Origin of the sequence: Nioella sediminis (assembly GCF_001879695.1) — a bacterium.
Classification (GTDB): Bacteria; Pseudomonadota; Alphaproteobacteria; order Rhodobacterales; family Rhodobacteraceae; genus Nioella; species Nioella sediminis.
Window position 1 is genome coordinate 1 of record NZ_MNBL01000042.1, and the last position, 54883, is coordinate 54883.

Consider the following 54883-nt stretch of genomic DNA (forward strand, 5'->3'; position numbering starts at 1 on the left):
CCTTCGCCGCGATCCTTGGCGAAGAGCCGGACCATGCCGGGGCCTATGGAGGGCTGGTACGCGCCCATCTGGCCATCGGAGAGCTGGATCAGGCCGAGGCGATGCTGTCCAATGCGCCCGAGGCGATTGCCGGCTCGCCCGAACTGGAAGCCGCCCGTGCGCAGCTGGAACTGGCTCGTCAGGCCGCCGATGCAGGCTCGCTGGCAGAGCTGTCGGCAGCGGTAGAGGCCGATCCCGCCAATCATCAGGCGCGGTTCGACTATGCGCAGGCCTTGCACGCATCCGGTGATGTGGAGGCGGCGGTGGATCAACTGCTCGACCTGTTCCGACGGGATCGGGAATGGAATGACGGGGCGGCCAAGGCGCAGCTCTTCACCATTTTCGAGGCGCTGAAGCCAAATGACCCGGTGGCATTGAAGGGGCGGCGCAAGCTTTCGTCGCTTCTGTTTGCCTGACTGGCCTTCCTGCCTACATAGTGAGGCATGATGTCCCCGGCTGATCTGCCCGAAACGATTCCACTCTTCCCACTGCCCGGTGCGCTGCTGCTGCCCCGGGCGCGGCTGCCTCTGCATATCTTCGAGCCGCGCTACCTTGCGATGCTGGAGGACAGTCTGAAGACGCCGCACCGCCTGATCGGCATGGTGCAGCCTCTGGAAGGCGGCAAGCCAGGCCAGTCGCGTCTGCACGAGATCGGGTGCGCGGGGCGGGTGACGCAGTTCTCGGAAACCGAGGATGGGCGCTACATGATCACACTTTCTGGCATGTCTCGCTTTCGGATCAAGCGGGAGGTGACAGGGTTCTCTCCCTATGTGAAAGCCGAACTGCACTGGTCCGACTTCACCCGCGATCTGGGTCGGGAAGAGGAAGATCCGAATTTCGACCGAGAACAGTTCCTGAAGCTTCTGTCGCGCTATTTCGAGGCGGCAGCGCTGCAAACCGATTGGGGCAGCCTGGAGGAAGCGGATGACGAGTTGCTGATCAATTCGCTGTCGATGCTGTGCCCGTTCAGCGTCGAGGAGAAACAGGCGCTGCTGGAGGCTCCGCACCTGACGGACCGGCGCGAAACGCTCACCGCGCTGATGGAATTCACCTGCCGGGGTGGCGCAAGCGATGAGGTGATCCAATGAGTCGGCCTTCGGTAGTCGACCGCAAGATGCTGGAGGCCCTTGTCTGTCCGGTGACGCAAGGCACCCTCTCCTACGATGCCGATGCAGGGGAGCTGGTTTCGCGCGCTGCAGGGCTGGCCTTTCCGATCCGCAACGGCATTCCGATCATGCTGGAAGACGAGGCGCGCAAGCTTGATTAAGTGCCTCTATGGGTCGAAGGCACCTGCCTTGCGCATTCCCTCCAGCACCATCTCGACATGTTCGGGGCGGACATAGGGATAGGTTTCGCGCATATAGGCCTCATCGAAACCGGGCTGTGCCTCTCGCAGCAGGTCCAGCGACCGGGCTGCAAGGTCGGTTTCATCAAAATAGCCGAAGGTCACCACGCAGCGCTGCAAACCCCTTGCATAGCCCGGCGCAATGTCGAAAAGGCGTTTTGCGGCGTCAATGGCGCGGTCCCGGTTGCCGAGAAACAATTCACAAGTCGTGATGTCGCCGAGGGCCGCGGCGCGGTTGGGGTGATTGGGGTTCAGCCGGAAGATCAGGTTCAGATGCTCCAATGCCTCTTGCGGGCGTCCCAGCCATTCCAGCCCGCATCCAAGCGCATGGCGCGCCAGCGCGGCTGAGGGGTTCAGCCTTACTGACTCGTTGGCGTGGTGTAACCCTTTGGAATATTCCTGAAGGCCAAAAATATTTGTCAGGCCGTTATAGGCATGGGCCTCCCAGTTTTCCGGGTCGATTTCCAATGCCCGGTTGGTAGCTGCCAAGGCCTTGTGAAAGCACACCAACCGGTCCTCGTACCAATCCAGCAGCCCCGCCCTGAAATAGATCCGCCCGATGCGGGCATGTGCCGGCGCAAAGCATGGGTCCAGCGCCAATGCACTTTCCATCAGATGCATCTGTTCGAGGTTGCTTTCCGGCGTCCCGTAGCCTTCGCCGCCCTTGCGGTCGATTTCCTCGGCTTGCGCCACCAGTTGCCAAGGTCCGACCGAGGCCGGGTGGGATCGTTCGATCCGAACCGCCTCGGCGCGGGCGAGTTGCGGTTCAAGCTGGGCCACAATGGCGCGGCTCACATCTTCCTGAAACTCGAAGATGTCGTCGAGTGTTCCGTCGAACTGCTCTGACCAGCGCAGGCGCCCGGTTTCGGTTTCCGTCAGGCTTACAGAAATCCGAATACGGTTGCCCAGGCAACGCAGAGTGCCAGTAATGGCGTATCGCGCATTTACCAGCGCCGCGATGCTGCGCATGTCCCCGTCTTTCGCCGTCTTCCAGCCGATCGCCTCGGGGCCTATCACCGGAAACCAACGCCAATAGCTGAGTGTAATCTTGAGATCGTCGATCAGGCTTGCGGCAATAAGGGCGTCATTCTCATCGGCAGACAGTGCCTCGAAGGCAAAAAGCAGGACGGCGGGTCTTGTGAAGATATCCGGAGGCGAGACTGCCGGCGCATCGCCGTCGTTATCGTTTGACGTCGCCACGGTCATGCGGCGTTCACGAAGCCAGTCTTCGAAGCCTTCAGACGCCAGATCGAACCCATCCATGAAGCTTCCTTGGCCGGACTGATCAAGGGTCACGCGCGCGCCATCGAGCCAGACCGATTGCCGGTTGGCATCCAACAGGCCGGGTGGAAGCAGTTTGCGCAGCGTAGAGAGTTCCTGCCTGAGAGAAGCGCGGGACTGCTCTTCGGATCGGTCGCTCCAGAGCAAATCCGCAAGACGTCCCCGCTCGGCCTGCATCCCGCGCTGCTGGCTCAGATACGCAAGCAGTGCCTGCCCCCTGCGCGACAGACCCTCAAGGTTTCGGCCCTGTGGGTCGCTGACACCGAAGGGGCCGAACAGGTGCAGCGTGATCGCGGAATCCGAGTTCATGTCCAGGCTGAGATGACCCTTTATTACGGTAGAAGATGCGATTTTTACGGAACTATTGCACGGGCCGTCAGTTTTTTCACGGGGGATTTCACGGTGGTCTGACGGGCGAGGGGCAATCTGTGGTCATCGAAACAACAGACCCAATGGGAGAACCCGATATGACCAACCTGATCAACATCCCCGCAGATAGCGCCATTGTCGAAGCCAACCCCGTTCGCCCAATGCGTGGCATCCCTGCCTTGCTGGCCTTCCTGATCGAGAAAGACCGCAGCTATCGCGAAGCCCGCAAGCTTGCACGGATGGATGCGGATCGTCTTCGGGACATGGGCATGCCTACCAACTCGGCCAATGCCGATTTCTACCGGGCCCGTGGCAACCGCCCCGCCGACAATGCCTCAATCCCGCTGTCTGGCTGGTGATCCAACGCAATCGCTGCTTTTGTCGGCCCCGCGCGTATGTTGCGCCGGGGCCGAAAGCTGTTCGTAACACTTGACGCTGCTTTCCCGTAACAGGCTAGATGAAGCTGTATTCTTTCTCTTTAGGACCTGTCGCCATGCTTTCCAAGATCCCGTTGCTCGTCATCCCCCTGATCCTGTTCAACCTAGGGCTTTTTGGCCTGATGGGGGCGGACGATCCGTTCGTCCGGTCGCTATTCACGGTCGAGATGATGTCGGGCGGGACATGGGCGATGACCATAGGGGATGTGATCGTGCTGGTGGCGCTGCTGGTTCTGTTCGTGGAGATCATGAAATCGACCGTGACCGGGATGGCGTCGATCATCGACCACCTGCTGTCCACGGTCGTGTTCGTGGTCTACCTGGTGGAATTCCTGCTGGTGGCGGGGGCGTCGACCTCGCTGTTCTTCACACTGATGGTGATTGCCTTGATCGACGTTCTGGCGGGGTTTTCGGTGTCGATCCGGTCTGCGGGGCGGGACATCAACATGAACTGATGGGGGTTTCGCCGCCTGCCGGCCTCGACCCGGGAGCGGCCCTCCTCAACCCCCGGCTGACGCCGGAGGCCTCGTCGGTCCGCGTTGCCACGGATGCGTGGCCTACGGAGGCGATTGGCGTTTTGGGTTGCGCCAGTGGCCGGGTTGGGATGCCTCCGGCGGGAGTATTTTTACAAGGAGAAGGTCAGAGCGGTTTGCCCTGCAGCAGCCGTGGGACATCGCCGGTCAGGCCCGCAGCTTCGCGGATGAAGCTGCGCCGGGCGGCGGGAAAGGCGTTGATGAGGCCCATGCCCAGATCGCGCCCGGCCCGCAGGAAGGGATTGTCATTGGAGAAGAGCTTGTTGATCAGGTCGGTCGAGGCGGCAAGCGTGGCCGTGTCGAAGCGACGCCAGCGCTGGTAGCGTTCGAGGACCAGGAGGCTGGCGATATCCTCGCCCCGACGTTTGGCATCTGTCAGCACTTCTGCCAGCGCCCCCACGTCGCGCAAGCCTAGGTTCAGGCCCTGACCGGCAATCGGGTGCACCCCGTGGGCGGCATCGCCGATGAGTGCCAGCCTCTCGTCCACGAACCGTTCCGAGATCGTCAGGTTCAGCGGGTAGGTGAAGCGGTCGCCGTCGAGGGCGATCTCTCCCAGGAAGTCCCCGAAGCGGGGGCGCAGCACGTCGAGATAGTCGTCGTCGTTCAGCGCGTTGATCTCGGCGGCACGCGCGTGGGTCTCGCTCCAGACGATAGAGCAGCGATTGCCGGGCAGGGGCAGGATGGCGAGCGGACCCGCGGGCATGAAGAACTGATGCGCGATGCCGTGATGGGGCAGATCGTGTTTCAGCGAACAGACCAGGGCCGTCTGGCCGTAATCCCAGCCCTGCCGTTTGATGCCAGCGCGCGCACCGGTGCCGCTTTGCCGTCCATCCGCGCCGACCAGAAGGCGGGCGGTCAGGGTCCGGCCATCCTCCAGCGTCACGGTTGCCGGGCCGGTCGTGTCCTGCGCCACCACGCGGGTGCCGGGCAGATGGGTGATGTTGGGGTCGGCCTGCATCCGGGTCAGCAGGGCGTGGCGCAGGAAGCGGTCCTCCAGCATGTAGCCCATCGGGCCTTCCTCGATCTCGGCATGGTCGAAATGCAGGAAGAACGGGGCGGGGCCTTCGCCTGCGCGCCCGTCGCTGGCCTTGATCTCCAGCATCGGTTGCGCGTTTTCCTTCACATCGTCCCATACGCGCAGGGCCATCAACAGCCGGGCCGAGGCCAATGCCAGCGCGTAGGATCTCCCGTCGAAGCGGTCACTGTCACTGGTTTCCACCGGCAGCGCGTCGATCACGGTGCTGGTGAGGCCCGCCTGGCTAAGGGCCAGCGCCAGACAGGGGCCGTTCAAGCCGCCGCCGACGATCAGGATATCGGAGTCCATTGCCATGCCCTGCAATATGGGCACATGCGCGGGATTGTCCATGTGGCATGACCCCGCTAGCGTGGCCCGCGACAACATGGCGGAGGGCGTGCGATGCGGGACGACTGGCAGACACTGGGGGTGGCAGATCTGGGCCGCGCGATCGGGGCGGGGGAGATCGACCCGGCGGAGCTGACCGAGGCCTATCTGGAGGCCATTGCGGGTCATGAATATGCGGGCCGCATCTACTCCGTTGTCACGCCGGAGCGGGCAAGGGCGGAAGCGGCGGCGGCGTCGGAACGCGCCCGGCTCGGGGTCCGACGCGGGTTGCTGGATGGGGTGCCGCTGTCGTGGAAGGATCTCTTTGACAGCGCGGGCGACGAGACGAAATCGGGCTCTGACCTGTTGGCGGGACGGGTGCCGGATGAGGATTGCGAGGTGCTGGCCAATGCCACACGGGCCGGCATGGTCTGCCTTGGCAAGACGCATATGAGCGAACTGGCCTTCTCTGGCCTTGGCATCAACCCGGTGACGGAAACTCCGCCCAACATCCATGACCCCGAGCTTGTGCCGGGTGGGTCTTCGTCGGGGGCCGCGGCCTCTACAGCCTGGGGACTGGCACCTGCGGGGATCGGGTCGGATACCGGCGGATCGGTGCGAATACCCTCTGCCTTCAATGACTTGGTTGGATTGAAGACGACCTCCGGGCGGCTGTCTCTGACGGGTGTCGTGCCTCTTTGCGCGCGGTTTGACACGGTCGGTCCGCTGGCAAAATCCGTTGAGGATTGCGCGTTGCTGCTCGCGGTTATGGAGGGGAGCAAGCCTACCGATCTTGAAGGGGTGAGCCTGAAAGGGCGGCGCTTTCTGGTGCTGGATACCTACACCGATGATGTGCGCGAGGAACCGGCGGCGGGTTTTGCCCATGCGATTGACCGGATGGCGCAGGCGGGGGCACAGATCAGCCACGGCACGGTGGACGGGATCGAGGCGGCGATGGACCTGTCGCCGATCCTATTCACCTCGGAGGCTTACGGAACGTGGAAACACGCGATTGAGGCCGCGCCCGAGAAGATGTTCCCGCGCATTCTGGACAGGTTCCGGTCCGGTGCGGGGTTCGCAGCGGCGGATTACGTGTCAGCCTGGCAGTTCCTCGACCACCTGCGCGGCGATTGGGCGGCGCAGGTGGCGGGCTATGACGCGGTGCTGTTGCCGACCGCGCCGAACCTGCCACCCCATGCGGGCCGGCTGATGGAGGACGATGACTACTACGTCACCGAAAACCTGCTGACCCTGCGCAATACACGGGTTGGCAACCTGATGGGCCTGTCTGCGCTGACGATCCCCACGGGCGTGCCGGGTACGGGGATCATGCTGCTTGGCCAGCCGTTCGGAGAGGAAGCTCTGCTCAGGATCGGCAAGGCGGTGGAGACGGCATTGGCCTGAAGGCCACAGCCCCGCCCCGCAATCGCCCTGAACGCGTTCGTTTTTCTGGACCAAAGCCGCGCAAGCCGTTAACCTGCCGACAAACAGGGCGAAAAACGACCCTGAACCAGAGGCAGATATGGCATTTCCTGAGCGGTTTTCGAACCTGCCAGCATACGCGTTCCCGCGTCTTCGGGCGCTTCTCGACCCCCATGCGCCGGGGGCCGATCCGATAAATATGACGATCGGGGAGCCGACACATGCCTTCCCCGATTGGGTGCCTCAGATCATCGCAGAAAACGCTGCCGGGTTCGGGAGATACCCGGCCAATGACGGCACGCCGGACTTGCAGGCAGCGATCTCTGGATGGATCGCGCGCCGCTATGGGGTGAGCGTCGACGCCGCCACGCAGATCCTGCCGCTGAACGGAACGCGCGAAGGGCTGTTCAACGCCTGCGTCGCGCTCTGCCCGGAAACCAAGGGCGGTAAGCAGCCCGTCGTTTTGACGCCCAATCCGTTCTATCAGGTCTATGCTGTAGCGGCCTTGGCCGTAGGGGCGGAGCCGGTCTATGTGCCCGCGACGGACGCTACCGGGAACCTGCCGGACTATGCCAGCCTGCCGGATGACGTGCTGAACCGCACCGCGATTGCCTATATCTGCTCGCCCGCGAACCCGCAGGGGGCTGTGGCAAGCGAGGACTATTGGCGGGAACTGATAGGGTTGGCGGAACGTCACGATTTCCAGATCTTCGCGGATGAGTGCTATTCCGAGATCTACCGCGATGCGCCGCCCCGTGGCGCATTGGAAATCGCCGCCCAAATGGGCGCGGACCCGGAACGGGTGGTGCTGTTCAACTCGCTGTCCAAACGCTCGAACCTTGCCGGTCTGCGCTCGGGCTTTGCCGCTGGCGGGCCGGAAAGTGTGAAACGCCTGAAGCAGCTGCGCGCCTATGCCGGTGCCCCCCTGCCGGGGCCGTTGCAGGCGGTGGCGGCGCGCGCGTGGTCGGATGAGGATCACGTGACAGCGAACCGGGCGCTCTATGCCGAGAAATACGCGATTGCAGACGAAATTTTCGCCGGGCTCGACGGCTACACGCCGCCAGAGGCCGGGTTCTTCCTGTGGCTGCCTGTCGAAGACGATGAGGCGGCAACGGTGAGACTTTGGCGCGAGGCCGGGGTTCGGGTGTTGCCCGGCTCCTATCTGGCCCGCGAAACAAACGGCCACACGCCCGGCGCGGATCGCATCCGCGTGGCGATGGTGGCGCAAAAAGACGACATGCGGCGCGGGCTGATCAGGCTCCGCGACTGCCTGTATGCAAGGTGAGGTGACGGGATATGGCTTATCAGACGCGACAGAGAGATCCGCTGCTGGACAGCTCGATGCAGGCGGCGCTGGAAAAGCGCGGGCGCGAGGCGCTCGGGATCGTGCTGATCCTGACCGGGATCGCGCTGACGCTGATGCTGGCCTCTTACAATCCCGATGATCCCAGCTGGTGGGCCGCCACCGACGCCGTGCCGCAAAACCTGCTTGGCCGGTTCGGGGCCTCCTGCGCGGCGCTTTTGATGCTTGTGGTTGGTTGGGGCGCTTATGGCCTCGCGCTTGGGGCCGTGGTCTGGGGCGTGCGGCTGGCCGCGCATCTGGGTGGCGAGCGCGCGCTTGGCCGCATCATCTTCCTGCCGATTGCCGTGGCGCTGGCTGCTATCTATGCCGCGACGCATCAGCCCCCTGCGACCTGGGCTCAGAGCTATGGGCTCGGCGGTGTCTTCGGCGATACCGTACTCGGCGCCCTGCTGAACGTACTGCCCTTTGCCATTGGCACCGGTCTCAAGATCCTCGCCGCCCTGTCCTTCCTGACGCTGATTGCGCTTGGTCTGTTCGTTCTGGGTGTGAACGGGCGCGAAATGCGCATTGCCCTGCGGTTCATGCTGGTCGGGCTGATCAATTCCTTCGCCTGGATCGGGGCGATGTTCGGTCAGGCGGGCCGTGGGGCCGGGCAGGCCGCCATGCAGATGCATGCGCGCCGCCGTAGCCGGGCAGCAGCCCAGACTGAAGGCTATGATGACGATGCGCTAGCCTATGATGAACCGGATTATCCGGAAGAGGAGGCAACCCCCCGCCCGCGCCTCGGCCTGCTGGACCGGATGCCGCCGATCCTGCGCCGCGAACGGGTTGCCGATCCGGAGCCTGAACTGGTGGAACGTGCGCCCGTCGCCCCCTCCGATCTGGAAGCCCCGGATGATGATCGCATCCGCAGCAAGATCGCCTCGGTGATCCAAAGCCGTGTGCGCCGTCCGGGCACCGTGGTGGAACCCGAGGCGGAAGAACCCCAATCCGCGGTACAAGCCGCCGTTGCCGCGCGCCGGGCAGAGCATATGTCGGCCCGCGTGGAACCCCCGATCACGGCGGCCCGCGTGGAACCGCCCCTGACCGCCGCGCGTGTGGAGCCTCCGCTGACCGCAGCCCGCATTCACCAGCCCGAGCCGCAAGCCCATTCAGAACCGGATTTCGTCGAGGAGATGCCCGTCGAAACCATCCCGCTGCCGCATTCGGAGCGGACCGTCGCGCATTCCGCGCCGACCCCGGTCGCAGCCACGGAACCCAAGCGCGTGGTGCAGCCATTGCAGCGACGGACTCTGCCGCAATCGCGCGCCGCGCGGGCCGAGGCGCAGCCGACCCTGCCGCTGGATGACAAGGCTCAGGCCTATGAATTCCCGCCGCTAAACCTGCTGACCAGCCCGGCCAGTATCCAGCGCCACCACCTCAGCGACGAGGCGTTGGAAGAAAACGCGCGGATGCTGGAAAACGTGCTGGATGACTATGGCGTGAAAGGTGAGATCGTCAGCGTCCGCCCCGGCCCCGTGGTCACCATGTACGAACTGGAACCGGCGCCGGGCCTGAAGGCCAGCCGCGTGATCGGTCTTGCCGACGACATCGCACGCTCCATGTCCGCCCTGTCTGCCCGCGTGTCCACCGTGCCCGGGCGCAGCGTGATCGGCATCGAACTGCCCAACCAGCACCGCGAAAAGGTGGTCTTGCGCGAGATTCTCGCCAGCCGCGATTTCGGGGATGGCACCCAGAAACTGCCGCTGGCGCTCGGCAAGGATATCGGAGGCGACCCGGTGGTCGCGAACCTCGCCAAGATGCCCCACCTGCTGATTGCGGGGACTACCGGCTCCGGTAAGTCTGTGGCGATCAACACGATGATCCTCAGCCTGCTGTACAAGCTGACGCCCGAGGATTGCCGCCTGATCATGATCGACCCGAAGATGCTGGAACTGTCCGTCTATGACGGCATTCCGCATCTGCTATCTCCCGTCGTGACCGACCCCAAGAAGGCCGTGGTGGCCCTGAAATGGGTCGTGGGCGAGATGGAGGAACGCTATCGCAAGATGTCCAAGATGGGCGTTCGCAACATCGACGGCTACAATGGCCGGGTAAAGGACGCGCAGGACCGGGGCGAGATGTTCAGCCGCACGGTGCAGACCGGGTTTGACGATGAAACCGGCGATCCGATCTTCGAAACCGAGGAATTCGCGCCCGAAAAGATGCCCTATATCGTCGTCATCGTCGACGAAATGGCCGACCTGATGATGGTCGCGGGCAAGGAGATCGAAGCTTGCATCCAGCGCCTTGCGCAGATGGCACGTGCCTCTGGCATCCATATCATCATGGCCACGCAGCGCCCGTCGGTGGACGTGATCACCGGCACGATCAAGGCGAACTTCCCGACACGGATCTCCTTCCACGTCACATCCAAGGTCGATAGCCGCACCATCCTTGGCGAACAGGGGGCCGAGCAGCTGCTTGGCATGGGTGACATGCTGTATATGGCGGGCGGTGCAAAGATCACTCGTGTCCATGGGCCCTTTGTCAGCGACGAAGAGGTCGAAGAGATTGTCAGCCATCTGAAGAGCTTCGGCCCGCCGGACTATGCGGCATCGGTGCTGGACGGCCCCGACGACGACCGCGAAAGCGATATCGACGCGGTTCTGGGCCTTGGCGGCAACACGACCGGCGAAGATGCGCTCTATGATCAGGCGGTGGCGATCGTTGCGAAGGACCGCAAATGCTCTACCTCCTACATCCAGCGCAAGCTGGCCATCGGCTACAACAAGGCCGCCCGGCTGGTCGAACAGATGGAGGATGAAGGCGTCGTCAGTTCCGCCAACCATGTCGGCAAACGCGAGGTGCTGGTGCCTGAGCAGTAATCCGCCCTATCGCGCGGACGTGAGGTGCAATGGCCAATCGTGGTGATTAAATGGAACCCATGACACGTTTTCTTTTCGCCACGGCGCTTGCCGCCTGCACCGCTTTGCCCGCGATGGCCGACCCGATCCCGCTGTCGGATCTGTCGGATTATCTGAACGATCTGCGCACGGCAGAAGCCAGCTTTACCCAGATCAGCGATGACGGGGCGATTGCCACCGGAACGCTCTATATCCAGCGGCCCGGCCGGATGCGGTTCGAGTATGACGACAGCGAGCTTCTGGTCATGGCCGGGGGCGGGCAGGTCGCCATATTCGACGACCGGGCCAATACCGCGCCCGAACAATACCCGCTGCGGCGCACCCCCCTGAACCTGATCCTGGCGCGGAACGTGGACCTCGACCGGTCGGACATGATCCTGTCGCATGAGGGCGATGAGACCACCACGCGGATCATTGCCCAAGACCCGGAAGAGCCCGATATCGGCTATATCACGCTCGTCTTCACGGATGAGCCGGTCGAGCTGCGCCAGTGGATCGTGACCGATTCAACCGGGTTCAACACCACGGTGATCCTGGGTGAACTGGAAGAGGGCGGGAATATACCGGCCCGCCATTTCAACATCCCGCAGGAACTGCGAGATCGTGGAATCACCGAATAGCCGGGCCGCCTAGCGGCGGCACCCGACCAATTGGCGTTCATACATCTCGGCCCGTTCATCCACCCGGGAGGCGACGCGTAGCAGCCACGGTTTGGCGTTGTAGCTGCCCCGTGCATAGCCCGAATGGCCCTCGTGATAGGCAAGGTACTGATTGCGCGCATCATCGGGGGCTATGCCAAGCCGTTCCACTGACCGGTTCATGTACCAGCCCATGAAATCAGTGGCGTCGCGGATATCGGTCCGGTTGGCGCGGCGGCTACCGGTGGCGTCCCGATAGTCGTCCCAGGTTCCGTCAAGCGCCTGGCTGTATCCAAAGGCCGAGCTTTGTCGCCCCATCGGGATCACCCCAAGCGCATAGCGATGCGGGGTTCGGGCGTTGTGGACGAAGCTGCTTTCCTGATGGATCGTGGCCAGCTGCACATGGACCGGAATGCCCCATTCGCGTTCCGCCTGACGGGTCGCGCGGGCGATATCCGGGCGTTCGTTCAGGATGAGGCACGCGTTGTCCAGGTTACGGGGTGGCCTTGGTCCGCCACCGCATCCGGCAACAGCCAATAGCAGCACGAGAAGAATCGCGCGTTTCATGAAATCTGCCTGCTCGAGTTTTGTTTGTTTGCGCCAGCTTACCCGAAAACGCGGCGCGGGGGAACGGGGTCAGAGCAGGAAATACAGGAGGATGGGCAGGGCAAGCACGCTGATCAGGGTGGAAATCACCACATACCCGGCCACAGCATCGGCATTGGCCCGGAACCGCTCGGCCAGCAGGTAGGAGGACACTCCGACAGGCGTCGCCATTTGCAGAATGATCACCGCGAAGGCCACCTGTTCCAGCCCAAGGGCCCATCCCGCCGCCGCGCCCGCCGTGATGCCGATGGCCAGCTTGGCCAGTGACAGCATCACCGCGCGCCCGACGCCGCGCGGGGTCAGCCGGGCCACGGCCACGCCAAGGGTGAACAGCATCAACGGAATGGCCAGTTGCCCGGCAAGCGACAGCGAGTTGGTCAGCCAGCGGGGCGTCTGCCAGCCCTGCCAAAGGAACAGCGCGCCAAGCAGAGTGGCCCAGACCATCGGTTCGCGCAGCACCCTCAGGATCGAGGCCTGATCGGACACCAGGCGGATGCCGATCGTAAAGGACAGCACCGCCATGATTGCGAAGATGACGACGCCATAGCCAAGCCCCACGTCGCCAAAGGCAAACAGCGCCAGCGGCAGACCAAGATTGCCGGTGTTGCCAAAGATCGTCGGGGCGAGAAACGTGCGCCGGTCGATTCCCGCCACAAGGATCAGACCCGCCGACAGGACGCCCATCAGCGCATAAGCCAGCAGCGAGGCCAGCGTCATCGCAGACAGCGCCGCCGGGTCGATCTCGGTCTGCATGAGCGCGGTGAAGATCAGGCAGGGCACCGCGATGGTCATCGCCAACCGCGTGACGAACTCCACCGGGTAGTCGAGACCGAATTTCCGCCAGCCAAAGCCCGTGGCGGCCAGAAGGAAAACCGGGGCCACGATCTCCAGCACTGTCAGGACGAGGTTCACAATCTGTTTCCCTTGATTCGGCTGCTCCCGGATGGACAAGCCCCCGACCCGGGGTTTAGGAGAGGGGGTAAGGGGGCGCAATCCGATGCTCAAGACACGCGCGAAATTCACGCTTGGCCAGGTGGTCAGGCACCGTAAACACCCGTTTCGCGGGGTAATTTTCGATGTGGACCCCGAGTTTGCGAATACCGAGGAATGGTACGACGCGATTCCCCCTGAGTCGCGCCCGTCCCGCGAGCAGCCCTTCTATCACCTGCTGGCCGAGAACGATCAGACCTATTACGTCGCTTATGTCTCGGAGCAAAACCTGGTGCCTGATGAGACCGGGGAACCGGTCGATCACCCCGATCTGCCGGACCTGTTCGGAGAGTTTCGGGACGGGTATTATCCGCTCGAATTTCAGCTGAACTAAGCGTCAGTCAACCGGCAGGCCGGCCTTTTTCCACGCGGTGAAGCCACCGTCGATCTCTGCCACGTTCTCGACCCCCATCTCCTGCAGGGCCTTGGCCGACAGGGCAGACCGCCACGCGCTGGCGCAAAACAGGACCAGTGTCTTGTCGGTGGCCAGCGGCGGCTTGTGGTAAGGGCTGTCCGGGTCGATCCAGAATTCCAGCATCCCACGCGGCGCATGGAAGGCACCGGGGATGCGGCCCTCACGGTCCAGCTCCCGCACATCGCGGATATCGACCAACAGGGCCTCGCCCGCCTCGGCCCGCGCCAATGCGTCTGCGGGGCTGATCGTTTCGATGACGGCCTTTGCCTCGGCCACCAGGGTTTTCACAGGGGTTATGGGCATGATCGTTCCTTCAATAGCCTAGCGCGCAGCCGTCCTTGCGAGGGTCCGATGCCCCCTGCAACACGCCAGTTTTCGCGTCGATCCTGATCGCCTGTGCGCCACCGACGGGCCGCAAGGGGCGGTCCAGCATGTGGCCCTTCGCGGCCAGCTCTGCCTGAACCTCGGGCGCATAGCCGTTCTCGATCCGCACCTCGCCCCCCACGGGGAAGCAGCGCGGCGCGTCGATGGCCTGCTGCGGATGCATCCCGAAATCGACGATATTGCTGAGATATCGGACATGGCCAATCGGCTGATAGGCCCCACCCATGACCCCGAAGGCGGTCAGGCTGCCATCGGCCTCGCGCATCATCGCGGGAATTATCGTGTGCATGGGGCGCTTGCCGCCCATGGCCTCATTCGGGTGGCCCTCTTCCAGCGTGAAGCCGCAGCCCCGGTTCTGGAACAGGATGCCGAAGCGGTCACTGGCGATGCACGACCCGAAATCCTTGAAAATCGAATAGATCAGCGACACCACCATCCGGTCGCGATCCACGACGGTGATATAGACGGTTTCCTTGTGGATGTTCTCGGCCTTGTCCTTGATCGAGGTCAGGGCCTTTCCGGGGTCGATCAGGGCGGACAGCGCCTTGGCCGTATCGGGTGACAGCATGTGGTCGAGATGCCGAACAAAGCCAGAATCGGCGATGAAGCGATCCCGCGCGTCGAAGGCCAGCTTCGCGGCCTCGATCTCCAGATGCGCGCGCTCTGCCCCATCAGGGTCCATCGCGGCGATGTCATGGCCTTCCAGCATATTCGCCATCAACAGCGCCATCGCGCCTGCCCCGTTCGGCGGCAATTCGATCAGTTCCGCCCCGCGATAGCGGGTACGGATCGGCGTGACATAGTCGCAGGCGGTCGCGGCGAAATCCTCCAGCGTGTGGGTGCCGCCAAGGGCGCGCAGGCTGTCGACCATATCTTCGGCCACCTCGCCCTCGTAGAACCCGGCGCGGCCCTCGCTTGCGATCCGGCGCAGCACCTCTGCCTGTCCGGGCACGCGAAAGCGTTCGCCCACGCGATAGGGGCGCCCGTCATTAAGGAAGATCTCGCGCGCGCGGCCTTTGAATTCATAGGCTTCCTCGCTCCAGTCCTGTGCCACACGCGGCGCGACGGGGATGCCCGCCTCGGCGTAGTGAATGGCGGGGGCCAGAACCTCGGCCATCGTCAGCTTGCCCATGTCGCCCTGCAACCGGCAGAACCCATCAACTGCGCCGGGGATCGTGACGGCAGCCGCCTCCCGTTCCGGCATTGTCTTGTACCCGGCGGCGCGCAGGTCGGCGGCGGACAACCCCGCCGGCGCGCGGCCGGAGGCGTTCAGCCCAACGATCTCATCGCTTTCGGGGCGTTTGACCAGGGCAAAGCAGTCGCCCCCGATCCCGGTCATCTGCGGTTCGCAAATCCCAAGCAGCACCGCAGCGCCAATGGCCGCATCCACGGCATTCCCACCCTGTTCCAGCAGGCTGATGGCGACCTTGGCCGCCAGAGGGTGGGACGTGGCGCACATGCCGTTATCGGCGAAGACCGCAGACCGTCCGGGAAGGTGAAAATCGCGCATTCTGACCTCTCGTATCGCTTCGGCGCTACGGTAGGACAATTGTCGGCGGTGACAAGGGGAGGCAGGGCAATGGACCTCGGCACCGCGCCACTGGGTGGGGGCTTTCAGACACGGCACCGAGGGAAGCCATTGCAGCTACCCTTCCCTTATCGAGGAGATTCCCGGCACGGGTGCGGAACAATTGGGGCATTTTCGAGAATGGTTAACCCATTGCGGAAACAGTTGCCGCGCAGGGTGAGTGTTGTTCAATCCCCAAGGGTAATCCGAAAGCTCAGCCGGTTGATCCCCTCGTCCCGGCTGTAGTCCAGCCCGGTCGTCAGGTCCCGGATAAGGGCCCATCCGAAACTGCCCTCTGGCAGATCCTGCAAGGCCAGCGCCTCGGGGGAGTGGCGGCGGGCAGGTGGCAGCGCACCGCCCGGCATCGGTGCGCCGAAATCGGTCACGCCGCAATGGATGAAACCGTCATGTACGGAAACGCTCAGCTCGATCCTGCCCTCACCCCTGTCCTGATAGGCATGTTCCACGACGTTGTTCAGTACCTCTGCCAGCACCAGTTCCAGCGTGAAAAGCTGTTCTATCGGCAGGCCAAGCTGAATGAGCGTCTGGTTCAGCCCAAGCAGTTCGACGCTGACAAGCGCCGGTTGTGCCTCGAACCGACGGGTGCAGGCCCACCCCAGAGCGGTGCCACCCGGGGGGTCCCCTTGCCGGGGTGATGGCAGATCCCGAACGCTCATGCCGCGGGGGCAACTCCGTGGGCGGCCAAGGCATCTTCCACCGACCCGTGGATGGGGAAAACCTGGTTCATCCGTGTCAGCCGCATGACCTTGTCCACCGCCGGGGTCAGACCCGACAGATCCAACTGCCGCCCTTCCCCCAGCAATTTGCGCGCCGCCACGACAGCCCCGAGCCCCGAACTGTCCAGGAAGGTGACGTTCTGCAAGTCCAGAACAACCGGCCCGTCCCAGTCGCGCACAAGGTCACGAAACCGGTCCTTGAACTGGATGGCGACAGAGGCGTCAATACGGTCGGGCACGACATGCAACAGCGCGATCGGCCCCTTAGGTTCCAATGTAATATCCATAAGCTGCGTCCTTTCGCTTGCCGCAAGCACCCTAGACAGCAATCCTTTCCAAACGGTATCCAACCCCTCGGGGAAGAAACGGAGAGTTTTATGGAAAACGTGGTGATCTGCGGCGCGTCCCGCACACCCATGGGCGGGTTTCAGGGGTGCTTTTCCGGCGTGACGGCGTCTGATCTCGGCGGGGCCGCGATCAAGGCCGCGTTGGAACAATCCGGCGCCGCAGCCAGCGATGTGCAGGAACTGCTGATGGGTTGCGTCCTGCCCGCCGGTCAGGGTCAGGCCCCGGCGCGTCAGGCCGGGTTCAAGGCCGGGCTCGGCCAGGATGTGCCCGCGACAACGCTCAACAAGATGTGCGGGTCCGGCATGAAGGCCGCGATGATCGCCCATGACCAGCTGGCGCTCGGCCACACGGATCTGATGGTCGCGGGCGGTATGGAAAGCATGACCGAGGCCCCCTACCTGTTGCCCCAGATGCGCGGCGGCGCCCGCATCGGCCATGGCCGCACCATCGACCACATGTTCCTCGATGGGCTGGAAGATGCCTATGACAAGGGTCGCCTGATGGGCACCTTCGCCGAGGACTGCGCCGAAAGCTTCCAGTTCACCCGCGAGGCGCAGGACGATTACGCGCTCGCCTCCCTGTCCCGTGCGCTGGAGGCGCAGGCATCGGGGGCGTTTGCCGATGAGGTGACGCCGGTTTCCATCGGGGGCCGTTATGGCGACCGATCCGTCACGGCAGGCGCACACGAGGGCTGGACGGTCGTGGCCGAAGACGAACAGCCCGCCAAGGCCCGCCCCGAAAAGATCCCGCAGCTCAAACCCGCCTTCCGCAGGGATGGCACGGTGACGCCCGCCAATTCCTCGTCGATTTCAGACGGCGCGGCGGCCCTCGTCATGGCCCGCGAAAGCGTGGCTACGGCAAAGGGCCTGCCGATCCGCGCCCGCATCCTTGGCCATGCCAGCCACGCGCAGGAACCGGGCTGGTTCACCACCGCGCCCGTTCCCGCGGCAGAGAAACTGCTCGCCCGCCTTGGCTGGTCCAAGGAAGACGTGGACCTGTGGGAGGTGAACGAAGCCTTCGCCGTGGTGCCCATGGCCTTCATGCACAAGATGGGCCTGCCCCATGACAAGGTGAACGTGAATGGCGGTGCCTGCGCACTCGGCCACCCGATCGGGGCCTCCGGCGCACGGATCATGGTCACCCTGCTGAACGCGCTTGAAAAGCGCGGGTTGAAACGCGGCATCGCAGCGATCTGCATCGGCGGTGGAGAAGGCACCGCCATCGCCATCGAACGCCCCTGATCCTTTCATCTTGGCCCAAATACCTCAGGGGGTGCGGGGGAGGATCCCCCGCGGGTCGACGCGCAATGCGCGGCGAAACCCCTGACAAAGGAGCAATCCGCCAATGTCCCTCGACTACGCCAGCCTCACGAAAACCATCGCCGCCCTCACCGATGGCGAAACAGATGAGGTCGCGCTCATGGCGACACTCGCCTGCGAGATCCATCACGCCGATGATCGCTTCGACTGGACGGGCTTCTACCGCGTGACCGAACCGGGGTTGCTCAAGATCGGCCCCTATCAGGGTGGTCACGGCTGTCTGCAGATCCCCTTCGACAAGGGCGTTTGCGGTGCTGCGGCCTGCACGGGCGAGGTGCAATTGGTGCCAGACGTCGATGCCTTCCCCGGCCATATCGCCTGTGCCTCCTCGACGCGGTCGGAGATTGTCCTGCCGGTCCGCAACGCGGCGGGCGAGATCATCGCGGTTCTCGATATCGACAGCGACCAGCCCGATGCCTTCACCGAGGAAGACACGAAGGGCCTCTCCGCCATCCTTTCCTCGGTATTCTCACGGTAACCTCTCCACCGGGCGGCTTTGGTGCACAAACCGGGGTTTGAGCACACGCCCCCCTGTGACCGGAGGAACTCTGTCGCGGGGGTACCAACTGCGAGGGAGCGGTTGCGCACCGCGATACGGTTCTGACGTTCGGCGACCCGCCGTTCGCAGTCTCGGGCCCCAAGACCGTGGCCAAGGAGATCAACGCAGTTCATCTTCGTCTCAGTGCAGCCCCTGCAGTGATATCCGGCCACTTCTATCCAGAATGCCCGCTCGAGATATCTACAGGCTCTCACGCCATCGTTTCGCGCGATAGCACCCGCCGTGGCTGGCTTCCAGACTTGGGCAGCTATCCGCGACAGCAAAGAGCCATTCATGCGCCCTTGGTTTTAGCATAGTGGCGAGCGGCGGCGGCCCCCGAGCGGCGATCTCTTTGTGGCTCGGGATTCGTCATTTTGACCTGAGCTTACACACGCAATGCCTTCCACGTGCGTGCGGTAGCCTTGATGCCACTTGCGGAGGCTCGTAGATCATTGAAAATATTGGTCGGAGTGAGAGGATTCGAACCTCCGACCCCTGCCTCCCGAAGACAGTGCTCTACCAGGCTGAGCTACACTCCGACCGTGCCGGGCGGGATAGCGGGGGAATCGCGCCTTTGCAAGGGGGATTTCACCGGCTTGCTTGATCCCGCGCGCAATCCCTGCAAGAAGGCAGGCAACCGACAAGACGAGCGATATCATGGAAAAAAACGCCTCCATCCTGCTGACCGGCGGCACCGGGTCCTTCGGGTCCCATTTCGTGCCGATGACGCTGGAGAAATACGACCCGGCCCGCCTGATCATCTATTCGAGGGACGAGATGAAGCAGTGGGACATGGCCAAGAAATATGGCGATGACCCACGGGTGCGTTTCTTCATCGGTGATGTGCGCGACCGGGAGCGGCTGTATCGCGCGCTCGACGGGGTGGATTACGTGGTCCATGCGGCGGCAACCAAGATCGTGCCAACCGCCGAATACAATCCTTTCGAATGCGTCAAGACCAACATCAACGGCGCGATGAACCTGATAGATGCCTGCATCGACAAGGGCGTGAAGAAATGCGTGGCGCTGTCGACCGACAAGGCCTCGTCTCCCGTAAACCTCTATGGCGCGACCAAGCTGGCCTCGGACAAGCTGTTCGTGTCGGGAAATTCCTATGCAGGCAGCGACGGGTGCCGCTTTGCCGTGGTGCGCTATGGCAACGTGATGGGGTCGCGCGGGTCGGTCATCCCCTTCTTCAAATCCCTTGACGCGGGGGCGATGCTGCCGATCACAGACACCCGCATGACCCGCTTCATGATCACCCTTCCGCAAGGCGTAGAACTGGTCTGGCATGCGTTCGAAGACATGGTCGGCGGAGAGATCTACGTGAAGAAGATCCCGTCGATGAACATCCTCGACATCGCCGAGGCTTGCGTACCGGGATGCGAGCACAAGGTTGTCGGCATCCGCCCCGGTGAAAAACTGCACGAGCAGATGATCGGCGAAGAGGACGCGGCGCATACTTTCGAGTACCCCGAGCATTTCAAGATCCTTCCGGCGATCCACAACTGGTCAACCGATGCGGGCCGGATCAAGGATGGGGTCAAGGTGCCCGAGGGCTTTTCCTATGTGTCTAACACCAACCCGGACTGGATGTCGGTCGAGGAACTGCGCGCCTGGATCGAAACCAACGCGGACACGATCGGGCATTTCTGATGGGCGACACGGGCTTCATCCCCTACGGCCGGCAGGACATCTCGGAAGACGACATCGCCGCCGTGGTCGAGGTGTTGCGGTCTGACTTCTTGACGCAGGGCCCCAAGGTGCCGGAATTCGAGGCCGCCATTGCGGGTGCGACCGGCGCGGCCCATGCGGTGGCGGTGAACTCCGCCACCTCGGCGCTGCACATTGCCTGCCTCGCGCTTGGCCTGAAACCCGGCGGGCTGGTCTGGACCGTGCCTAACACCTTCGTGGCCTCAGCCAACGTGGCGCGGCTTTGTGGGGCGGACGTGGATTTCGTCGATATCCGGGCCAGCGATTACTGCATGGACCCGCAGGCGCTGGAGGCAAAGCTTTCAAGTGCGGACCGCAAGCCCGATATCCTGATCCCGGTGCATTTCGCGGGCCAGTCGGCGGATATGAAGGCCATTGGCGCCATCGCAAAGGCCCATGGCATCCGGGTGATCGAGGACGCCAGCCACTGCATCGGCGGGCAGTACAACGGTCAGCCGATCGGGGCGTGTGAGTTTTCCGACATCTGCGTGTTCAGCTTCCACCCCGTGAAGATCATCACCACGGCAGAAGGCGGCCTGGCCACCACGCAGAACGCGGGGCTTGCCGCCGCGATGGGGCTTTACCGGTCCCACGGCGTGACCCGCGACCCGGACCTGATGGAAACCGCGGATGCGGCGCCATGGGAATACGATCAGGTCGCACTTGGCCTGAACTACCGCATGACCGAGATGCAAGCCGCTCTCGGAGTCAGCCAGACCCGGCGGCTTGCGGATTTCGTGGCGCACCGGCAGCGGATGGCAAAGCGATATGATGCCCTTCTGGCCGACCTGCCGCTGATCCTGCCGTGGCAGAACCCCGACAGCTATTCGGCGCTGCACCTTTACCCGGTCCTGATCGACACGGACAAAACCAACCGCACGCGGCGCGAGGTCTTCGACCATCTGCGCGCGGCGGGGATCGGCGTGAACGTGCATTACATCCCGGTTCACACGCAGCCCGACTATCAGAGGCTTGGCTTCCGGCGCGGCGATTTCCCGGTGTCGGAATGGTACTATGACCGCGCGATTTCCATCCCGCTCTATTACGGGCTGAATGAGACCTTGCAGGATCGTGTCATTGCCGCACTGGCCGAGGCACTGGCCTGACCCTGCCGCCTGCGTATCTTATTGATCGTCCCGGTCCTCGTCGCGGTCCCGATTGAGGAACGAGGCCACGCGTGGTGCGCTCGGTGTGCCCACGCGGGATCTCGACCGCAGAACCGGCTGGTTGGAACTGCCTTTGCGCTTGTCCTCACGCAGGACGATATAAAGCCCGGAAGCTATGATGATCCCGGTGCCGATCATGGTCATCTTGTCGAGGCTTTCGCCAAAGAACAAGGCGCCGAAAATGCTGGCCCAGATGATCTGCGAATACTGCATCGGCGCGACGATCACCGCCGGGGCCAATCGGTAGGCTGCCACGAGGCAGGCCATGGCGATCAGCGCAAGCAGCGCCACAACGGCAGAGGCACCAAGGTCGATCAGTTCGACCGGCACATAGACGAAGGGCAGCAACGCCCCCATCACCACGAAATTCACCAGCAGCGGGTAGAGTTGCAGTACCACCGTCCGCTCGGCCCGTCCGATCTTGCGCATGATGACCGAGCTGAAGGCACTGAAGACAGCGCCAAGCAGCGCGGCGGCGTGGCCGAAAGACAAGGGGGCTGCGCCCGGTTGCAGCACGACGATCACCCCTGCCAGTCCCACCAGGACGGCCATCGCCCGGTGCAGCCCGACCCGTTCCCCCAATAGCGGGATCGCCAGCACCGTGACCAGCAGCGGCATCGCAAAGAGGATCGGATAGACCTGCGTCAGCGGCAGAACCGAAAAGGCATAGAATGCACCGGCGGCCCCAAGGGCACCGCTGACAGTACGCGCCGCCGTCCACCACGGATGCACCGGCACCAGTGACCCGCCCTTCGAATCGCGGATCATGACGAAAGTCAGCAGCGGGAAGCTGAACAGGACCGTAAAGAAGATGATCTGGATCGGGCTGTAGGTGCCACCCAGAACCTTGATGACCACATCATGGGTGGCGAAAATCGCGAAAGCAGAAAGAGCGAGAAGAGAGCCTTTGGCATTTGGCGGCATGGAATGTCCTGTTGTACGCTAACAGTCACAGGCTTAGGCCGGTGCCGGGTAAAGGGCAAGCCGCGGTCTCAGGGACAGGGGGTTGCCAGCCAGTCTTCACTACCGCCACGTGCGCATTGCTGCTGGAACCCGTAGGCGGTCAGCGCCCATGCCCCGGCATCCGTGCGGATCAGCTCGAATCTCTGGCGCACGGCGGATACGGAATCGTCCGCAAGCCCGGACTCGGTCAGCACGATGACCAGTCGCCCGGTGTCGTCGACCTCGGACAGCAGCTGCAATTCAGGCCGGCCCTCGCCATCGGGAAACCCGATGATCCAGTCCTGTACCAAACTCATCGGCTGATCGTGGACCAGTTGGGCAGGCAGGCGAAAGTCGGAATGGCCGGGAAGGATCTGCACGTCTTGTGCCGCGGCGGGTGCGGCACAGAGGCAGGCAAAAACAAGAAATGAACGGATCATGAAAAGACCTTTCGGGTTGGGACCTGGCCTAGCCTATCCCAACCCGCAGGTTCACGTCGAGCGCCCGTTGCCTTACAGGCTCGCATCCAGCTTGGCGACGATTGCATCGCCCATTTCGCTGGTGCTCACGGGGCTGACACCCTCTTCGCCCAGAAGGTCGGCGGTGCGCAGACCGTCGGCCAGAACATCCTCGACGGCCTTTTCCAGACGATCCGCCTCGGTGCCCATGTCGAAGCTGTAGCGCAGCGCCATGGCAAAGCTGAGGATGCAGGCAATCGGGTTGGCCTTGCCCTGACCCGCGATATCGGGGGCAGAACCGTGGACGGGCTCATAAAGCGCCTTCGGGCGGCCGTTTTCCATCGGCGCGCCAAGCGAAGCCGAGGGCAGCATCCCGAGCGACCCGGTCAGCATTGCCGCCGCGTCGGACAGCAGGTCGCCAAACAGGTTGTCGGTCACGATCACGTCGAACTGCTTGGGCCAGCGGCAGAGCTGCATGGCGCCGGCATCAGCGTACATGTGGCTCAATTCCACGTCCGAATACTCGGCCTGATGCACCTCGGTCACCACGTCGCGCCATAGGATGCCCGATTCCATCACATTGGCCTTCTCCATCGAGCAGACCTTGTTGCCGCGCTTGCGGGCCAGTTCAAAGGCAGACCGGGCGACGCGGGCGATCTCGGATTCCGTATAGCGCTGCGTGTTGATGCCGACGCGTTCATTGCCTTCCTTGATGATCCCGCGCGGTTCACCGAAATAGATGCCGGAGGTCAGTTCACGCACGATCATGATGTCGAGCCCGGCGACCACGTCCTTTTTCAGCGACGAGAAATCGGCCAGCGCGTCGAAACACTGCGCCGGGCGCAGGTTGGCGAAAAGGTCCATCTCCTTGCGCAGGCGCAGAAGGCCGCGTTCGGGCTTTACGCTGAAATCGAGATTGTCGTATTTCGGGCCGCCCACGGCGCCAAGCAGGACGGCATCGACCTCCTGCGCCTTGGCCATGGTGTCGTCGGTCAGCGGCGTGCCATGGGCGTCGTAGGAACAGCCCCCCACCAGCCCTTCGCTGACATCGAAGGTGACATCGCGTTTGGCGCCGTACCAGTCGATGATCTTGCGCACTTCGGTCATGACTTCGGGGCCGATGCCGTCACCGGCAAGGATAAGAAGCGAAGGGTTGCTCATGGGGTCATCCGTCCTTGATCTTGGGTCGCATCCGCGTAACGGCTGCGCGCCCTAGGGTCAAGAAAGGAAGGGGGAAAGCCCTTCTGCCAAAGCATCCCATATGCGGGCTATGCGCGGCGTGTGCCGCAGACGTTCATGAGTCGTCAGCCAGACCGGCAGGGTCGGCAGCGGCACATCGGGCAGGATGCGCGTGACGCGGGGGTCGCGGTCGGCAACCGGGCATTGGCCAAAGCCCAGCCCGGCCCCGGCACAGACCAGTTCCCAATAGGCAACCTGATCGTCGGTGCGGACCGGAAAACTGTCGCGGGTCACCTCCAGCCCAGCGTCCCGAAATCCACGGATCAACCGGTCATCGCGATCATAGCCGACGATATCATGATCCATCAGTTCGGCGAAGCCGCGGGGAACGCCGCGTCGCGCCAGATAGGCCGGTGCCGCATAGATCCCTAGCTGAAGGTCTCCCAGATGCCGGGTCATCATGTCCAGCTGCTCGGGGCGGTACATGCGCAGAGCGATATCAGCCTCGTGGAACAGCAGGTTCTCGGACTGGTCCGAGGCTACCAGTTCAAGCTCGATCTCGGGGTGGCGGGTGCGGATTTCCGCAAGGATTGGGGGAAGCAAGTGAACAGAGACGAAAACGCTTGCCGTAATGCGCACGGGTCCGGCCATGCGCGCGTCACCCCCGGCGGCGGCCAGCGCCACCTGTCGCGCGCCTTCGCGCATTGCTTCGGCACCGGGGCGCAACTCCCGCCCCAGTGCGCTGAGGGTCAGGCCCTTCGGGTGCCGGTCGAACAAAGCGCCCCCGACCTGGTTCTCCAGCAGCCGAATATGGCGCCCGAGCGTCGGCTGGCTTTGCCCGGTGTCTCGGGCCGCCGCGGACAGGGATCCGGTTTTGGCCACCGCAAGGAATGACCGCAGAAGGGTCCAGTCGAGGGGCAGATATTCCATTCATAAATGTATATCACACCGCCGATTTTTCGCAATACACACGTCAAATTCGAATACCTATTCTGATGTCGATCGAATGGATATCAACGCAGGATCCAGTACCATGCCACGAACAGCCCTCATCCTTGGTGCATCCGGAAGCTTCGGTCACAACGCGGCACAGGCTTTCGAGGAAGCCGGCTGGACCGTCCGCCGGTTTGACCGCAAGACCGGCGACATGATCCGTGACGCGCAAGGCGTCGATGTGATCGTCAACGCGATGAACCCACCCAATTACCATGCGTGGGACAAGCTGATTCCACAGATCACCGGCCAGGTTCTGGCAGCGGCAAAGGCCAGCGGGGCAGCTGTCCTTCTGCCGGGCAACGTTTATGTCTTCGGTGATCAGCCCGGCCCATGGAGCGAAACAACCCCGCATCGCCCGATTGCCCGCAAGGGCCGTGTCCGGGCGGAGATGGAGGCAGCATATCGACAGGCCGCGCAGGACGGTGTGCAAGTGATCATCCTGCGCGGTGGTGACTTCGTAGATCCGGACAGCCCCAATACCGTGTTGAATCTCGTATCGCTCAAGGCGGTGTCAAAGGGTCGGATCACCTCCCTCGGCCGCCCGGATGTTCCGCGCGCCTACGCCTATCTGCCCGATATGGCGCGGGCCGCTGTTGCATTGGCTGAACGGCGTCGCAGCCTTTCGCTCTTCGAGGATGTGCCGTTTCCGGGCCATACCTTTTCCATGACCGAACTGGCCTCTGCCCTTCAGGCACAGATGGGGCGTCCGTTGCGCATGCGCGGGTTTCCCTGGTGGGCCTTGCGTCTGGCCTCGCCGGTCTGGGAACTGGCGCGCGAGCTGACCGAGATGCGGTATCTTTATGACACGCCGCATCGGTTGGACGGCACACGGTTTCGCCAGGTGCTGCCGGATTTCGAGGAGACGTCGTTTGGGAAGGTTGTGAAAAGTCACCTGCCCAAGGGACAACGGGCCGGGTCAGGGAAGAGCGATGTCCACCCAGACGAGGCGATGGCGTGACGCGCCATTGCCATCCTCACCGCCGAGCAGGGGCCAGTCCGGGCTGTTCCGTGAGGGCCAGAAAACGCCGCTTGCGGTGATACTCAGATCGGCGGAGGGCAGGATATAGCTGACGCGCAGATTGCCGGGGTCGGGCTCGGACCAATCGGCGGTGTCGGTGGGGTCGCCCACCTCTGCCCCGCCGGGGCTGGTCGGTGCCGGGTCTTGCAGACGCGGGTGCGACAAGGCTTCGATCAAGGCCCCTCGCCGCGCCTCCCCATCCACGGGATCGGCGTTCAGCACTCCCATCAACACGAAGCGAGAGTCGAGCGACGGCGTATCGGATGGGGACCATCCGTCGATACGGTTCAGCCAGAACCGGAGCTCATCCTCGTTGCGGTGACCGTTTCGATCCTCTGGCCCGTCAAAGACCGGCGGCGTGGCGTGAAGGGTCAACAGGCGCAAGGGTCCGTCAACGGTGACGATGTCAATCTCCCATGCTGCGACGCTGGCCAGCCGCTGTACCGAAAGCGCGCCCATTGGCAGAACCTCTGCCGCGCGCCCGTTCGGCAGGTCCTGCCACAAGAACCCGGAATGGTCGTATACCTCTCCGATCGGCAGGCGAGACAGCACCGCCATGCCGCCCTGCCCGGTAAACCGGCCATAGCCCTGAGCATCCCGCGGCCGGCCAAGCCGCCCGTCGCCGTCGATGTCGAACCCGGTGGGAACGCCGGTATTCGGGGGCAGTGACAGGCGAAAGGGGTAGTCGGCCCCTGCCCGCGCAAGACGCGCGACAAATGCCGCAAGGGCGTGCTGTTCGAAGTCGTGGTCGAAACCCTGGAGCACCAGAATATCCGCATCGGCATTCACGATGACCTGCACCACGGCGGCAACCTGCGGATCCTCCCCCCGCAGAATATCGCGCAGCAACAGGCCGGGGCCATCGCGGGACAGTTCTGTATGGTAGGTGGCAATGCGGATCTGGTCGGCGTTGGCGGGCATGGCTGCCATCAGCAGCCACAAAAGGATCAGACCGGCGCGAACTCGCCCTGCTCTGCCATGTCGCGGACCAGTTTCTTGCGCCGTTCCGTGATCATATGCGCGATCCGGCCCATGGCCATGCCGCGCATCAGAAGGGAAACGGGAAGAACGCTCCATAGGGTGACTGTCCAGACCAGCATGATTGGCGACGCCCCAAGGGAAATGCCGAGATTGCCGATCCCGTAGCTCGCCACGACCGGCATCAGGAATGGCAGCAATATTCCTAAGATCAGGTTAATACGAGAGTCTCGGATCAGACGTGCAACGACATCTCCCCCCGCAGTGGGGTCGAATGTGGGCAGGTTGACCCAGACATTGAAGCTGGTGTTACGATTGGGCCAGCTTTTCAGCCGCATCAGGATGGCGAAGACGCTGATCGTCACCAGCCCGATCAGGAAGCTGAGGCCCCCCATCGTGCGCAGCATCGTCAAGTCTGCCTGCGTTGCGCCCTCTGGCAGGAAAACCTGAAGCAGCCAGATCGGGCTGTAGGTAAAGTCCAGCGCATGGGCCAGCACCAACCCGGTGGCGTTCACGATCAACGTCAGCGTGCCCGAATTGTCCGGTGACGCCGCGACAAGGCTCAGGAAGAAGAGCGTGATGAAGATACCGATGACGCGCACCCGGTTGAAGGGCGGTGCATCGCGGAATTCGATCAGTCCGGGGTAGGTAGACGCGTATTCGGAAAAGGTGAACATGGCAGCGAACAGCGCCACGAGCATCACGACCTGATTGCCGTCCGGCGACATAGCCGGAAGGAGCAGGGACGGTGTGGATATGACGATCATAACAAGAATCGCCCGCACCACAGCGCTGGATAGCTGTGCGATCACTGCCTCAAACCCTCAACCTGGACGGACCTGTTTTTGGTGGCCCTTATTCCGGTCTTGACCCGACTGCCATCGGATTGCCTCATTTGCCACGATCTTGCCCATATTCGCCCCAATTCGCAAGTGCCTGACTCTTCGTGAGGAATCACTATGGCGATTTTGGGATGCGAACTGTCGCCCGATTGCATCACCGGGCAAAAAAATTGCCCCCCGGCAAGGCCGAGGGGCTACATCTTGTTGTCAGGCGAAATTCAGACCCAAGGGCGGGCTTGGGCAGCCTTGCTCTCGAATGCCTCGATCGAGGCAGATTTTTCCATGGTCAGGCCGATATCGTCCAGCCCGTTCAGCAGGCAATGCTTGCGGAAGGCATCGACCTCGAAGCTGATCGTGCCGCCATCGGGACCGCTGATCGTCTGGTTTTCAAGGTCTACGGTCAGGGTCGCATTGGCACCGCGTTCCGCGTCATCCATCAGCTTGTCGACTTCTTCCTGCGGCAGCACGATCGGCAGGATGCCGTTCTTGAAGCAGTTGTTGAAGAAGATGTCGGCAAACGACGGCGCGATCACGCAGCGGATGCCGAAGTCGAGCAGCGCCCAGGGCGCGTGTTCGCGCGACGAACCGCAGCCGAAATTGTCACCGGCGACAAGGATTTCCGCATTCCGATAGGCGGGCTTGTTCAGCACGAAATCGGGGATCTCGTTACCCTCGCCATCATAGCGCATCTCGTCGAACAGGTTCACCCCGAGGCCGGACCGTTTGATGGTCTTGAGGAACTGCTTGGGGATGATCATGTCGGTATCGACGTTGATCAGGGGCATCGGCGCGGCAATGCCGGTCAGTTTGGTGAACTTGTCCATGTTTCCGGGTCTCCTTCACATCCGCGAAGGGGCATAGCGGCAATGCCGGGGCAACACAAGACGCGCCTTAACGTGCGGGCACCTCGAAGGTCAGCGAGGCCCAAAGCGTGTGCCAGACGGCGGCGCTGTCAGCGGTCGGTTCCACCTCTAGCAGCGTGACCGCGTCGACCAGATAGGCATGCCCGGGTTCCACCGGCAGAACGGCACGGCCTTCGGCATCTGTGCGGTGCAGAGTGATGGTGACCTCACCCTCGGCGTCACGGTCGAACAGTTCCACCTGAGCGTCGGCGCGAGGGGCGCCCTCTAGGAAAAGCTGCACGGGAAACCCTTCTGACAGATCGTCCGTATAGGGATTGGCCAGCGCCACAAATTCCGTGCGCAGCCCATATTCCCGGTCAGCCCCTTCGCCATTGCCCGCCGCAACCAGACTCTTGGCGTGACGGCTATAGCTTTCCATGAAGCCAGTCATCGGTAGCCCACGGGCAAGGTGGCGTGCCTCTATGTCGGGGAAGTCCTTGTGTTCCGCGAACCGAAGAAAGCTTTCCCATTCATCATAGGTCAGCCTGCTGTCAGTGGTTTCATAGAGGATAACAGCCAATCCTTCGCCATGGTCTTCGACCATAAGAGCGGGATTCTGACCAAGCCTGCCTTCCACGTCGGTCACATCCGTCCCGAACGCCAGTTCGAACCGGGTAAAGTTGCGGCTCAGGTAGGAAAGTGACCCACCTTCGAAACTTTGTCCGACCCGCAAACGTGCCTCCAACGGGTCGTCGCTGCCGACGGCGAAATCCAGCGGTTCGATCCAGAATTCATGGGCAGCACTGGGAATGGCTGGCAGCAGGGCCAGATTTAAGGCAAACAGGGTGCGAATGAGGTGATGCATGAGACTTTCCGTTATGTTCCTTAAGATGGTGGCCCGATTGGCCGCGCTGTCAATTCTCCTTTTCGTGATGGCCGCGCCGCAGGCCCGCGCACACGAGATTGATCCGGCGATTTCCGATATTTCCGTGACACCCGAAAGGGTGACGATCGACATTCGGCTGTCGCTGGAATCGATCCTGGCCGAGATGGACCTGGCGTCGATCACTGAAACGACTTTGTCTCCTGTGGAAGAAATCTATGACGAACTGCGGGCCACCAGCCCCGAAACGCTGCGTGCCGAGCTGGATGAATTCTGGCCGCGCATGGCGCAGCGAATTTTCATCGAGGTGGACGGAGAACGGATCACGCCAGAGTTGATCGGTGCGTCGATCCCGGAGATCGGCGATTTTGAGCTGGCTCGCACGTCGACCATCACGATTGCCGCCGATCTGCCCGAGGGGGATGCCCCCGTTCGGTTCGGATGGGTGGCGCTCTATGGCGATCTGGTCGTGCGTCAGGTCGGTGGCGGCGAGGATGCCTACACGGCCTTCCTGTCCGATGGCGACCTGTCCGAACCCCTGTCGCGGATCGAGATTCGCACGGAAAGCGCGGGCGCTGTCTTCCTGCGCTACATCCCGGTCGGGTTCGAACATATCGTCCCGCTTGGGATTGACCATATCCTCTTCGTGCTCGGGCTGTTCTTCTTCTCGCTCCACCTGCGGCCGATCCTGTTTCAGGTGACGTCCTTCACGCTGGCGCACACGATCACGCTGGCCCTAGCCAGCCTCGGGATCGTCACCATACCGGGCAGCGTGGTGGAACCGTTGATTGCCGCCTCGATCGTCTATGTGGGGGTCGAGAACATTCGCGGGCATACAAACGTCAAGGCGCGTACCGCCCTGGTCTTCGTGTTCGGGCTGCTGCACGGGCTTGGCTTTGCCAGCGTGCTTGGAGACTTCGGGATTACTGCCAGCCACTTTGCGGCGGCGCTTGTCGGGTTCAATATCGGGGTCGAATTCGGACAGCTTGCGGTGATCTTCGTGGCGCTCGCGTTGATCCTGATCGCGGTGCGGCTTGCCGGGTTCGCACCGCTGCCAGAGGATGAACAACCAGTGCGCCAGACCCAGGTAATGTACCGCGCGGTTTCGGTTGTGGGGTCCGTCATCATCAGCCTGATCGGGGCCTGGTGGACCATCGAACGGGTGTTCTTCTGATCAGGCCGATCTGCGGGCAGCCGGGGCCTGTGCCGGGGCGGGTGGTTTCTTCATCACCCGCGCCCTTGGATCCGGGATGGCGTGGCGCAGGGCATCTGGCATGCGGTCGTCGCCAACATAGACTTCGCCTTCGACCACGAAACTGGGCGTGTCGAACACGCCCCGTTCCCGTGCTTCTGCCGTTGCGGCCTCGAAGGCCTGACCGATCACAGCGCCTTCAGCCCTCGCGATCACGCGGTCCGGGTCTTGCCCCAGTTCGGTCAGCGTCTTGCTGAGATTCGGTTCCTGACCTGCCGGGTGCCCGTCATGAAACCAGTGCCCATAGGTCCTGACCACGTAGTCAGCGACCCAGCCTTCCTGCGCGGCTACGACTGCAATCCGATTGGCGATCTCGTATCCGAGCATTGGGAACGGGGCGGGCAGGCTTGGGGTAAGTCCGAATTTCTTGGCCTGCCGTCCAATATCCGTCCACATATAGGCAGTGCGAACAGGCTTGTCCGTATAGGGGTGATAGCCATGTTCCTTCATGATCTGGCGGGCAGAGAAGGGACGCCAATCGACCTGAACCCCGGTCTTGGCAACGATCCGGGGCAGGCGCATGACCGACAGGTAGGTGTAGGGACTACCGATGGAAAACCAGAACTCGACCTTTTTCATGTTTTGACCGATTTGCATTGTTAATGGCACAGCGTCCGAATTGACGATTGCCATAAAACAGGAAAACCCGGCATTTTTATGCCGGGCATTCCAAACAGTTCTGCAAATGCGGATTTACATGAGGTCGCGCACATCCGTCAGCTTGCCGGTGATGGCGGCGGCGGCGGCCATGCCGGGGCTCATCAGGTGGGTGCGGCCACCGCGGCCCTGACGGCCCTCGAAGTTGCGGTTCGAGGTCGCCGCGCAGCGTTCGCCCGGCGCCAACTGGTCGGGGTTCATGGCCAGGCACATGGAACATCCCGCGAGACGCCACTCGAAACCGGCCTCCTTGAAGATGTCGGCAAGCCCTTCTTCCTCGGCCTGTGCCCGCACAAGGCCAGAGCCGGGTACGACCATGGCGCGGATACCGTCCTTGATCTTCTTGCCCTTCAGGATCGCGGCGGCGGCGCGCAGATCTTCGATCCGGCCATTGGTGCAGGACCCGATGAAGACGGTGTCGATCTCGATCTCGGACAGCGGGGTGCCGGGCTTCAGCCCCATATATTCCAGCGAGCGCGCCGCGGCGTCGACCTTGCCGCCCTTGAAGTCCTCGGGGTTCGGCACGGTTGCCGTGATGGGCAGCACATCCTCGGGGCTGGTGCCCCAGGTGACGACGGGGGCGATATCCTCGCCCTTCAACGTGATGACCTTGTCCCAGTGAGCGTCGTCATCGGAATAGAGCGTCTTCCACCACGCAAGCGCGGCTTCCCACTGGGCCCCTTTCGGAGCGTGGGGGCGACCGTTCACATATTCATAGGTCTTTTCGTCCGGTGCGATCAGGCCCGCGCGTGCGCCGCCCTCGATCGCCATGTTGCAGACGGTCATGCGGCCTTCCATGGACAGGTCGCGGATCGCCTCGCCACAATACTCGATCACGTAGCCTGTGCCGCCGGCAGTGCCGGTCGCGCCGATCACGGCAAGGGTGATGTCCTTGGCGGTCACGCCCGGCTGAAGCTTGCCGGTGATTTCAACCTTCATGTTCTTGGATTTCTTCTGGATCAGCGTCTGCGTGGCCAGAACATGTTCCACCTCCGACGTGCCGATCCCGTGCGCCAGCGCGCCGAATGCGCCGTGAGTGGCGGTGTGGCTGTCGCCGCAAACCACGGTCATGCCCGGCAGGGTCCAGCCCTGTTCGGGGCCGACGATATGCACGATGCCCTGACGGATATCGGTCACAGGGTAGTAGTGAATGCCGAACTCCTTGGCGTTGCTGTCCAGCGCGGCCACCTGGATGCGGCTGTCTTCCGGCATCTGATCGGGGTTGTCGCGGCCCGGCGTGGTCGGCACGTTATGGTCCGGAACAGCGATGGTCTTGTCGGGCGCGTGCACCTTGCGGCCCGCCATGCGCAGGCCCTCGAAGGCCTGTGGGCTGGTCACTTCATGCACGAGGTGGCGGTCAATATAGAGCAGGCAGGTGCCATCCTCGGCCTCATGGGCCAGATGGGCATCCCAGATCTTGTCGTAGAGCGTCTTGCCGGTCATTGGGGTATCTCTCTTGCGGGTATGGACTGTGTCTCAGGGGGAAGGGATCACAGCCCGGCTAGGCCGCTGACCCGCCCCGAGGCGCAAAGACCGTGAAACCGCCAGGGCAGGCGCGTCCGGTCGTCCATGTCGAAAATCCGTGTCATCGCCCATGGCAGATACACTCCGGATGACCGATTGCCAAGGGTTCCGCTTGCCCGGATGGCCGATAAGCCTCATGATTTCCACAACAGGAAAGGACAGGCATGGAGCCAGAGGAAACCGCCCCACCGGCCACGCCGGAAGCCGCAACGGAGACTCCGGTGGACGCCTCTGAAAACCTGGCCGATATCGGCCTGAGCCTGTTCGGGCAGGCACAGGCGTTTCTGGAAAGCCTGCTGCGGCCGTGGAACGCTTATCAACTCGCGATTGCGGCGGGTCTGCTGCTGGCGGCGTGGCTGCTGCGAAAGGTCTTTGGGCCGCGCATACGGGCCTGGATGGCAGCACGGCAGGGCTGGCCGATGTGGCGGATGCGGATCCTTGCCTTCATCAACAAGCGGATCATGGGGATCTTCTTTGTCCTGCTGATCTGGCTGACCGTCTGGATCATGCGAGAGGTCACTTGGCCAAGCCGGTCCTATATGCTCGGTATCATCGCCCGGCTGGCCACCGCCTGGCTGATCGTGACCTTCGTCACCCGCTTCGTCCATTCGCCCATCATGCGCACGATCCTGCGCTACGGGGCGTGGATCTATGTGACGCTGTCAATCACCAGCCTGACAGATGAGGCGGCGACGCTGCTGGACAGCGTCGGCTTCGACCTGGGCGAAGGGATGCGCCTGTCACTGTTGCTGGTGGTGCAGGGCTTCGTCCTGGTGTCGGCCCTGCTGATCGGTGCGCGGTTCCTGTCCAAGACCACCGCGACGCGCATTCAGAAGAACGAGGACATCTCGCCCTCGATGCGGGTGCTGGTGATCAAGGCGGTGCAAGTCGTGCTTTACGGCGCGGCTCTGTTTGTCGGGCTGAACGCCGTAGGGGTGGACCTGACCGGACTGGCCTTCCTGTCGGGGGCCATTGGTGTGGGCCTGGGCTTCGGCCTGCAGAAGGTCGTGTCGAACCTCGTCTCCGGCATCATCATCCTGCTCGACAAGTCGATCAAACCCGGCGACGTGATCAGCCTGGGCGACACGTTTGGCTGGATCAACACGCTCGGCGCCCGTTATGCCAGCGTGGTCACGCGGGACGGCAAGGAATACCTTATCCCGAACGAGGACCTGATCACCAACCAGGTCGTGAACTGGTCCCATTCCGATGCCTATGTGCGGCTCGATATCCATTTCGGCACCTCCTACACCGACGACCCGCACAAGGTGCGGCAGCTGGCGATTGATGCGGCCAGAAGCGTGGACCGGGTGCTGAGCCACAAGGCACCGGTTTGCCATATCGTGGGCTTCGGGGATTCCTCGGTGGATTACGTCCTGCGCTTCTGGATCGAGGACCCGACCGGCGGGCTGACCAACATTCGGGGAAATGTGTTTCTGGCTTTGTGGGACACATTTCATGAACACGGTATCTCGATCCCCTTCCCGCAGCGAGAAGTGCGGATGTTGCCCGAGGCCGAATGACGTCGCGCAAGGTACCTGTGCGTTCCTGTGGCTGGTCTTTGCCCGTGTGTGAGATAGCTTTCACGGGATGATAATCGGTCAGGTGGAGTATTGAGCATGGCATCGGGCAAGCTACTGGGGATCTGCGGATCGCTTCGGGCGGGGTCCTACAACCGCAAACTGCTGCGAGAAGCGGCGCGGATCTATGATCCGGCGGAGTTCGTGGAGGCCGATCTGCACCTGCCGCTCTATGACGGGGATCTTGAAGAGGCGCGCGGTATCCCCGCATCGGTGCAGGCACTGGCGGATCAGATTTCAGCGGCGGAGGCCGTGGTGATCTCGGGCCCGGAATACAACAAGGGCCTTTCCGGGGTTCTGAAGAACGCGCTCGACTGGGTCAGCCGCACCAAGGGCAGCCCCTGGCGGGATAAGCCGGTTGCGATCATGGCGGCAACGGGCGGCCGGGCTGGCGGGGAACGGACTCAATGGACATTGCGCCTGTGCCTTTTGCCATTTCGCCCAAAGCTGATTTCGGGGCCGGAGGTTCTGGTCGGCAATTGCTCGACCCAGTTCGATGAGGACGGGCGACTGGTAAATGAGCGCTATGAAGCAGCCCTTTCCGAGCTGATGGGAGAGCTGCGTAAGGAGATCATGCGCGGCTGACTTGTGTGGTTTCGCTGCCTTCGGCATCGACCCGGGAGCGGCCCTCCTCAACCCCCGGCTTGCGCCGGAGGCCTCGTCGGTCCGCGTTGCCACGGAAGTGTGGCGAGGGTTGTGTGAGTATATCTGGCCGATGGTCCGGTTGCGGGGGCGGGATGCCTCCGGCGGGAGTATTTGGGCAAAGAAGAAGGGCTATGTTCCGGGGATGGAGGCCTCGACCCGGAAGCTTTCGGGGATATTGTCCTCTCCGTCGAGGATGAGATCGGCCATGAGCTGCCCGACAATCGGGGCCATGCCGAAGCCGATCTTGAAGCCGCCATTGGCGATGAACTGTCCGGGGCGACCGGGCCAGGCCCCCAGCATCGGCGCACGGGACCGGGCGCGGGGGCGCAGGCCTGCCCATCTTTCCAGCACCGGGCGTTCGCGCAGCGCGGGAACGAGGCGAATGATCCGGCCCAGGATATCGTCAAGCCCGCCATCGCAGCGTGTGGGGTCGGTGAACTCGCGTTCGGTGGTCGAGCCAATGGCGGTGGTACCATCCGCATGGGGGATGACATGCAGACCGTCGACATAGATCTGCGGGCAGTCGCGGGCGTCATAGTCGAAGATCGCGGATTGGCCCTTGATGGGGGTCCCCACAGATTTGCCAAGCTCTTTTGACAGGGCAACAAGCCCGGCGGCCCCGGTGGCGTGGACGATCTTGCCTTGTTCGGGCGCATCCGTGGTGATCTCGACGCCCCGTGCGCGAAGGGCTGCGGCAAGTGCCGATGTCGCCTTTCTGGGATGCGCCCGGCCGGTCAGCGTGTCGTGGATCACGAGACCCGAGGTTGTGACAGGTGCGAAGGAGCCGAAATCGCGGACATCGCGGATCTGCCAGCTGTATTTCCCGCGCCACAGCTCCTCGGCATTGCGAGCGCGTTCGGTGGCGATCTCCAGCACACCGACCGGCTGGATGCGGCCGGTGCGCGCGTAGCCCGGGTCCTCGCCGCCCACGTCCGCCACCTCGGCCCACATCGCCTCTGCCATATCGAGGCTCTGGAACTGCAACTCCTTCTTGTCGTTCCAACGTTCCGGCGTATGAGGGGCAAGCGCGCCAACGAGCCCGCCCGACGCCCCGGCCGCCACGCCATTGGGGTCGATCACCCTTACAGACGCCCCCCGCGACACGCAGGCCCAGGCCACAGACAGGCCGAAAATTCCCGCCCCTCTGACCGTCACATCCACCATGATCGCTCCTGCTTGCCGAACCGGACGGAACCCTTCATAGGTCAGCCCATGGACAAAGCCCAGACAGACCGGACACTCTGGCGGGACAATGGCGTGCCCGTGTCGGAACGGTTCGACGATCCCTATTACTCGCTGGACAATGGGCTGGCCGAGACCCGCCACGTGTTTCTTGACGGCAATGACCTGCCCGCGCGATTCCGGCCTGGCTTCCATATCGCCGAGCTTGGGTTCGGAACCGGGTTGAACCTGATTGCAGCGCGGCTGGCCTGGATGGCCAGCGGAACGCCGGGCCGTCTGCGCTTTACCAGTTTCGAGGCCTTCCCGATGCCACCCGAAGACGCGCTGCGCGCCCTGTCGGCGTTCCCTGACGCCGCAAACTTGGCAGGGGACACGGCTGAAATGCTGGCGGACCCGCAGAAGCCCCTGATCCGCGATGATATCGAAATGCACCTGATCACAGGCGATGCCCGTAAGACCCTGCCCGCATGGAAGGATCAGGCGGATGCGTGGTTCCTCGACGGGTTTTCGCCTGCCAAGAACCCGGAACTGTGGGGGGCTGATCTGATGGCCGAGGTCGCCCGCCACACGGCCCCCGGCGGCAGCTTCGCCACCTACACGGCGGCGGGCGATGTGCGACGCGCGCTTGTCGCTGCCGGGTTCGACGTAACGCGGGTGCCCGGCTATGGCCGAAAGAGGCATATGAGTACGGGGCGCAAGAGATGAGCGAGCAGAACACGCGGGCCGGCATCTGGCTGATGGTGCTGACGACCTTCATCTTTGCCATGCAAGACGGGATCTCGCGCCACCTGGCCGGGGAATACAACGTTCTGATGGTGGTGATGATCCGCTATTGGTTCTTTGCCAGTTTCGTGATGGTCGTGGCGTCGCGCAAGGCGGGCGGGCTGCGCGCGGCGGCGGCGACAAGCCAACCGTGGTTGCAGGGGTTTCGCGCGGTTCTACTGGTCGCGGAAATCTGCGTGGCGATCCTGGGCTTCACCCTGCTTGGGCTGGTCGAAAGCCATGCCGTGTTCGCCTGCTATCCGCTGCTGGTCGCGGCACTCTCTGGCCCGGTTCTGGGCGAACAGGTGGGCTGGCGGCGCTGGACGGCGATCGGCATCGGTTTCGTCGGAGTTGTGATCATCCTGGAGCCTGGCTTCGGCGTCTTCGATCCTCTGGCCATCGTGCCCCTCGTTTCGGCGCTGATGTTCGCACTCTACGGTCTGCTGACGCGCTATGCCGCGCGCAGGGATATGGCGGCCACCAGCTTTTTCTGGACCGGAACCGTGGGGGCAGTGGCCATGACAGCGGTCGGCATCTGGTTCTGGGAGCCGATGACAGGGCGCGACTGGATCTGGATGGGGGTTCTCTGCCTGACCGGGGCGGCAGGGCATTTCACCCTGATCAAGACCTATGAACTGGCCGAGGCCAGCGCGGTTCAACCTTTCGCCTATCTGCAGCTTGTATTCGCATCCACACTCGGGCTCGTTGTTTTCAATGAAAACATGGAGCTCAACGTGGTGATCGGTGCGGCAATCGTTGTGGCCGCGGGGCTGTTCACGCTGTGGCGGGCGCGGGCCCTTGAAGCCGACGAAAGCTGATCCTTTCATCTTGGTGACAAATACCTCGGGGGAGTCGCGAAGCGACGGGGGCAGAGCCCCCTTCAACGGACTGCGCCTGAGAGAAGCATTTGGGGTGGCGGATCGGTACCGCCTGGATCGCGCCCCGAAGGCACGGCGAAACCACCGTCCCGGTGCTAGCGTTGCCGCAAGAGCCCGGTCAGCGTCTGGTCCGGCAAACGCCCGGTCAGCAGAGCGTCATAGATCCGCATGCTTTCCGTCACCCGCATCACGTAGTTCCGGGTCTCGCGGAAGGGGATCGACTCGATCCAGTCGACCACGTCTACATCCGGGTCGCGCGGGTCTCCGAACGCTTCCATCCAGCGTTCCGCCCGGCTCGGGCCCGCATTGTAGGCGGCGGCGATCAGCACCGGGTTGGGGCCAAACTCCTCGATCAGGTAGTCGAGATAGGCCGCGCCGAGCGTGGCGTTGAAGGCCGGGTCCTCGTGCATCCGGCTCTCGCTGAAGGCGACGCCAAGTCGGCGCGCCATTTCGCGTCCGGTGCGGGGCATCACCTGCATCAGCCCAAGCGCGCCCGCGTGGCTGACAACCGTCGGGTCGAACTCGCTCTCGCGCCGGGCGATGGAATGCACCAGCCGGTCCGACACCGGCAGGTCGTAGGCCAGCAGGTCCGATGACAGCGGATAATAGGCGCGCATGATTTCGTGGCCCATGGTGGCGGCGCGCTTGGCGATCATCAGGGCGATATGCGGTTCATTCAGGTCCAGCAGCATCGAGGCCAGTTGTCCGGCTTCCTGTCGGGACAGGCTTTCGGTCAGATGTGTCCAAAAGCGTTCGGCAAGGGCAATCTCGCCAGCCTCAAGCAGCCGCACCGCAGCGCGGAAGACGCTTGTCCGAACAAAGTCGGCCTGCCGCCAGTCGCCGAAATCCTCCTGCCCCAGAAAGGCCGGATCCGTGGGCAGCCCGCCACGCTCTGCTGCCAGTTGCCCGTAGAAGCTCGACTGGAAGCGTGCCCCGAGCGCATAAGCTTGCGCTGCGGCCTCCTCATTGCCAAGCGCCTCTTGCGCGCGGCCGAGCCAGTAGCCGGCGCGACCCATGGAGATCGGGGATTCCACAGCCTCGGTGAAGTGCGAGAAATGTTCCGCCGCAGTCGCCGCATCGCCCATCCGCAAAGCGGTGTAGCCGGAAATCCATTCCAGGTCCGAGTAATTCACGTAATCGGTCGCGGGGTCGATATGGTGATTGGCAGCCACGTTATAGGCAGTCTGGAAATCCCCGTCGCGCATCAGGTCGCGGGCCAGAGCGCGGCGGCGGTTGGCCCATTCTGATGGACGGCCAAGCGCGGTGGCGGAGCTGGAGGTCTCGCGAATCAGGCTGGTCGCACTGCTGGTCAGCCCTTCTCGCATCCGCCAGACGAAGCGTTCATAAGCCAGACCGGGATCGCCACGCAGCGCGGCGGGCACGGCCTCGATCGCCGCATCCACGCCGGGGCGGCGGGCGCGCAGCAGCAGGCGTGCCTCTGCCAGCCGCTCCCATCCATCGCTGACCAGCGGGTACATGCGCCGGGCCTGCGTGGCCTCGTTTTCCCACAGCAGGTGATCCAGCCGCGATTCATGGTGGGTGCGCAGGGTGCGCGGCCAGTCGATCATGAACTGGTCATGTTCCGCCTCGGAAAGAGACATCGTGGTCCAGGCGCGGATCGCTTCGGCCATGGCGTCTTCGCGGCGGTCTAGCTCCCACAGGGCGGCAGCAAGGCGCAGCGAGCCCCACCCGGTTTGCGGCGTCTGATCCTCGAAATAGGCGATAACCGTCGCGGCAGGCGTGGTTTCCTCGATATTCCGCTCGCCCTGCCGGATCAGGTAGGGCAGGCCGGGCCAGTCGGGATTTTGTGCGAGGAAGTCGAAATACTCGCTCAGCTCCCCCTCGCCCTGTCGCAGCCTGATCCATGTCACCACATCGGCGGCTGCGGAATCGGTCACGCGGGCCTGTGCCTCGGCAGCCGACGGATAGTCGCGGTCGCCTAGGGCTTCGATAGCCTCGGCCAGCGCTTCGGGGGTCGCCAGCGCCGGGACAGGCAGGCAGGTCAGGAAAAGGCTGAAAAGAATTCGTCGCATCATGCCACCGGTTTGTAACTATCCTTAAAGGATAAGGCCTCAGCCCTTGCTTGCAACTCACTTACTTGGCAATAGGCGGACGGCGACCCGTCGGGGCGCGATCCTCCGCCGATCCCGGCGATACCAGACATGAAAGGAAGCGTGTGATGTTCAAAGGCTCGATGCCCGCATTGGTCACGCCGTTCAAGGACGGCGCGGTGGATTTTGACACGCTGAAGAAACTTGTCGAGTGGCACATCGCCGAAGGCAGCAGCGGTCTGGTGCCCGTGGGCACGACGGGTGAAAGCCCGACCCTGACCCATGAGGAACATGAACAGGTGATCGAGGCCGTGGTGGAAGCCGCCGCAGGCCGGGTGCCGGTCATCGCCGGGGCCGGGTCCAACAACACGGTCGAGGCGATCCGCTTCCTGCAGCACGCCAAGGCCGTGGGTGCGGATGCGGGTCTTGTGGTGACGCCCTATTACAACAAGCCGACGCAGGCCGGAATGATCGCCCATTACACGGCGCTGACTGAGGCCTGCGATCTGCCGATCGTGATCTACAACATTCCCGGCCGCTCCGTGGTCGATATGACCCCCGCCACCATGGGCGAACTGGCCAAGCTGCCCTCCATCGTGGGTGTGAAGGATGCAACCGGCGATCTGGCGCGCGTCAGCTGGACCCGGATCGCCTGCGGGCATGACTTCTGCCAGCTCTCGGGAGAGGACGCGACCGCCCATGGCTTTAACGCGCAAGGCGGTGTGGGCTGTATTTCGGTGACCGCGAACGTCGCCCCGCGCCTCTGCGCGGACATGCAGAACGCGACGCTGGCGGGTGACTATGCCAAGGCACTTCAGATCGCCGACAAGCTGATGCCGCTGCATCGCGCGATCTTCCTCGAACCGGGGCTGTGTGGTGCGAAATACGCGATGTCGGTTCTGGGCCTCTGCTCGGACGAGGTGCGCCTGCCGCTGGTGCCGGTGACCGACGCCACCAAGGCCGAGATCCGGGCCGCCATGACGCACGCCGGCCTGATCGACTGATATGAGCGGAATCCGCGACGGTGAGGTGACGCTGCCCTTTGATCCGGCTGACCGGACCGAGGCGGGGGTTGCCTTCATCGGGCGGATCCGCACGCCGTGGTTCAAGGGGCACGGGCCCAAGAACCTGATCCAGGCACGCGAAACCGGGCAGGGGGCGACGATTGAACTCGCCCCCGCCTATATCCCCTGCCTTGAGGGGCTGAAGGAAGGCACACCCGTCGTACTGCTCTACTGGATGGACAAGGCGGCGCGGAACATCGCGGTGCAGAACCCGCACCATACCGATGGCACGCGCGGCACCTTCGCCCTGCGATCCCCGGCGCGACCCAACCCGATTGCGATGGCGGTGGTGGTCCTGCAGGGGATCGACCGCGCCACCGGCCTGCTGACCATCGACGCGATGGATTGCTACGACAACACACCGCTTCTGGACATCAAACCGTGGAAAGCCTCCATCGACGTACCGCCGGGCGCGTGATCATTCCTCCACCACGGGCATGCCGTTGCGATCAAAGCGGTAGGTCACCAGTTCCAGACGGGCGAGATCCCACCGTTCCTGCTGTAGGTGATCCTCGATCCTGACCGGAAATCCGTGCGGTTCCAGCGTGATGAGATCAGGCAGAATGGCCTCTGGCGGGATCGGGTCGCCGGTGATCTCGACATGCAGGGTCTGGAGCCGACGCAGGATCTCCAGCACCTCCTCCACGCCCGGCAGCGCCTCTTGCGGTGCGAGCACATAGTCGCGCAATACCTGCCCGTCCTGTGCGATCAGCCGGGCAAGTTCCGTATCGAAGCCTTGATAGGCCGAGGTCGGTTCGTCGAGTAGCATGAGCTCGGCATCCATCATCACGCTACGCGATATGGCAACCCGCTGCTGCTGACCGCCGCTCAGCGTCTGGCCGGTCGGGCTTGGGGTTCCCGTCAGGCCAATGGCACCTTCCAGCGCGGCCTGTACGGCCTCCCGCTGGTTCGGGTCCACACCATCCAGCATGTCGGGGATCAGCTCGGCCACCGTTGCGCGGGCCTCATCCAGCGCGCTTGTGTCCCCGGTGGCACCCATTGCCCCGGCGGCATTGGCCATCTGCATGGCGGCCTGCAGATCGACAAAGCGTCCGCCGCGCGCGTCCCAGACCCGGATGGTGCCGAAATTCAGATCGGCCACGAGTGCGCCATCGTGACCGGGATTGAGGGCAAACATGTTCTGGGACAGGATCATGACCATTGTGGATCGCCCCTGTCCGGAGGCCCCAAGATATTCCACCAGATGCCCACGCTGCTGCGCGAACAGGCTGGATGGAACAAGAATGAACAAAGCAATCAGGATGATGCGGCGCATTGAAATCCTCCCCGGACAATACCTGTCTGAAACCGGGTTCAGCATAGCACAACTCTGCCTTGTGCGCAGCCGCCACTGCAGGACCGGTAGACAGCGCGGGCAAGCCACACTACATCGGGCGGATCATGGCCAAGAAACCGAAGACAGACCCCAACTACAAGGTGATCGCCGAGAACCGGCGGGCGCGCTACGACTATGCCATCGAGGATGACATAGAATGTGGGATCGTGCTGCAGGGGTCCGAGGTGAAATCGCTGCGCGAGGGCGGGTCGAACATCGCCGAAAGCTATGCCGCCGTGGATGAGGGCGAGCTGTGGCTGGTCAACAGCTACATCGCCCCCTATGCGCAGGCCAAGACCTGGGGCCACGAAGAACGGCGCCGCCGCAAGCTGTTGGTCAGCAAGAAAGAACTGTCCAAGCTGTGGAATGCGACGCAGCGGCAGGGCATGACGCTGGTGCCGCTGGTGATCTATTTCAACCACAAGGGCATCGTGAAGCTGAAGATCGGCATCGCCAAGGGCAAGAAGACCCAGGACAAGCGTGCCACCGAAGCCAAACGTGACTGGCAAAAGCAGAAAGCCCGCCTGTTGCGGGACCGGGGCTGACAACCCGCCCTCTTGAAAGCAGGCCCCGGCCCGCGTAGGGCTATCAAAACCCCGTGCCTGACGGAGACCCGCATGTCCGCCGATGACCCCAAGATGCTCGTATCCACCCAGTGGCTTGCCGATCATATGAAAGATCCGGATTTGCGGATCATTGATGCGTCCTACTACCTGCCCGACATGGGGCGCGACGCGAAGGCCGAATATGACGCCGCCCACATCCCCGGCGCGCGGTTCTTCGATATCGACGATATCAGCGATTCCGTCAGCGACCTGCCCCACATGGCGCCGCCGCCGGAAAAGTTCATGAGCCGCATGCGCGCCATGGGCGTGGGCGATGGCCATCAGGTTGTGGTCTATGACGGCAACGGGCTGTTCTCCGCCGCGCGGGTCTGGTGGCTGTTCCGGCTGATGGGCAAGACCGATATCGCCGTGCTGGATGGCGGCATCCGCAAATGGCAGGCCGAGGGGCGCGAGATCGAGGACATGCCCCCGATCGTGCGCGACCGGCACATGACCGCGCAGCGTCAGGCGCATCTGGTCAAGGACGTCACGCAGGTGGCCGCCGCCGCCAAGCTCGGCGACTGGCAGATCGTGGATGCCCGCAGCGCCGGTCGTTTCCGCGGTGAAGAAGCGGAACCGCGCGAGGGTCTGCGGTCGGGCCGCATTCCAGGCTCGAAAAACGTGCATTATGCGACGCTGCTGAACGAAGATGGCACCATGAAACGCGGCGACGAACTGCGCGCGGCGTTCGAGGCGGGCGGTGTGGACCTGAACAAGCGCATCATCACCACCTGCGGCTCAGGCGTAACGGCGGCGATCCTGTCGCTCGGGCTGGAACTGCTCGGCCACAAGGACTGGGCGCTTTACGATGGCTCCTGGTCCGAATGGGGCCAGTTCGATCAGCTCAAGGTCGAGGTGGGATGACCATCACCCCCGCAGGCACCGAAGTCGCCTACACGATCACCTATCTGGAGATGACCGAGGCCCCTGCCCCGGCCCCTGCGTTGCCGGATGACGTCCGGCTGGAGCGCTGCGAACAACCCCCGGTCTGGTTCTTCCTGTCGCTCTACGATGCCGTGGGGCGGATGTATGAGTGGGTCGACAAGTTTAACGAGCGGCCGGAGGCCGTGAAGGCTTTCGTCCAACACCCCGATGTGACGCTCTACGTCGCCTACCGCCATGGCTGGCCCAACGGGTTCTTCCAGCTCGACTGGCGCGAAGAAGGTGTGTGCGACCTCGCCTATTTCGGGCTTGTGCCCGCGGCCATCGGCGGCGGTATCGGCGGCGCGCTGTTGCGCACGGCCATCGCGACCGGCTGGTCGCGTAAGGGCGTTGGCAAGATGACCGTCAATACCTGCACGCTGGACCATCCCCGCGCGCTCGACCTCTACAAGCGTGTCGGCTTCCGGCCCGTCCGCACCGAGGATCACACCCGCATCCTGACCCGCGACCGCGATCCGTCACAGTTTCCCGCCTGAGGAGAGGCACGATGTTCGAGACCCTGACCGCCCCGCAGCCCGACAAGATCATCCAGCTGATGCAGATGTTCCGCGAGGACACGCGGGATGGGAAGGTCGATCTGGGCGTCGGCGTCTACAAGACACCCGAGGGCAAGACCCCGGTCATGAAGGCCGTGAAAGCGGCGGAAGAGCTGGTCTGGCAAACACAGGACAGCAAAGGATATGTCGCGCTGGCGGGCGACGCGGGCTATCTGGCCGCGATGAAGGGGCTGCTCTTTGTCGACGCGGTACCGCATACGCGCCTCGCTGCGGCGGGCACGCCGGGCGGCACCGGCGCCGTGCGTCAAGTGCTGGAGATGGTCAAGCGCCTGACGCCTGACGCCACCGTCTGGATCAGCGCACCGACCTGGCCCAACCACCCGGCGATCATCAGCTACCTTGGCCTCGCCATGCGCGAGTACCGCTATTACGACGCCGAAAGCGGCGGGCTGGACCGTGCGGGCATGATGCAGGATCTGGCGGGCGTGAAAAAGGGCGACCTGATCCTCGTGCATGGCTGCTGTCACAACCCCACCGGCGTGGACCTGACGCTCGACGACTGGCGCGCGCTTGGCGGGCTGTGCCTGTCCACGGGGGCGATCCCCTTCGTTGACATGGCCTATCTGGGCTTCGGTCAGGGCATCGAGGAAGACGCCGCCGGGATGCGCCTGCTGGCGGCAATGGTTCCCGAGATGCTGATTGCGGCCTCCTGTTCCAAGAATTTCGGCCTCTACCGCGACCGTGTGGGCATCGCCATGGCGCTCTGTGGGGATGATAAGGCCGCAGCAGCGACCGGCGGAATGCTGGCCTGGCTCAACCGTCAGAACTTCGCTTTCCCGCCGGATCATGGCGCGCGGGCGGTGCAGACCATTCTGGGCGATCCCGGCTTGACAGATGTCTGGCGGAGCGAATTGCGCGAGATGCGCGAGGGCATGCAGGCCAATCGAGAGGCTCTGGCCGCCGAGTTGCAACGCATCACCGGGTCCGACCGTTTCGCGTTTCTTGCCGCACATCGCGGCATGTTCTCGCTGCTTGGCGCAAGCCTGGAGCAGGTGGAGCAACTGCGCGCAGAGCACGGCATCTACCTCGTCTTCGACAGCCGCATGAACGTGGCGGGCCTGACGCCCGAGACGATTCCGCTGGTGGCGAAGGCGGTGGCCGAGGTCATGGGCTAAGAAAAATCTTCGGGAAGATTTTTGCAGCACCAGAAGAATTTTCCTGAAAATTCTTCCATGGCGCGGGGCTTGCCATCCGGCCCCCGCCTGCGCTAAAGCGCGCCGTCCCTGCCCGTCAGGGCCAAGTCTCCGCTACCTTGTCAAAACGGACCATATACATGACCCGCTCTTATCTGCCCGGCATTCTTGCCATGGCGGCCGTTGTCGTCGCCTCGAACATCCTCGTCCAGTTTCTCTTCGGCCAATGGCTGACCTGGGGGGCCTTCACCTACCCTGTCGCGTTCCTTGTCACCGACGTCATGAATCGCGTCTATGGTGTTGATGCCGCTCGGAAAGTTGTGGTTTCCGGCTTTGTGGTCGGGGTTATCTGCTCTCTCATCGGCACGCAGATCATGGGGGAATTCGGCCCGCTCGTGACCCTGCGCATCGCCATTGGCTCCGGTCTTGCCTTCCTGACCGCGCAACTGCTTGATGTTGCTGTGTTTAATCGCCTGCGCGAGGGCGTGTGGTGGCGGGCGCCTTTAGCGTCTACGCTGATCGGATCGTCTGTGGATACAGCGTTATTTTTCTCTATCGCTTTCTCGGGGGCGTTAACCTTTATCGAGCCGGGCAATGACGTGTCCTGGGCAGGGGAGGTTCTGCCGCTTCTGGGCGCCGGGCCGCAAGCGCCGCTTTGGGTGTCGCTGGCCGTGGCCGACTGGCTTGTCAAACTGTCGCTTGCTTTGGTGGCACTTGTCCCGTTCCGTGTGCTCACGGCGAAATTGACCGCACAGGTAGCATAAAAACTTTTGACAAACACAAAATCTATGGCACCCTCCTAGTACGAGTTCACAATCAGAAAGGAGGTGCCCATGTCGAGAGAGATATTGGAGAAGTGCGTCGGGACAGTCTGGGAGGGACGCGGCTAGGCAGCCTTAGCTGCGCAATCCATCCCAGGTGGGCCTTGGTCTAACCGACCCCACCTCCTTAATTTCTCGGAAAGGGTCGCCCCCGTGGCGGCCCTTTTCTGTTAACAAACAGGGGGGGGCGCCATGCGTACACCCCCCGTGCACCCCCTGTACACCCCCCGTGCATACGGAAAGACGACATGCTGAGGATCACCGACCAGATCACCATCGCCGATTGGGAGATGACGGAACAGTTCACCCGCGCCTCCGGCCCCGGCGGGCAGAACGTGAACAAGGTGTCCACGGCGGTGGAACTGCGGTTCGAGGCGGAGCGGTCCCCGAACCTGCCCGACCCAGTGAAGCGGCGGCTGAAACGGCTGGCCGGTCAACGCTGGACCAAGGACGGCGCGGTGGTGATCTTCGTGCAGGACACGCGGAGCCAGGCAAGGAACCGGGAGATCGCGCGGGAGCGGCTGGCAGAGCTCATTGGGCGGGCAACGGTGGCGCCCAAGAAACGCCGCCCGACCCGGCCCACCAAGGGCAGCGTCGAGCGGCGCCTCAAGGCCAAGAAGGTACGGGGAGAGGTGAAGCGGTTAAGGGGGGAGACGGGGGAGTAGGGCGTGGGGCGGGCGCGCAATCTACAGGCAAGCAAATACATACTTCCACAGGAGCGAATGTTTCTATATTGTTCTCATCATATCCATCGGAGTGAGAGATGAACGAAGACCAGCCAGTGCAGCTTGTAGAAGACGAAACCACTGGAGACCGCTTTCTGGTTTACAGCACTAGTGCGGGATACAGGATAGACATCCAGTTCGATGGAGATACTCTTTGGATGTCGCAAGCACAGATCGGTCAACTTTTCGGTCGTGACCGTACTTCTATAACCAAGCATATCAGCAACATACTTGAAGAAGGAGAGCTTGACGAAGAGAGTTGTGTGCAAAAAGTTCACAAAACTCAGACTGGCAGACCGACTGCACTCTATAGTCTCGACATGGTGATTTCCGTCGGTTACCGGGTGTCATCTGCTCAAGCAACCTTGTTTCGACGGTGGGCCACTGGGATACTAGTGCAGTATGCCAAAAAAGGCTTTGTCGTTGATAGCCCACGCCTTAAGGCGCCTGAGAACAATGACCGCCTTGCAGAACTTCGCGAAATTATACGCGACATCAGGTCCGATGAAGCCAACGTTTATCGAGAGTTGAAGCGCATTTGCGCAATGTGCCAAGACTATGACGGATCTAGCGAACAAGCGCGTAGTTTCTACCAGAGGACACAAGCTAAACTTGTGTACGCTGTTACATCGCATACACCAGCAGAGATTATCTCTGATCGTGCGAACTCGGGTGAACCGAACATGGGTCTTCAAACTTGGCCCAATGAGAACATACGCAAACAAGATGTGACCGTTTCCAAGAACTATCTCGCGGAAGCGGAAATCAGGGAGCTGAATCGTCTAACAACGATACTTCTAGACATTTTTGAAGACCAAGCGGAGCTTGGACGGCTCATAGTGATGGCTGATGCAGCTAGACTACTCGACAAACAGCTTGGCGATCTGGGGAGATCTGTGCTTCGCGATGGTGGACGTGTGAGTTCTACTGCGGCTAGGAAAAAAGCGCACAATGAGTATGGCAAGTTTGACAAATCGCGCAAGCGAGAGCGCCAGCTCGAAGCTGACGAAAAAATCCAAATACTAGCTGAACAAGCTAGACGCCTGCCGCGAGAATCCAAAAAAAAATGAATTTATTCAGATACTAAGAGTCCTGCATGACAGGGCTCCCTTTCAAACCACAACCTCCACCCGTTCCTGCTCACCCACCCCGAACACCCGTTTATACCGGGCGATCTCGTCTGCTGGCCCCATGGCCTTCTCGGGGTTGTCCGAGAGCTTCACCGTGGGCCGCCCGTTGGCTGCCACAGCTTTGCACACCAGCGAGAACGGCGCCAGCGCGTCATTGGGGACCAGCCCGCGGAAATCATTGGTCAGCAGCGTGCCCCAGCCAAACGAAACCCGCACGCGGCCGGCAAACTGCGCCTGAAGCTCCTCGATCTTTTCCACGTCCAGCCCGTCGGAGAAGATGACGAGTTTCTGGCGCGGGTCCTCGCCGCGCGACTTCCACCAGTCGATGGCGATCTCGGCCCCCGTCGCGGGGTCGCCTGAATCGATGCGGATGCCGGTCCAGCCCGCCAGCCAGTCGGGGGCGTTTTTCAGGAAGCCCTCGGTCCCGTAGGTGTCGGGCAGGATGATGCGCAGGTTGCCCGAATGCTCCTCATGCCAGTCGGCGAGCACGTCATAGGGTGCGCGGGCGAGGTCGGCGTCGGTTTCCGTCAGCGCGGCGTAGACCATGGGCAGTTCGTGGGCGTTGGTGCCGATGGCCTCGATATCGCGCTTCATGGCGATGAGGCAGTTGGAGGTGCCGACGAATTTCTCTCCCAGCCCCTCCATCATCGCCTGCACGCACCAGTCCTGCCACAGGTAGGAATGGCGGCGGCGGGTGCCGAAATCGGCGATGCGTAGGTCGGGCAGGTGGCGCAGGCGTTCGACCTTCTGCCACAGATGAGTCATGGCGCGGGCGTAGAGCACCTGCAGCTCGAACTTGCCCATATGTTGCAGGACGGCGCGGCCGCGCAGTTCCATGAGCACGGCAAGCGCGGGGATTTCCCACAGCATGACCTCGGGCCAGTTGCCTTCGAAGGTCAGCTCGTACTGGCCGTCGCGTTTTTCGAGGTGATAGGCGGGCAGGCGCAGTTTCTCGAACCAGTCCATGAATTCGGGCGTGAACATCTGACGCTTGCCGTAGAACATGTTGCCGCGCATCCAGGTGCTTTCGCCTCGGGCAAGGGAGAGCGAGCGGATGTGGTCAAGCTGTTCGCGCAGCTCGCCCTCGTCGATGAGGTTGGCCAGCGGGATGCGCGTGGTGCGGTTGATGAGGCTGAAGGTCACCTGCGTGTCGGGTTTGTTGCGGAAGACCGACTGGCACATCAGCAGTTTGTAGAAATCCGTGTCGATGAGCGAGCGGACGATCGGGTCGATCTTCCACTTGTGGTTATAGACGCGAGTGGCGATGTCGACCATTTTTCAAACTCCTGTGCGCATGGGCCGTTAGAGCAAAGCAGACAGGGGGAGGGCAAGGATTTCCCTCGCCTGTTTGCCGGAAAGGGGCTAGGCACGCCGGTATGAGCGACATGTTTGACATCTTCCTTGTGGCCCCGCCGGGACTTGAGGGCACTCTGGCAGAGGAAGCGCGCGAGGCGGGGTTCTCTGGCGTCCAAGCGGTGCCGGGCGGGGTCGAGACGCGGGGCGATTGGCCCGAGGTCTGGCGCGCGAACCTGTGCCTGCGGGGGCCGGCGCGGGTGCTGGTGCGGGTGGCGGAGTTTCGGGCGATGCATCTGGCGCAGCTCGACAAGCGGGCGCGCAAGGTGGATTGGGCGACGGTGCTGCGGGCGGACCGGCCCGTGAAGGTGGAGGCCACCTGCCGCAAGTCGAAGATCTACCATGCCAAGGCCGCCGTGCAGCGGGTGTCGCGCGCCATCAATGAAACGCTCGGTTGCCCGATCAGCGACAAGGCCGAGATCGTGGTAAAGGTCCGCATTGACGATGACCTGTGCACCATCAGCCTCGATACGACCGGCGAGGCGTTGCACAAACGTGGGCACAAGCCCGCCATGGGCAAGGCCCCGATGCGGGAGAATCTGGCGGCGCTGTTTCTGCGGCAATGCGGGTTTGACGGGTCGGAACCGGTGGTCGATCCGATGTGCGGCTCGGGGACCTTTCCGATTGAGGCGGCAGAGATTGCGGCAGGGCTTTATCCCGGCCGATCGCGGGGCTTTGCCTTCGAGGGACTGGCGGGGTTCGATCCGGGGGCCTTCGACGCGATGAAGGACGGGGCCAGAGTGGCCACGCCGCAGGCCCGGTTCTACGGCTATGACCGGGATGCGGGCGCGGTGAAGAACGCAGGCGAGAACGCGGACCGGGCAGGCGTCGGCGCCTTTTGCCAGTTCGCCCGGCAGGCGGTCAGCGATCTGGAACCGCCCGAGGGGCCGCCGGGTCTGGTCATCGTCAACCCGCCCTATGGCGAGAGGATCGGCAACCGGAAGCTCCTGTTTTCCGTCTATGGCGCGCTTGGCAAGACCTTGATGGACCGCTTCAGCGGATGGCGCGTGGGGCTGGTGAGCAGCGATGGCGGGCTGGCAAAGGCGACCGGGCTGCCCTGGCTGCCGACTGAGGCCCCGGTGGCCCATGGCGGGCTGAAGGTGACGCTGTGGCGGACGGGGCCTCTGGCCTGAACACCTGCCCGCCCTGCCCTCGCGGCCATGGCCCAAGAGAAACCCCATCTGCCGACCAAGATCTGCGCCACCTGCGGGCGCCCATTTGCGTGGCGGATGAAATGGTCGAAGGTGTGGGACGGGGTGATCTGCTGCCCAGATCGGTGCCCGGAAGACGCGCGCCGGTTGCGGATCTTGCCCCGCCGGTGACGAGCGCTGATTCGCGCCGCCTTCGGTTGCAGGTTTTCTGGCATAGTTGGCATGACATCCTTGGTGACAAGATCATATTTGGAGTGGAGCTACGGGAGACCGGATGTGCCGATTGTCAAAGCGAAGAACCCGGTTGACGCCTATCGCGCATGGGCGTCGGCGTCCGATGTCAGTGAGTTGAGCGGCCGCGCCCATCGGAGCTACCTGACGGAGTTCGTTTCCGAACGTATCCTCGCGGCGGTGAAGATGCGCGAAGAGGCTTCGCTTCTGGATGTCGGGTGCGGTGACGGGACATTGCTGATCATGGCGCGCCGATCCGGTGCCCGTGGTCGTCTGGCCGGTGTGTTGCCTTCGCCTGAAGAGGTCGACCGGGTGCGGCACCGTCTGGACAGCGAACATCCGGGCTGTTCGATTGCGGTGACACAAGGTCTTGCCGACGCGCTGCCCGTCCCGGATGGCTCGGTCGACTGCCTTGTCTGCAATGGGGTCCTGCATATCGTGGGGTCGGATGATGAAAGCGTGGGCAAGGCCATCGCGGAGATCGCCCGCGTGACTGTCGCGGGCGGGACGATCTATATCGGTGAGGTGCCGGACCGAGACGAATTCGCCGGAGAGGATTATGGTTCCTCCCTGCTGGATTACCTGCGCGGCGTGTATCGCCACCAGGGCTTTGGACATCTGTTGAAAGCCCTGCGCAAACTGATGGCGTCCGTCCTTGGGTCGAGACCGTTCGTTTATGGAGTGTATTCGTGCTATTTCAGCCCCCCGGAGACATTCACCAAGCTCCTGGAACGGCACGGCATTCAGGTTGAAAGCCACGCAAGGCATCAAGTCCTGAAACGAAAGGGCCGCGTCGTCGATAGCCCCAGCCGGTGGAACTATCTGTGTCGGAAGGCCTGAACACTGGCCAATTTGCCGTCGCTTAGCGCGCCGGGGCGTGGTGGGCGCGCGAGTCCGCAGAATAACGCCTCGGTCTGCCGAGTTGCCCAGGTTGCAGGCGAAGGAACAAATCCGCGACAGACTGCAGGCGGAGAGGACTGAACTGACGGAACCGCCTTGGAGGATCAAGTTGACCGCGCAGGTTCGCTTGAGGCCAGCGCCCGCGTTCCTGAACTCTCTGGCGTGATAGTCCCTCTGAAGCGATGAGTTCGAGACGCACTGGATACTTGCCAACTGCCATCGACCATGGGAGCCTCATTCATCGGATCGGTCGGTGGGAGAGCAGCGATGCAGAATTCAAACGTTATCTGGGAAAAGGTGGATCAGCACAAGGAAGACCTGATTACACTGTCGGATCGTGTCTTTGACATGCCGGAAACCCTATACAACGAGTACCGGTCCGTTGCTGAACACAAGGCGATGCTTGCACAGAAGGGCTTTCGGATAACCGAAAACGCTGCTGGAATCCCGACGGCTGTTACGGGCGAGGCCGGTGAAGAAGGACCGGTCATCGCGATACTCGGCGAGTTCGATGCGCTGCCTTACCTCAGCCAAGAGCCCGGTGTTGCGGAACCACGACCTCAGGAAGCCGGCGGAAACGGCCATGGCTGTGGACATAACCTGTTGGGCGCTGCCGCCCTGCTTGCCGCGACGGCCGTTAAGGACTGGATAGAGGATAACGGAATCAAGGCACGGGTCCGCTATTATGGATGCCCGGCGGAAGAGGGCGGTGCGGCCAAGGCCTTCATGGTGCGTGACGGGCTGTTCGACGATGTCGATGCGGCGATATCCTGGCACCCGGCCACGTTTACCGCCGTGAACAGGGCAAACTCGCTGGCCAACACCCGGATCGACTTCACCTTCCACGGAAAGGCAGCACATGCCGCAGGCGCACCCGAACTGGGCCGCAGCGCGCTGGACGCCGTGGAACTGATGAATGTCGGCATCAATTACATGCGCGAACACATGCCCGACGATGCGCGCGTTCACTATGCCTATCTCGACGCAGGCGGGGTTGCGCCAAATGTGGTGCAGCACCGGGCAACCGTTCGGCAACTGGTCCGCGCCTCGGACCTGCCCGGGCTTCGGTCGCTGATCGAGCGGGTCAAGAAGATCGCCGAAGGCGCCGCCCTGATGACCGAGACTCGCGTCGAATCCCGCGTCTTCACCGGGGTATCGAACCTGATCGGCAACCGGCCTCTGGAGGAGGCCATGCAGGTGGAGATGGAGCGTCTCGGCCCTGTCGCCTTTGACGAGGATGACGCGGCTTTCGCCCGAGATATACAACAGACGCTGACGGCGGACGATATCGCGGTGTCCTTCCGGCGCGTTGGCATGCCGGCACCGGACGAAAGCCTAGCCCTTTGCGATTTCGTGGCGCCGCTGGACCTCAAAGGTGAGGGCGGCGAGGGATCTACGGATGTCGGGGATGTCAGCTGGACCGTACCCACGGTTCAGGCCCGCGTGGCAACCTGCGCGGTCGGCACGCCGTTTCACACCTGGCAAACGGTTGCGCAAGGAAAGGCTCCGGCTGCGCATAAGGGTATGGTCTATGCCGCCAAGGTCATGGCGGCCACGGCCAAACGGGTGATCGAGGATCCTGCCCTGCTTGCAAGGGCAAAGGACCTGCACGCAGCCCATCTGAAGAAGACGCCCTATGTTTGCCCGCTTCCCGATGGGGTCGAACCGCCGATCGTGCCAAGGCCCGCCTCATGAGCGCGACCGACCCCAACAAGTACCCGATCGAGCTGCCCTTCCCCGATATCTCGCCCTACCGGGCCGGCAACACAGGCGTGGACTACTACACCAGCTTTGACAGCGGCGTGGCGGGGCCGCACGTCCTGATCAATGCCCTTGTCCACGGCAACGAGGTCTGCGGGGTCATCGCGCTGGACCATCTGTTCCGGTCTGGCGTCCGGCCAATGAAGGGTACGCTGACGCTCGGATTTTCCAATGTCGCGGCCTACGAGGCCTTTGACAGGGACGATCCGATGGCAAGCCGGTTTCTGGACGAGGACATGAACAGGGTCTGGGATACGGAAACTCTGGAGGGGGATCGCAGGTCGTGCGAACTGGATCGCGCCCGACAGATCCGCCCCCTGATCGACACGGTGGATATCCTGTTCGACGTGCATTCGATGCAGCACAAGACGGCCCCGGTGATCGTGGCCGGGCCGCTGGAAAAAAGCACCGCCATGTCAAGGCAGCTCGGGACACCGGAGATTATCGTGGCCGATACCGGCCATGCCGCGGGGCGACGGCTGCGCGACTATGGGGGCTTCGGTGACCCCGGCTGCCCCAAAACCGCTGTGCTGATCGAGTGCGGCCAACACTGGGAAGCGGCGGCGGGGCCGGTCGCGATCGACAGCGTATATCGCTGGCTGCTGCTGCACGGGATGATCGCGCCCGAGACAGCAGAGCCCAATCTCTTGCCCTTACCGGCAGAGCAGCGCGTGGTGAAGGTCGAGATGCCGGTCACGGTCGAGACCGACTGCTTCGAGTTCGCACAGCCCTTCACGGGTCTGGAGACGCTTTCCAAAGGGGATCTGATCGGCATGGATGGAGACAAGGAAATCCGCGCGCCGCATGATGGCTGCGTACTGATCATGCCAAGCCGCAGGCTGACCCCTGGGGCAACTGCGGTTCGACTGGGGCAGTGGGTGGACTAGAATTGTGCCCCGGCTCTGGCCTTATCCATCGTTCAGGTGGCAGGCGCTGGTGCGGCCGGGCGAGATTTCCTTCAGCGCGGGCACCTCGATCCGGCAGCGTTCGGTGGCATGTGGGCAGCGCGGATGGAAATGGCATCCTTTCGGCGGGTCCAGCGGGGACGGGATTTCCCCCTTGATGGGCGCGTAGATCCGCCGGTCCGTTTCGAGGCGTGGCGCCTCT

General features: G+C 63.0%; 57 protein-coding genes, 1 tRNA gene and 1 pseudogene (1 of these 59 cut by a window edge). 34 read left to right on the plus strand and 25 right to left on the minus strand.

All coding sequences use genetic code 11. The annotated features are described in order from the left end of the window. From BKY26_RS06300 to BKY26_RS06310, 3 genes are all read left to right on the plus strand, one after another. On the plus strand, window positions 1-455 hold a 455-nt coding region (locus BKY26_RS06300; RefSeq protein WP_131541787.1), incomplete at its 5' end, for a tetratricopeptide repeat protein. A 27-nt stretch (window positions 456-482) separates the two neighbouring features. Then, on the plus strand, window positions 483-1127 hold the full coding sequence (locus BKY26_RS06305; protein WP_071689557.1) for an LON peptidase substrate-binding domain-containing protein: 645 nt from the start codon (window positions 483-485) through the stop codon (window positions 1125-1127). Continuing rightward, complete coding sequence (locus tag BKY26_RS06310) at window positions 1124-1306, plus strand: Trm112 family protein (protein WP_071689558.1); 183 nt, start codon at window positions 1124-1126, stop codon at window positions 1304-1306. The genes BKY26_RS06305 and BKY26_RS06310 overlap by 4 nt, the downstream gene beginning before the upstream one ends. 6 nt (window positions 1307-1312) lie before the next feature. Here BKY26_RS06310 and BKY26_RS06315 read toward each other — a convergent pair whose 3' ends face one another. Next, entirely contained in the window at window positions 1313-2974 is a 1662-nt protein-coding gene (locus BKY26_RS06315) for a hypothetical protein (RefSeq protein WP_071689559.1), read from the minus strand. A 158-nt stretch (window positions 2975-3132) separates the two neighbouring features. Here BKY26_RS06315 and BKY26_RS06320 point away from each other — a divergent pair, with 158 nt between their 5' ends. Continuing rightward, a complete protein-coding gene (locus BKY26_RS06320) occupies window positions 3133-3393 on the plus strand; it encodes a hypothetical protein (protein WP_131541788.1) in 261 nt (86 codons plus the stop codon). Window positions 3394-3527: 134 nt separating this feature from the next. Then, window positions 3528-3926 carry a hypothetical protein gene (locus BKY26_RS06325; protein WP_071689561.1) on the plus strand — a complete coding sequence of 133 codons (399 nt, stop codon included), beginning with the start codon at window positions 3528-3530 and terminating at the stop codon, window positions 3924-3926. Window positions 3927-4110: 184 nt separating this feature from the next. Here the strand turns inward: BKY26_RS06325 and BKY26_RS06330 are convergent, their stop codons facing one another. Further along, on the minus strand, window positions 4111-5334 hold the full coding sequence (locus BKY26_RS06330; protein ID WP_071689637.1) for a UbiH/UbiF/VisC/COQ6 family ubiquinone biosynthesis hydroxylase: 1224 nt from the start codon (window positions 5332-5334) through the stop codon (window positions 4111-4113). An 87-nt stretch (window positions 5335-5421) separates the two neighbouring features. Between BKY26_RS06330 and BKY26_RS06335 the strand changes: the two genes are divergently transcribed. The 4 genes from BKY26_RS06335 to BKY26_RS06350 all read left to right on the plus strand — a co-directional run bounded on the left by BKY26_RS06335 (window position 5422) and on the right by BKY26_RS06350 (window position 11597). Next, the gene (locus BKY26_RS06335; RefSeq protein WP_071689562.1) at window positions 5422-6750 is read left to right on the plus strand and encodes an amidase; all 1329 of its coding nucleotides are present in this window, start codon (window positions 5422-5424) and stop codon (window positions 6748-6750) included. A 118-nt stretch (window positions 6751-6868) separates the two neighbouring features. Further along, a complete protein-coding gene (locus tag BKY26_RS06340) occupies window positions 6869-8053 on the plus strand; it encodes an aminotransferase class I/II-fold pyridoxal phosphate-dependent enzyme (protein ID WP_071689563.1) in 1185 nt (394 codons plus the stop codon). A gap of 11 nt (window positions 8054-8064) precedes the next feature. Further along, window positions 8065-10938: a DNA translocase FtsK gene (locus BKY26_RS06345; RefSeq protein WP_071689564.1), complete on the plus strand. Its 2874-nt coding sequence runs from the start codon at window positions 8065-8067 to the stop codon at window positions 10936-10938. Between the two features lie 50 nt (window positions 10939-10988). Beyond that, window positions 10989-11597, plus strand: a complete 609-nt coding sequence (locus BKY26_RS06350; protein ID WP_071689565.1) for a LolA family protein — start codon at window positions 10989-10991, stop codon at window positions 11595-11597. Between the two features lie 9 nt (window positions 11598-11606). Here the strand turns inward: BKY26_RS06350 and BKY26_RS06355 are convergent, their stop codons facing one another. Together BKY26_RS06355 and BKY26_RS06360 are read right to left on the minus strand one after the other, a co-directional pair. Beyond that, window positions 11607-12182, minus strand: a complete 576-nt coding sequence (locus BKY26_RS06355; protein WP_071689566.1) for a transglycosylase SLT domain-containing protein — start codon at window positions 12180-12182, stop codon at window positions 11607-11609. A 69-nt stretch (window positions 12183-12251) separates the two neighbouring features. Beyond that, window positions 12252-13133, minus strand: coding sequence for an AEC family transporter (locus tag BKY26_RS06360; RefSeq protein ID WP_071689567.1), 882 nt, complete (start codon window positions 13131-13133; stop codon window positions 12252-12254). 85 nt (window positions 13134-13218) lie between these two features. On the opposite strand from BKY26_RS06360, the gene hspQ reads away from it, so the two are divergent. Then, window positions 13219-13545, plus strand: a complete 327-nt coding sequence (gene hspQ / locus BKY26_RS06365) for a heat shock protein HspQ (protein ID WP_071689568.1) — start codon at window positions 13219-13221, stop codon at window positions 13543-13545. Between the two features lie 3 nt (window positions 13546-13548). Here hspQ and BKY26_RS06370 read toward each other — a convergent pair whose 3' ends face one another. From BKY26_RS06370 to BKY26_RS06385, 4 genes are all read right to left on the minus strand, one after another. Continuing rightward, a complete protein-coding gene (locus BKY26_RS06370) occupies window positions 13549-13929 on the minus strand; it encodes a rhodanese-like domain-containing protein (RefSeq protein WP_071689569.1) in 381 nt (126 codons plus the stop codon). Between the two features lie 10 nt (window positions 13930-13939). Then, window positions 13940-15520: a gamma-glutamyltransferase family protein gene (locus BKY26_RS06375; protein ID WP_071689570.1), complete on the minus strand. Its 1581-nt coding sequence runs from the start codon at window positions 15518-15520 to the stop codon at window positions 13940-13942. Window positions 15521-15765: 245 nt separating this feature from the next. After that, window positions 15766-16254 (minus strand): ATP-binding protein, encoded by a 489-nt coding sequence (locus BKY26_RS06380; protein ID WP_083431343.1) that lies wholly within the window; start codon window positions 16252-16254, stop codon window positions 15766-15768. Beyond that, window positions 16251-16601, minus strand: coding sequence for an STAS domain-containing protein (locus tag BKY26_RS06385; protein ID WP_071689571.1), 351 nt, complete (start codon window positions 16599-16601; stop codon window positions 16251-16253). The genes BKY26_RS06380 and BKY26_RS06385 overlap by 4 nt, the downstream gene beginning before the upstream one ends. Window positions 16602-16691: 90 nt before the next feature. Here BKY26_RS06385 and BKY26_RS06390 point away from each other — a divergent pair, with 90 nt between their 5' ends. Together BKY26_RS06390 and BKY26_RS06395 are read left to right on the plus strand one after the other, a co-directional pair. After that, window positions 16692-17903: an acetyl-CoA C-acyltransferase gene (locus tag BKY26_RS06390; protein ID WP_071689572.1), complete on the plus strand. Its 1212-nt coding sequence runs from the start codon at window positions 16692-16694 to the stop codon at window positions 17901-17903. A 103-nt stretch (window positions 17904-18006) separates the two neighbouring features. Next, on the plus strand, window positions 18007-18459 hold the full coding sequence (locus tag BKY26_RS06395) for a GAF domain-containing protein (protein WP_071689573.1): 453 nt from the start codon (window positions 18007-18009) through the stop codon (window positions 18457-18459). A 68-nt stretch (window positions 18460-18527) separates the two neighbouring features. Here the strand turns inward: BKY26_RS06395 and BKY26_RS20605 are convergent. Together BKY26_RS20605 and BKY26_RS06400 are read right to left on the minus strand one after the other, a co-directional pair. After that, a pseudogene (locus tag BKY26_RS20605) lies at window positions 18528-18785 on the minus strand (IS5/IS1182 family transposase); the annotation flags it as partial. Between the two features lie 196 nt (window positions 18786-18981). After that, a tRNA-Pro gene (locus BKY26_RS06400) sits at window positions 18982-19058 on the minus strand. Between the two features lie 118 nt (window positions 19059-19176). Here BKY26_RS06400 and pseB point away from each other — a divergent pair. Further along, window positions 19177-20175: a UDP-N-acetylglucosamine 4,6-dehydratase (inverting) gene (gene pseB, locus BKY26_RS06405; RefSeq protein WP_071689574.1), complete on the plus strand. Its 999-nt coding sequence runs from the start codon at window positions 19177-19179 to the stop codon at window positions 20173-20175. After that, on the plus strand, window positions 20175-21338 hold the full coding sequence (pseC, locus tag BKY26_RS06410; RefSeq protein WP_071689575.1) for a UDP-4-amino-4,6-dideoxy-N-acetyl-beta-L-altrosamine transaminase: 1164 nt from the start codon (window positions 20175-20177) through the stop codon (window positions 21336-21338). Before pseB ends, pseC begins: the two co-directional genes overlap by 1 nt. A gap of 18 nt (window positions 21339-21356) precedes the next feature. Here the strand turns inward: pseC and BKY26_RS06415 are convergent, their stop codons facing one another. From BKY26_RS06415 to BKY26_RS06430, 4 genes are all read right to left on the minus strand, one after another. After that, complete coding sequence (locus BKY26_RS06415; protein WP_071689576.1) at window positions 21357-22322, minus strand: DMT family transporter; 966 nt, start codon at window positions 22320-22322, stop codon at window positions 21357-21359. A gap of 68 nt (window positions 22323-22390) precedes the next feature. Further along, window positions 22391-22780, minus strand: a complete 390-nt coding sequence (locus tag BKY26_RS06420; RefSeq protein ID WP_071689577.1) for a hypothetical protein — start codon at window positions 22778-22780, stop codon at window positions 22391-22393. Between the two features lie 72 nt (window positions 22781-22852). Further along, window positions 22853-23959 carry a 3-isopropylmalate dehydrogenase gene (gene leuB / locus BKY26_RS06425; protein WP_071689578.1) on the minus strand — a complete coding sequence of 369 codons (1107 nt, stop codon included), beginning with the start codon at window positions 23957-23959 and terminating at the stop codon, window positions 22853-22855. 57 nt (window positions 23960-24016) lie between these two features. Then, window positions 24017-24907 (minus strand): LysR family transcriptional regulator, encoded by an 891-nt coding sequence (locus BKY26_RS06430; RefSeq protein WP_071689579.1) that lies wholly within the window; start codon window positions 24905-24907, stop codon window positions 24017-24019. A 103-nt stretch (window positions 24908-25010) separates the two neighbouring features. Between BKY26_RS06430 and BKY26_RS06435 the strand changes: the two genes are divergently transcribed. Further along, the gene (locus BKY26_RS06435) at window positions 25011-25931 is read left to right on the plus strand and encodes an NAD-dependent epimerase/dehydratase family protein (protein WP_071689580.1); all 921 of its coding nucleotides are present in this window, start codon (window positions 25011-25013) and stop codon (window positions 25929-25931) included. On the opposite strand, the gene BKY26_RS06440 is transcribed toward BKY26_RS06435, so the two are convergent. From BKY26_RS06440 to BKY26_RS06455, 4 genes are all read right to left on the minus strand, one after another. Further along, window positions 25890-26912, minus strand: coding sequence for an endonuclease/exonuclease/phosphatase family protein (locus tag BKY26_RS06440; protein WP_227434952.1), 1023 nt, complete (start codon window positions 26910-26912; stop codon window positions 25890-25892). The genes BKY26_RS06435 and BKY26_RS06440 overlap by 42 nt on opposite strands. Window positions 26913-26938: 26 nt before the next feature. Continuing rightward, complete coding sequence (locus BKY26_RS06445; RefSeq protein ID WP_245764431.1) at window positions 26939-27697, minus strand: hypothetical protein; 759 nt, start codon at window positions 27695-27697, stop codon at window positions 26939-26941. Window positions 27698-28029: 332 nt separating this feature from the next. Next, entirely contained in the window at window positions 28030-28635 is a 606-nt protein-coding gene (gene leuD, locus BKY26_RS06450) for a 3-isopropylmalate dehydratase small subunit (protein ID WP_071689582.1), read from the minus strand. 67 nt (window positions 28636-28702) lie between these two features. Continuing rightward, window positions 28703-29518 carry a DUF4198 domain-containing protein gene (locus BKY26_RS06455; RefSeq protein ID WP_071689583.1) on the minus strand — a complete coding sequence of 272 codons (816 nt, stop codon included), beginning with the start codon at window positions 29516-29518 and terminating at the stop codon, window positions 28703-28705. On the opposite strand from BKY26_RS06455, the gene BKY26_RS06460 reads away from it, so the two are divergent. After that, a complete protein-coding gene (locus BKY26_RS06460; protein WP_227434956.1) occupies window positions 29517-30710 on the plus strand; it encodes a HupE/UreJ family protein in 1194 nt (397 codons plus the stop codon). The two genes, BKY26_RS06455 and BKY26_RS06460, sit on opposite strands and share 2 nt — an antisense overlap. On the opposite strand, the gene BKY26_RS06465 is transcribed toward BKY26_RS06460, so the two are convergent. Together BKY26_RS06465 and leuC are read right to left on the minus strand one after the other, a co-directional pair. Continuing rightward, the gene (locus BKY26_RS06465; RefSeq protein ID WP_245764432.1) at window positions 30711-31385 is read right to left on the minus strand and encodes a 2-hydroxychromene-2-carboxylate isomerase; all 675 of its coding nucleotides are present in this window, start codon (window positions 31383-31385) and stop codon (window positions 30711-30713) included. A 96-nt stretch (window positions 31386-31481) separates the two neighbouring features. After that, complete coding sequence (gene leuC, locus BKY26_RS06470) at window positions 31482-32888, minus strand: 3-isopropylmalate dehydratase large subunit (protein ID WP_071689586.1); 1407 nt, start codon at window positions 32886-32888, stop codon at window positions 31482-31484. Between the two features lie 245 nt (window positions 32889-33133). On the opposite strand from leuC, the gene BKY26_RS06475 reads away from it, so the two are divergent. Then, a complete protein-coding gene (locus tag BKY26_RS06475) occupies window positions 33134-34492 on the plus strand; it encodes a mechanosensitive ion channel family protein (protein ID WP_083431344.1) in 1359 nt (452 codons plus the stop codon). Window positions 34493-34588: 96 nt separating this feature from the next. Further along, the gene (locus BKY26_RS06480; RefSeq protein ID WP_071689587.1) at window positions 34589-35134 is read left to right on the plus strand and encodes an NADPH-dependent FMN reductase; all 546 of its coding nucleotides are present in this window, start codon (window positions 34589-34591) and stop codon (window positions 35132-35134) included. A gap of 189 nt (window positions 35135-35323) precedes the next feature. On the opposite strand, the gene BKY26_RS06485 is transcribed toward BKY26_RS06480, so the two are convergent. Next, the gene (locus BKY26_RS06485) at window positions 35324-36358 is read right to left on the minus strand and encodes an NAD(P)/FAD-dependent oxidoreductase (protein WP_071689588.1); all 1035 of its coding nucleotides are present in this window, start codon (window positions 36356-36358) and stop codon (window positions 35324-35326) included. A gap of 48 nt (window positions 36359-36406) precedes the next feature. On the opposite strand from BKY26_RS06485, the gene mnmC2 reads away from it, so the two are divergent. Together mnmC2 and BKY26_RS06495 are read left to right on the plus strand one after the other, a co-directional pair. Continuing rightward, a complete protein-coding gene (gene mnmC2, locus BKY26_RS06490; protein WP_071689589.1) occupies window positions 36407-37081 on the plus strand; it encodes a tRNA (5-methylaminomethyl-2-thiouridine)(34)-methyltransferase MnmC2 in 675 nt (224 codons plus the stop codon). Beyond that, a complete protein-coding gene (locus tag BKY26_RS06495; RefSeq protein WP_071689590.1) occupies window positions 37078-37956 on the plus strand; it encodes a DMT family transporter in 879 nt (292 codons plus the stop codon). Before mnmC2 ends, BKY26_RS06495 begins: the two co-directional genes overlap by 4 nt. A gap of 155 nt (window positions 37957-38111) precedes the next feature. Here the strand turns inward: BKY26_RS06495 and BKY26_RS06500 are convergent, their stop codons facing one another. Beyond that, window positions 38112-40049 carry a lytic transglycosylase domain-containing protein gene (locus BKY26_RS06500; protein WP_071689641.1) on the minus strand — a complete coding sequence of 646 codons (1938 nt, stop codon included), beginning with the start codon at window positions 40047-40049 and terminating at the stop codon, window positions 38112-38114. Window positions 40050-40195: 146 nt separating this feature from the next. On the opposite strand from BKY26_RS06500, the gene dapA reads away from it, so the two are divergent. After that, window positions 40196-41071: a 4-hydroxy-tetrahydrodipicolinate synthase gene (gene dapA, locus BKY26_RS06505; RefSeq protein WP_071689591.1), complete on the plus strand. Its 876-nt coding sequence runs from the start codon at window positions 40196-40198 to the stop codon at window positions 41069-41071. A 1-nt stretch (window position 41072) separates the two neighbouring features. Next, entirely contained in the window at window positions 41073-41549 is a 477-nt protein-coding gene (locus BKY26_RS06510; RefSeq protein WP_071689592.1) for a TrmO family methyltransferase domain-containing protein, read from the plus strand. On the opposite strand, the gene BKY26_RS20765 is transcribed toward BKY26_RS06510, so the two are convergent. Further along, window positions 41550-42407 carry an ATP-binding cassette domain-containing protein gene (locus BKY26_RS20765; RefSeq protein ID WP_071689593.1) on the minus strand — a complete coding sequence of 286 codons (858 nt, stop codon included), beginning with the start codon at window positions 42405-42407 and terminating at the stop codon, window positions 41550-41552. It lies immediately after the preceding gene. A 125-nt stretch (window positions 42408-42532) separates the two neighbouring features. Between BKY26_RS20765 and smpB the strand changes: the two genes are divergently transcribed. From smpB to rhuM, 7 genes are all read left to right on the plus strand, one after another. Beyond that, window positions 42533-43012: an SsrA-binding protein SmpB gene (gene smpB, locus BKY26_RS06520; protein WP_071689594.1), complete on the plus strand. Its 480-nt coding sequence runs from the start codon at window positions 42533-42535 to the stop codon at window positions 43010-43012. Window positions 43013-43084: 72 nt separating this feature from the next. Further along, window positions 43085-43936, plus strand: coding sequence for a 3-mercaptopyruvate sulfurtransferase (gene sseA, locus BKY26_RS06525; RefSeq protein ID WP_071689595.1), 852 nt, complete (start codon window positions 43085-43087; stop codon window positions 43934-43936). Further along, the gene (locus tag BKY26_RS06530) at window positions 43933-44490 is read left to right on the plus strand and encodes a GNAT family N-acetyltransferase (protein WP_071689596.1); all 558 of its coding nucleotides are present in this window, start codon (window positions 43933-43935) and stop codon (window positions 44488-44490) included. The genes sseA and BKY26_RS06530 overlap by 4 nt, the downstream gene beginning before the upstream one ends. A gap of 11 nt (window positions 44491-44501) precedes the next feature. Further along, window positions 44502-45686, plus strand: a complete 1185-nt coding sequence (locus BKY26_RS06535) for an amino acid aminotransferase (RefSeq protein ID WP_071689597.1) — start codon at window positions 44502-44504, stop codon at window positions 45684-45686. A gap of 158 nt (window positions 45687-45844) precedes the next feature. Then, on the plus strand, window positions 45845-46468 hold the full coding sequence (locus BKY26_RS06540; protein WP_071689598.1) for a queuosine precursor transporter: 624 nt from the start codon (window positions 45845-45847) through the stop codon (window positions 46466-46468). 305 nt (window positions 46469-46773) lie between these two features. Next, window positions 46774-47190: an alternative ribosome rescue aminoacyl-tRNA hydrolase ArfB gene (gene arfB / locus BKY26_RS06545; RefSeq protein WP_071689599.1), complete on the plus strand. Its 417-nt coding sequence runs from the start codon at window positions 46774-46776 to the stop codon at window positions 47188-47190. A 98-nt stretch (window positions 47191-47288) separates the two neighbouring features. Continuing rightward, window positions 47289-48320: a RhuM family protein gene (rhuM, locus tag BKY26_RS06550; RefSeq protein WP_071689600.1), complete on the plus strand. Its 1032-nt coding sequence runs from the start codon at window positions 47289-47291 to the stop codon at window positions 48318-48320. A 42-nt stretch (window positions 48321-48362) separates the two neighbouring features. On the opposite strand, the gene pncB is transcribed toward rhuM, so the two are convergent. Further along, window positions 48363-49655, minus strand: coding sequence for a nicotinate phosphoribosyltransferase (gene pncB, locus BKY26_RS06555; protein WP_071689601.1), 1293 nt, complete (start codon window positions 49653-49655; stop codon window positions 48363-48365). Between the two features lie 101 nt (window positions 49656-49756). Here pncB and BKY26_RS06560 point away from each other — a divergent pair, with 101 nt between their 5' ends. From BKY26_RS06560 to BKY26_RS06580, 5 genes are all read left to right on the plus strand, one after another. Then, window positions 49757-50866, plus strand: a complete 1110-nt coding sequence (locus tag BKY26_RS06560; RefSeq protein WP_071689602.1) for a THUMP domain-containing class I SAM-dependent RNA methyltransferase — start codon at window positions 49757-49759, stop codon at window positions 50864-50866. Between the two features lie 27 nt (window positions 50867-50893). Further along, window positions 50894-51055: a DUF2256 domain-containing protein gene (locus BKY26_RS06565; protein ID WP_071689603.1), complete on the plus strand. Its 162-nt coding sequence runs from the start codon at window positions 50894-50896 to the stop codon at window positions 51053-51055. Between the two features lie 105 nt (window positions 51056-51160). After that, a complete protein-coding gene (locus BKY26_RS06570; protein ID WP_071689604.1) occupies window positions 51161-51955 on the plus strand; it encodes a class I SAM-dependent methyltransferase in 795 nt (264 codons plus the stop codon). A gap of 327 nt (window positions 51956-52282) precedes the next feature. Next, complete coding sequence (locus tag BKY26_RS06575; RefSeq protein ID WP_071689605.1) at window positions 52283-53710, plus strand: amidohydrolase; 1428 nt, start codon at window positions 52283-52285, stop codon at window positions 53708-53710. Continuing rightward, complete coding sequence (locus BKY26_RS06580) at window positions 53707-54663, plus strand: M14 family metallopeptidase (protein WP_071689606.1); 957 nt, start codon at window positions 53707-53709, stop codon at window positions 54661-54663. The genes BKY26_RS06575 and BKY26_RS06580 overlap by 4 nt, the downstream gene beginning before the upstream one ends. A 21-nt stretch (window positions 54664-54684) precedes the next feature. On the opposite strand, the gene BKY26_RS06585 is transcribed toward BKY26_RS06580, so the two are convergent. After that, window positions 54685-54883 carry the final stretch of an ABC transporter ATP-binding protein gene (locus tag BKY26_RS06585; protein ID WP_071689607.1) on the minus strand. 797 nt of this gene lie beyond the right edge of the window, so only the last 199 of its 996 coding nucleotides appear in the window; the start codon falls outside the window, past its right edge; it ends in the stop codon at window positions 54685-54687.

Excerpts from the sequence above, each read along its gene's own strand:
- BKY26_RS06330 (WP_071689637.1), bottom strand. The coding sequence starts at position 5,334 with ATGGCAATGGACTCCGATATCCTGATCGTCGGCGGCGGCTTGAACGGC.
- BKY26_RS06430 (WP_071689579.1), bottom strand. The coding sequence starts at position 24,907 with ATGGAATATCTGCCCCTCGACTGGACCCTTCTGCGGTCATTCCTTGCG.
- BKY26_RS06305 (WP_071689557.1), top strand. The coding sequence starts at position 483 with ATGATGTCCCCGGCTGATCTGCCCGAAACGATTCCACTCTTCCCACTG.
- BKY26_RS06560 (WP_071689602.1), top strand. The coding sequence starts at position 49,757 with ATGAGCGACATGTTTGACATCTTCCTTGTGGCCCCGCCGGGACTTGAG.
- mnmC2 (WP_071689589.1), top strand. The coding sequence starts at position 36,407 with ATGGACAAAGCCCAGACAGACCGGACACTCTGGCGGGACAATGGCGTG.
- BKY26_RS06565 (WP_071689603.1), top strand. The coding sequence starts at position 50,894 with ATGGCCCAAGAGAAACCCCATCTGCCGACCAAGATCTGCGCCACCTGC.
- BKY26_RS06340 (WP_071689563.1), top strand. The coding sequence starts at position 6,869 with ATGGCATTTCCTGAGCGGTTTTCGAACCTGCCAGCATACGCGTTCCCG.
- BKY26_RS06335 (WP_071689562.1), top strand. The coding sequence starts at position 5,422 with ATGCGGGACGACTGGCAGACACTGGGGGTGGCAGATCTGGGCCGCGCG.
- BKY26_RS06390 (WP_071689572.1), top strand. The coding sequence starts at position 16,692 with ATGGAAAACGTGGTGATCTGCGGCGCGTCCCGCACACCCATGGGCGGG.
- arfB (WP_071689599.1), top strand. The coding sequence starts at position 46,774 with ATGCTGAGGATCACCGACCAGATCACCATCGCCGATTGGGAGATGACG.
- BKY26_RS06575 (WP_071689605.1), top strand. The coding sequence starts at position 52,283 with ATGCAGAATTCAAACGTTATCTGGGAAAAGGTGGATCAGCACAAGGAA.
- pseC (WP_071689575.1), top strand. The coding sequence starts at position 20,175 with ATGGGCGACACGGGCTTCATCCCCTACGGCCGGCAGGACATCTCGGAA.
- BKY26_RS06540 (WP_071689598.1), top strand. The coding sequence starts at position 45,845 with ATGACCCGCTCTTATCTGCCCGGCATTCTTGCCATGGCGGCCGTTGTC.
- BKY26_RS06475 (WP_083431344.1), top strand. The coding sequence starts at position 33,134 with ATGGAGCCAGAGGAAACCGCCCCACCGGCCACGCCGGAAGCCGCAACG.
- BKY26_RS06440 (WP_227434952.1), bottom strand. The coding sequence starts at position 26,912 with ATGCCCGCCAACGCCGACCAGATCCGCATTGCCACCTACCATACAGAA.
- leuD (WP_071689582.1), bottom strand. The coding sequence starts at position 28,635 with ATGGACAAGTTCACCAAACTGACCGGCATTGCCGCGCCGATGCCCCTG.
- BKY26_RS06510 (WP_071689592.1), top strand. The coding sequence starts at position 41,073 with ATGAGCGGAATCCGCGACGGTGAGGTGACGCTGCCCTTTGATCCGGCT.
- BKY26_RS06495 (WP_071689590.1), top strand. The coding sequence starts at position 37,078 with ATGAGCGAGCAGAACACGCGGGCCGGCATCTGGCTGATGGTGCTGACG.
- leuB (WP_071689578.1), bottom strand. The coding sequence starts at position 23,959 with ATGAGCAACCCTTCGCTTCTTATCCTTGCCGGTGACGGCATCGGCCCC.
- BKY26_RS06345 (WP_071689564.1), top strand. The coding sequence starts at position 8,065 with ATGGCTTATCAGACGCGACAGAGAGATCCGCTGCTGGACAGCTCGATG.
- BKY26_RS06445 (WP_245764431.1), bottom strand. The coding sequence starts at position 27,697 with ATGTCGCCGGACGGCAATCAGGTCGTGATGCTCGTGGCGCTGTTCGCT.
- leuC (WP_071689586.1), bottom strand. The coding sequence starts at position 32,888 with ATGACCGGCAAGACGCTCTACGACAAGATCTGGGATGCCCATCTGGCC.
- BKY26_RS06375 (WP_071689570.1), bottom strand. The coding sequence starts at position 15,520 with ATGCGCGATTTTCACCTTCCCGGACGGTCTGCGGTCTTCGCCGATAAC.
- BKY26_RS06415 (WP_071689576.1), bottom strand. The coding sequence starts at position 22,322 with ATGCCGCCAAATGCCAAAGGCTCTCTTCTCGCTCTTTCTGCTTTCGCG.
- BKY26_RS06485 (WP_071689588.1), bottom strand. The coding sequence starts at position 36,358 with ATGGTGGATGTGACGGTCAGAGGGGCGGGAATTTTCGGCCTGTCTGTG.
- BKY26_RS06435 (WP_071689580.1), top strand. The coding sequence starts at position 25,011 with ATGCCACGAACAGCCCTCATCCTTGGTGCATCCGGAAGCTTCGGTCAC.
- BKY26_RS06530 (WP_071689596.1), top strand. The coding sequence starts at position 43,933 with ATGACCATCACCCCCGCAGGCACCGAAGTCGCCTACACGATCACCTAT.
- BKY26_RS06535 (WP_071689597.1), top strand. The coding sequence starts at position 44,502 with ATGTTCGAGACCCTGACCGCCCCGCAGCCCGACAAGATCATCCAGCTG.
- BKY26_RS06465 (WP_245764432.1), bottom strand. The coding sequence starts at position 31,385 with ATGCAAATCGGTCAAAACATGAAAAAGGTCGAGTTCTGGTTTTCCATC.
- pncB (WP_071689601.1), bottom strand. The coding sequence starts at position 49,655 with ATGGTCGACATCGCCACTCGCGTCTATAACCACAAGTGGAAGATCGAC.
- BKY26_RS20765 (WP_071689593.1), bottom strand. The coding sequence starts at position 42,407 with ATGCGCCGCATCATCCTGATTGCTTTGTTCATTCTTGTTCCATCCAGC.
- dapA (WP_071689591.1), top strand. The coding sequence starts at position 40,196 with ATGTTCAAAGGCTCGATGCCCGCATTGGTCACGCCGTTCAAGGACGGC.
- BKY26_RS06395 (WP_071689573.1), top strand. The coding sequence starts at position 18,007 with ATGTCCCTCGACTACGCCAGCCTCACGAAAACCATCGCCGCCCTCACC.
- BKY26_RS06455 (WP_071689583.1), bottom strand. The coding sequence starts at position 29,518 with ATGCATCACCTCATTCGCACCCTGTTTGCCTTAAATCTGGCCCTGCTG.
- BKY26_RS06460 (WP_227434956.1), top strand. The coding sequence starts at position 29,517 with ATGAGACTTTCCGTTATGTTCCTTAAGATGGTGGCCCGATTGGCCGCG.
- BKY26_RS06355 (WP_071689566.1), bottom strand. The coding sequence starts at position 12,182 with ATGAAACGCGCGATTCTTCTCGTGCTGCTATTGGCTGTTGCCGGATGC.
- BKY26_RS06350 (WP_071689565.1), top strand. The coding sequence starts at position 10,989 with ATGGAACCCATGACACGTTTTCTTTTCGCCACGGCGCTTGCCGCCTGC.
- BKY26_RS06385 (WP_071689571.1), bottom strand. The coding sequence starts at position 16,601 with ATGGATATTACATTGGAACCTAAGGGGCCGATCGCGCTGTTGCATGTC.
- rhuM (WP_071689600.1), top strand. The coding sequence starts at position 47,289 with ATGAACGAAGACCAGCCAGTGCAGCTTGTAGAAGACGAAACCACTGGA.
- BKY26_RS06580 (WP_071689606.1), top strand. The coding sequence starts at position 53,707 with ATGAGCGCGACCGACCCCAACAAGTACCCGATCGAGCTGCCCTTCCCC.
- smpB (WP_071689594.1), top strand. The coding sequence starts at position 42,533 with ATGGCCAAGAAACCGAAGACAGACCCCAACTACAAGGTGATCGCCGAG.
- BKY26_RS06500 (WP_071689641.1), bottom strand. The coding sequence starts at position 40,049 with ATGCGACGAATTCTTTTCAGCCTTTTCCTGACCTGCCTGCCTGTCCCG.
- pseB (WP_071689574.1), top strand. The coding sequence starts at position 19,177 with ATGGAAAAAAACGCCTCCATCCTGCTGACCGGCGGCACCGGGTCCTTC.
- BKY26_RS06480 (WP_071689587.1), top strand. The coding sequence starts at position 34,589 with ATGGCATCGGGCAAGCTACTGGGGATCTGCGGATCGCTTCGGGCGGGG.
- BKY26_RS06320 (WP_131541788.1), top strand. The coding sequence starts at position 3,133 with ATGACCAACCTGATCAACATCCCCGCAGATAGCGCCATTGTCGAAGCC.
- BKY26_RS06315 (WP_071689559.1), bottom strand. The coding sequence starts at position 2,974 with ATGAACTCGGATTCCGCGATCACGCTGCACCTGTTCGGCCCCTTCGGT.
- BKY26_RS06420 (WP_071689577.1), bottom strand. The coding sequence starts at position 22,780 with ATGATCCGTTCATTTCTTGTTTTTGCCTGCCTCTGTGCCGCACCCGCC.
- BKY26_RS06310 (WP_071689558.1), top strand. The coding sequence starts at position 1,124 with ATGAGTCGGCCTTCGGTAGTCGACCGCAAGATGCTGGAGGCCCTTGTC.
- hspQ (WP_071689568.1), top strand. The coding sequence starts at position 13,219 with ATGCTCAAGACACGCGCGAAATTCACGCTTGGCCAGGTGGTCAGGCAC.
- BKY26_RS06325 (WP_071689561.1), top strand. The coding sequence starts at position 3,528 with ATGCTTTCCAAGATCCCGTTGCTCGTCATCCCCCTGATCCTGTTCAAC.
- sseA (WP_071689595.1), top strand. The coding sequence starts at position 43,085 with ATGTCCGCCGATGACCCCAAGATGCTCGTATCCACCCAGTGGCTTGCC.
- BKY26_RS06370 (WP_071689569.1), bottom strand. The coding sequence starts at position 13,929 with ATGCCCATAACCCCTGTGAAAACCCTGGTGGCCGAGGCAAAGGCCGTC.
- BKY26_RS06380 (WP_083431343.1), bottom strand. The coding sequence starts at position 16,254 with ATGAGCGTTCGGGATCTGCCATCACCCCGGCAAGGGGACCCCCCGGGT.